Genomic DNA, 57671 nt, shown 5'->3' on the forward strand with positions numbered 1-57671 from the left:
TAATACACCATCGTCTCTCACCTCACATCAGAAAGTCTTACAAACGACAAAAGGTCGTTCAGAATCATTTCAAAGTCGTCTATGAATCGTTGGAAAGTCGTTGAAAAATATACAAGAACAGCAGACACAACAATTACAATGCATCTAGCTTTGCTATTTTTGCAGTGCAAAGCTCCATCATTGCAAGGTTAGCGACACTTTGCCTAGAAAGACCGACCATACTGTTATTGATCAAAAAGTGCATATAAGTATGAGCTAAATCAATGTTACCTATTGCAGTATAATAGCGGCAAAGCGTTGCAAAATAGGAGGTAACTTCTGTAAAATGAAATACGTTACGTTCCGGATAAAGCTGATTCAGATCGGTTTTATATTGAAATACTTTAATAGCCAGTTCAGCGTCACCTGCATCGATCATCATGTTGGCATAGGATATTTTGGCAAAGATGTAGCCAGGAAATAGCTTGAACATTTCTTTTATGGTTGCATTTGATTTGCTAATCTGATCGTTAATTGCATAGGCAGACTGCAATAAGTTATAGAATAGGACTTTATCAGGCCATTTTGCAATCGCTTTTTCTATTTGCGGTATGATAAGTTCAGCATCATCATGGGTGATTAATTTATGAAACTTGATATATTCCCTTTTTTGTTCCTGATTATCAAAGAGATTGTATTTATTTTCAATGGAATCCCAGGTAATTTCATAATTCTGCGCTAGTGGATAGTCCATTAAACTTTTTACTTCTGCCTGAGTTCTGAATGCCTCATTATAGGATAGGTTTAATTCAGTTGTCACTTTTGTCATTTCATCTAGATTGAAATGCTCATCCAAGTATTCATCAGGGTCATCATCATCATCCCAGCCCTCGTCTTCTGAATCTTCTGAAAACAAGATCTCGAAATTGCCTTGACCAGCATTGCGCTCCAATGTACTGATGGTATTTTTCACATCAACAGGATCGTCATCAGGTGAGATTATAAAGCACGGCTTCCCTTCCCTACCAAATTCTATATCTATAAACTCTATATTGTCATCATCATTTTCTAACAGGAATTTTGTAACCTGAAAATCTTTGTGTGGTCTGAATCCAAAATCTTCTGCGTAATCAATACCTCCATAAATGATATTGTGCACCAGGGCATAATCACATTCTTCCCAGTTTGAATCAGCGGTTAAGTTTTTGAGTTCATCCGGAGGTATATTGAATTCAAAAGCTGTCTCTTTTAATCCCAGGCAATACACGTCTATCATAAAGATGCCCACTATTAAGTTAAGTGTTTTATGCTGGCGGACAACCATAATATATGCGAGGCCTCCCTCTTGCCAATCGTCATTAATCAGGCATTTCACAATCTGCAAAGAACGGGCTTGTGTTTTAATTTACTTTTCAGGGTTTACGCTTAGCTTCAACATTTTGATTTATTCCTTTCTTGTTAACCGATACAAGATTAAATACAAATTTAAATAACCACAAATTTCTAAGACAGAATTATTTAACCAAAGGTCAAAAAGAGTTGAACAAAAAGGCCAGTAAACAAGAAAACGGAGTCTCGCTTCTTTCGATTTGAGTACTCCGCTTCCACCTTTTTATCGCCGTAGCCATAAAAAAGCACCAATTCTTCTTTTACTTTACCATTTCGTAGTATTCTTAGTTCTCACGAACTTTGAAACCCGTCTAAGTTATCTCTTTATAAATCATCCCGTAGGCTTCATCATCTGAGATACGTCCGTCCTGACACAGTCTACATACCTTTGCGCTGGGGCTCCGGTAATCTTAAATCTCGTGTTCTCTGTCTCCTTTGAACTTCGAGTTTTTATTTACTGATCATCGAAATTACCAGAATCTTTTTGCCCTTAAGCTAAGTGTTCTTTTTGGAATTTCTTCAGACTGTCAAAGTACTTCGTAATTGATAGATCTAATTTACACACTTAAACCATTGAAAACAAGGAAAATCTGATTTATTTTTCTAACAATCCACTAACAGTTTACCAACAGGTTTTCAACATAGTTATGAACAGTTGGAAATCAAAAAACAACTGTAATACAGCAACTTACAAAAACAAAATACAAAAAGATGTTCATATCCTCATTTTTAGTCCGGCTTTACTTTTCAAATCAATTTGGAATCATGATATTTATTAAATAAAATTAAAGCATGAATTTGTTACGCCCCTTCCCTATTGTAGCCTTTTTGCTTTTTGGTTTGCTATCTTTAAATAGCTGTAACCAATCTGAAAAGAAGGTAACAAAAATCACAAAAGACTCATTAAAAAGGCGTTCTATTAAAGACTGGAACAAAACCATTCCCGGAAATTTTAATTCCGAACAGGAGCTTTTCTTTGACACCCTTCAAATAGAATCATTTATCACTGCACATCCATTACTTAAAGAATATGCTGCTTCAATCCAAAAATTCTATAACAACAGACACTTTGCTTTTGCATGGTATAACAAAAATGGATTAATAGAACAGGCAGGCAACCTTACCGATCGGGTTAAAAATCTTAAAGATGAAGGAATCGACAAGGATATCCCATATAGGGCTGCATTGGATTCTATGATCTATGCCAAGCCAAGTAAAAAACCAGACATCAGACTAGAGCTCATGCTTACTGCTCAATATTTTGTTTTTGCCAAATTAGCATGGGAAGGTATGGATGCTTCTATTAGCAAATCTTCTGAATGGTTTCTTCCACGTAAAAAGATCGCATACGATGCTTATCTGGACAGCATGATTAAAAGCCCAGCCAAATTTGCAGGTGCAACGGTTGCTCCGGTTTACAGGCAATATGATCTTTTAAAGAACTTCCTTATTAAATATCGCGAGCTTGATCAAAAAGACCCATGGAACCCGATAGTAGCTGATAAAAAATCTTATAAACCTGGAGATTCTTCGGAAGTGATTGCCCAAATAAAAACACGTCTGTTCAAGCTAGAAGATTTTAAAGGTGATACTACCGATACTCATTACAATGATGAATTTCTTTTAGCTGTAAAACAGTTTCAGGAAAGAAGTGGCATGACCCCGGATGGGGCAATTGGGCCGGGCACATTAACAGGACTAAATACACCGTTAAAAAAGAGAATCAGACAGCTTTTAGTAAATATGGAGCGTAGCCGATGGTTGCCAGTACAAATTGACTCTAATTACCTTGGCGTAAACATCCCTGAATTTAAACTGCATGTTTACCATGCAGATAGCTTATTATGGAGTGCAAATGTTGTAGTGGGCCAATCTATACACAAAACAGTCATCTTTTCGGGTGATATGAAATATGTAGTATTCAGTCCTTACTGGAATGTTCCTACAAGTATTGTTCGTAATGAGGTTCTACCCAACATGCGACGCAACAAAAACTACATTAAAAGCCATCAGATGGAAATAACGGGTTATAGTGGTGGTTTGCCTGTGGTAAGGCAAAAACCCGGGCCTAAAAACTCTTTAGGGCTTGTAAAGTTCCTGTTTCCCAACAGTTACGACATCTACCTGCACGACACCCCTTCAAAATCGTTGTTCGGAGAGTCATCCAGGGCGTTTAGCCATGGTTGTATCCGTGTAGAAGATCCTGAAAAACTTGCCGCATTTCTACTTAAAAACAGCAAAGGCTGGGATGCAGCTAAGATAAAAACAGCCATGAATTCGGGAAAAGAGCAATACGTTACATTAAAAAACAAGGTTCCTGTTTATATAGCCTATTTCACAGCCTTTATTGACCGAAATAACCGGTTAAATTTCCGTAAAGATATTTACAGCAGAGATGAGCCTTTAGCCAGTATGCTACTTAAAGAAGAATAATTTTCATTTTTTTTTATTCCTGCTGTAGCGATTTATCAACTCGACTCGTTTAGTGGTTTGAGAGCGTTAATTTAGATTCAGGGTCGGCTCATGTGAGCCGGCTCTGTTTTTTTACCATCATCAATGCTCTATTGTTAACTATAAACCCTAAACCAATTCTTATGGCCACTAAATCCTTTACTAAAAGCGCTTACTCAAACTCATTTATAATCTGCATTGTAGCTATAATCATCTTGCTTTTAACCTTACTAATGCAATCTTGCAAAAACGATGATCCTGCACCAGATCCAGAAATTTCTCTGTTAAGTGTTACTAATACCTCGCCAACATTAGCTACTTATAATTTCTATTTGAACCAGAGTAAAGTAAATTCCGGAGCCCTTAATTTTGGAGGCGTTATATCTTATTTCCGTTTAAGTCCGGGTGACTATACAGGTAAACTTACAACAGAAAGCAGTACAGAAAGCTTGCTTTCAGAGAGTTTAAAATTCGAAAACGGCAAAATCTATTCTCTATTCTTTATCGGCAAACAAACAAGCCTTGATTATCTTCTTATCAACGATGACATTAAAACTCCTGCCGCTGAAAAAGCATTTGTAAGGTTTATTAATTTATCGCCTGATGCTTCTGCGCTTAATCTTGCATTTAAAGATAGCATTGCAGTAGCTACCGACAAGGCGTACAAAGCTGCAAGTGATTTTGTAGAGATTCCTGCTAAAATTTATACCTTCGAAATTAAAGATAAAGCATCTGGTGCAGTTAAAAAAGAACTGAAAGACATCGATATCAAGAAAGGAAAAACTTATACCATCATATCAAGAGGCATGCTTACTCCATCTGGAACAGAACATGCTTTTGATGGACAAGTCATTACAAATCAATAACCCCCTACATCTCTCCCCTCTCAATGGCGGCTATTTTTTCTAATCGTTTAACATGTCGTTCTTCATTAGAAAAGATAGCCCTGAGAAACGCTCTAACTATATCCTTGGCCAACTCAATTCCAATAACACGTTCTCCAATACATAAAACATTCACATCGTCGTGCTCAACAGACTGATGTGCCGAATAGGTATCATGGCATACACCAGCCCTAATACCTTTAAATTTATTTGCAGCTACACTAACTCCTACTGAACTGCCGCACACTAAAATTCCCCTATCGCCTTCTTTATTTAACAAAGCATGGGCTACATGCGCAGCATGATCAGGATAATCGCTGGGTGCACTTGTATGAGTACCCTTATCTATCACTTCATACCCCTCATCAAGCAACATTTTTACTAATACGGTTTTATAAGCAAAACCTGCATGATCTGATCCAATTATTACTTTCATAAATCTAATTTCAATTTTTTGATTCTAATTCGGCAACTGTAAATGCTTTTTGCCTGCTTTTAAGTTTCTCACGAACACTAACTACGTCTTTAACATCAATTTTACCTGCATTGTTTTGCCATGAGCTTCTAATAAAGCTTAACAACTGAGCAATATCTTCATCGGAAATTTCATCGCTATGGCCAATTCCAGGCATATCACCGGCAATTTCCGGTGCTTCATATACATGGCCATTAACATTTACCGGGCCTGTAAGCCCAAATAAGACAATTGAAATTAAAGTGTTTTTATCACCATTTACCCATTGCGACTTATTTAATGGTGGCGCTAAAGACGCAATACCGTTACCATCGTGCGAATGGCAAGTTTGACAGGTGGATAAGAACAGTGCCGATCCTTTTGGATACTCTTTAGCAAGCGCATCCGGATCTCGGTTCTTTTTAGTGTTATTATAAGTCGTGATTACTTTCTGCAACTGTTTGTTTATTCTCAGATTGGTATCGGGCTCAAACTTGGCTATTGCTTCTTTAAAAGACTCTTCGCGATAGGCTAAATTGCTGATCACAGCATCAGAAACAAAACTGTTATTAGGATACTTTTTAATCAGATTTACCAGCATGTTATCGGCAGCTTGTTCATTAAATGGCTTAATATATTTTGATACAAATGCCACATAAGGAGCAGCCAATTCATCGTTACTATCAACTAATTCATCTAATGCTTTCACATAGCTAGTATAAGATGATGAGTTAATTACCGATGGCAGTACCGTTAATGCCTGCATACGAATTGGCCATTCTGTATTTTTCAACAAGGACAATATCTCGTTAGTTTCCAACGCATTAAGGCCTTCCAGCGTCCATAACGCATGAATTACCTGTAGGGAATTTGTTGTTTGTTTTAAAACTGCCTTTAAATGAGGAATTGCTTGCTTATATTTTCCGTCTATCAAAGTTTGCTGAGCCATATCTCGTAAATAACCATTAGCACTTCCCAATAGCGCTATCAATTTTTCAGGATCATTAGGGATGCTTGTAGCAACGGCCTTTTTACCTTTAGGAACAATCTTATAAATTCGGCCACATGCCAATGGCAACGTTAGGTTTCTGGCTTTAATCTGCCCCGACAAATATGGCGTAACATAGGTTTTATGCTGTATAATCCCTCTATACATGTCTACAACATATAATGCCCCATCAGGGCCATTGTATAAGCTAACCGGTCTGAATCTTTCATCAACGCTAGCCAGAAACTCTTTATCTTTATATGCCTGCTCACCTTTTACTACATATCCGGTTTCTTTTAAAATATTTCTTTTAATTAAGTTAGCTGAAGGTTCTGCTACAAAAGCGTTAAAATCATAAGCACTGCCAAACAGGTCTCCACGGTAAATCAACGGACCACAAGCTGCTGTAAAGTTTCTTAATCTTAAGCTATCATCTAATGTTCCTGGCGAATAACCTCTGTTTACGCCCGGCGTTGGCCTAATTGGATATACTCGGTTGTTTGGCACCGTTCTTTCAGAAAAGCCATCCACCCCTCTTTGATTTTTATTTGAGGCACCAAAACCAGGACTAAAATAATCGCCCAACAAGTTCGTGGAATTATCATTATAGTATAACCTGCCATAATTATCCTGACTTACCCCCCATTGACCTCTAAAATGAGTGTCCTCAATCAACCATTTATCGCCTTGCTTTTTATATCGTTTACTCGATTTTGCATTGTAAATCCAGTTATCAAGGGCCCTTAACAAGCCATTTGGCTGATGCTCTACATTCCCATCTACGGCATATTTACTATCTACAAGCGTTCTTTTAACCGGTTTATCATTTTTAAGCTCATAGTACCATAAATTGGGTGGTTCAGCTACCAAAATTCCATCTTCAATTAAACAAATGGCTCTTGGAAGCACCAAAGAGTCGATTACCAACTTACGTTCGCCTGCAACACCATCTTTATTTTTATCTTCCAGAATAATGATCTTACCCGATGGCTTATCTTCTCCGGTACCCAATGTATCAGGCATGTATCCATTCATTTCTACTACCCACATGCGCCCTTTCTGATCAAAGCTCATTGCCACAGGGGTTGTTACTATTGGTTCGGCCGCAATAAGTTCTACCTCAAAACCATCTTCTACAATCATTTTACTTATCGATTCATTGGCAGGAACCACAGGCGATATGTTAAAATCGATGGGTTTATCGGAAGTAGCTTTTGCAGTAGAAACCTTTTTATAACTCTGACATTGATATAAAGAAAATACAATAAGTATTAAAAATGCGTATATGTAAACTTTCATAATTAGGGCAAAACGTAGGCTAGTATTTAGTTATTTTTAAGTGGAATTTGTTGAAGTACTTTTAGCAAATAGCCCCAGAATTTTTGTACTGAAGATACCTGTACTTTTTCATCCGGAGAATGGGCACCATGAATTGTGGGTCCAAAGGAGATCATATCCATTCCAGGCAGATGGCCACCCAAAATACCGCACTCTAAACCAGCGTGGCAGGCTTTAACATTAGGTTCAGAATTAAAACTGGTTCTATATAAATCTGCCATCAATTCTAAAATACCAGAATCGGGATTAGGTTTCCAACCCGGATAATCACCGCTGCGCGAAACATCGCATCCAATAATTTCCAGGGATGCACCAACAGCAATTGCTACATCACGTTTAGTACTTTCAACACTACTGCGCTGCAATGATTGGGTAACAAATTCTCCGTTTCCAACAATAACTCTGGCCAGATTAGAAGAGGCTTCCACAAGATCAGCAATATCAGGGCTCATCCTAAAAACTCCGTTGGGAAGTGAATAAATTGCATTCACGATCTTGGTAAAATCTCCTTCGTCCATTGCAAACTTAGACAATTCGGTTTCCACTGCAGAAATCGACAAAGAAGGTTCTATGGCATGAAATTCTGCCTCAACAATAGCTGTAAAACTTTTTATAAAGGAATTAAATTTCTCTTTTTGAGTGGGCGCTACTACTACTACAGCTTTAGATTCTCTAGGAATGGCATTTCTTAAGCTTCCGCCATTTACCGAATTCAACTGAATACCAAGCTCCTTATTTGCTTCATAAAGCAACCGGTTCATCAATTTATTTGCATTGGCCCTGCCTTTATGGATATCCATACCAGAGTGGCCACCTAGTAAACCTTTTATAGAGATCTCAAAAGCAACGCTACTGTCTGCAACCTGTTTTTGTTTATAAGTATATATTGTATTCGTATCTATACCACCGGCACAGCCAATGGTAAGCTCATCATCTTCTTCGGTATCAAGGTTAAGCAAAATAGTTCCGGAAAGATTAGATGGATCAAGCTCCTTTGCCCCCGTCATACCGGTTTCTTCATCTATTGTAAATAAAGCTTCAATAGAAGGATGGGCAATATCGGACGAAGCTAAAATGCTCATAATAGTGGCTACCCCAATACCATTATCAGCACCCAGTGTAGTACCCTTAGCTTTAACCCAATCCCCATCTACATACATTTCAATACCCTGGGTATCAAAATTAAAAATTGTATCGCCATTCTTTTGGTGAACCATATCCAGGTGCGACTGCAGAATTACAGTTTGTCTGTTTTCCATACCAGCAGTTGCCGGCTTCTTTACAATTACGTTTCCAGTACGATCCTGAATTGTTTGCAGTCCAAGGCTTTCACCAAAATCAACCATAAACTGTATTACCCTTTGCTCCTTTTTTGATGCACGGGGTATTGCATTTAAACTGATAAAATTATTCCAAAGCGCTGCCGGCTCTAAATTTTCGACTTCCATTCCTTGCTCATTTGTATGTAAACAAACTTAGAGAAAAGTTTTTATATACAATTATGGCTAACCTTTTATCATCTTATTGTTGCACAAACAAGCCATTTGCAAGTACTTAGAGCAAACATCCTTATCCATACCTGAACGTTCTATTGTAAAAATTAGGTTTTAAATGACGTTAATTATTATAAAGAATATGATATTAGCGCTTTCTTTATTAAGAACATCCTATGAAAAAAATAATATTCTCTTTAATCCTTTGTGCATTTTCTACAATTGCTTTTAGCCAGGCGCTTTTGCCGGGTAGCGTGTTGCCTACGGCTGTTTTCTACAAAACTGATGGCAATGCTTATTCTACAAGTCAGATAGCTAAAGGAAAAAAAGCCTTATTAATGTTCTTTGATGCTACTTGCGAACACTGCCAAAGAACGGCCGCAAACATGTCTAAAAGAACTAAAGAGCTAAAGAACGTTAATATTTATATGATTACGCAGGACGAACAACGTTCTATAGATTACTTTTTTACCAATTACGGTAAGCCATTACAGGCACTAAAGAATGTTACGATACTACAAGACCGCGATCGCGTGTTTATTCCCTTGTTTCACCCAAAACAATATCCATCACTATACCTTTACGACACAGCTAAAAAGCTGAAGTTTTACTCAAGCAATGAAAAGGATTTACCAAAATTCTTTGATCTGATGAAATAATCTAGGCTGTAGTGGTGGCAAATACAATTTTGTTGTAGGCGCCATCCCATAGTTCAATCCGCTTTTTAAGCGATTCTATTGTAGCTCGCTCTGCGGCTTTCCAGTATTCATCGCTATTACCGCATAGATCTGACGTCATTTCAAGCGCAAGGTGACTATGATGATCTCCATCAACTTCTATATGTCTATCCAGATAGTACTTAAATAAAGAGATCTGATCAGGAAATTTCTTGTTCAGGTCGTTTACGATAGTCAGGAACATATTAGGTATCAAATCTTCTCTGCCAAACGTAAACGTACTTGCCTGCAAATGCGGCTGATTGCTGCTGATTATTTTAAAAGTAAAGTCTACAAAGCTTCTGGCCTCATCTGGAGTTTCAGACAACTCATAAGCTTTATTCAAATCACCGGTTGTTTTCAATGCGTTTACAAACTGATCAATCTGACTGGTATCTGCTCCGCATTGGTTCATTGCCTCAAGATACATCTCAAAGTGACTTTTCCTTTCGCCTTTACTATCCACATCAGATTCTTCTCCGGCAACAATCTCATTAATTAAATAGCGGTTGTTTGCTGATCCAACCGGGAACCAGGGAATAGTAGTACAGGTAAGGTTAATTTGAAGTGATTTTAACAGCGACATGAAATCCCAAACTGCATACACATGGTATTGCATAAAGATCCTTAGATCTTCAAGATCATTGATAACTGAATAAACTTTATGATTGATTATCTGTTGCCTTAATGGCTCTATTTCATTTTGGATTCTTTCCAGCGGTGCACTACTCATTATTCCTTCTTTATTCCTGGCGGCAAAGATAAAATTTTACCACCAAAAACCCTGAACTTTAACACATCCATTAAAACCTGGTAATGCTTTAATTATTTTTCTGAGCTCAACAACCATAGGAACATTGCCTGCTAAGTATACCGCGCTACCATCAAGGTTTTGTTCCTGTAACCACTCCTGCAAGTTGTTAATGTTATTACTCACTTTTTGAGGGATAGCCTCCAATGTAGAATCGAAATAAGACATAAATGCTTTACGGTGTTCTTCTTCCTTGATTACTACAGCTCCCGAAACATTTCCCTTACCAGCCAATTGCTCTAAAGCCAAAAAATGCCCTATTGCAGAACTATCGCCAAGGCAGGTTAATGACGCAGAAGAAACTGGCTTTGTAAAAGTACTTGAAATTCCAAGATACGTAATCTGGTCCCTTGGTTTTAAGCTGGCAGCCCATTTACTTCCACTACCGTCGTGCGCTGCATCAACATACAATGTACAGGTTTGTGTATCCTCATCCCAATGCGCAGGTGTATAATCTCTGTAAATGCCATCGGCAACTTTACATTTCATGTGCTGTACGCTTTGCCACTTGCTCATATCTACCCCTGGCAAGTGCAGGTCTATTTCGTAAAATGTTGAAGGATTCCATGCACGAACATCCAGAACATGTCCTGTTTTAGCAAATTGTTTTTCAAATAATACAAGCACCTTTCTTTTTATTAAATTCATAATTCTTTGTTTTGACGTTACAAAACAACGTTAAAAACGCTCACCTTACAATGAAGAAACAAAGGTAAGTATTGGACTATTTGCGGTATATAGCCCTGAAGGCTCCAGCAGAAGTGCCGGCAAACTTAGTAAACAATCTGGAAAAATAAGTATGATCTGAGAATCCCAATTCAAATGAGATTTCTTTTACCGTTAGATCGGTATAGTATAGCAGCCGCTTTGCTTCAAGCACAATCTCATTATGAATCCAGTAACTAACCGGAAATCCTGTTAGCCCCTTAACCACCTCATTTAAATAAGTAAGAGAAATGTTTAATTTTTCTGCATACTCAGAAGGGCTTTTAATTGTTTTAAAATTGACCAGCAGCAGACTCCTAAATTGGCTATTGATCTGCACCGGTCTAGTATTTTGCTTTTGCCCAAATTGAGTTTGTGAAAGATAAGCTTCGGCAACCATCCCGATATAGGATTGTGCAAGAGAATGGGCAATTGCCCTGCTCAATGGCTCCTCAATAAGCAAAAACCTTTCATGAAGTAATTTCAGGCATTGTCTAAATTTTTCTGCTTTAGCATCATCAAGTGATAAGGGCCCATTGCTTATAATGTACTGCTCAAAAATAGTTCTGTACTCTTCATTAACCAATAGGGTATCAATAGCCAAAAACCAACCTGAAACATTTTTACTATCTATGCTGTGATGCACCTGCCCCGGCAGTACATATAATATGGCACGGTCATTAACCAAAAGGGACCTAAAATCAAGCATGAAATTGCTTTCTCCCTTTTCCTGATATAAAAAAATATAATGATCGTCGCGGTGTGCGCTTAAAATCGAAGCACGTTCTTTAACGTTTTCAAAATAAATAACCTCCATTCCTGCCGAAGAGCGCTCATAGAGTTTATGGACTGGGATAATGTCTTTCACGACACTAATCTAGAACTTTTATGCGTAATTCAGTTTTGAAACCCTTCTGCTTCTTGCAATAAGTACCCATGCAAACGCAGCACCTGTTAAAGCCATTATTGAACCCACCGAAACCGGAGAAGTATAATCATAACCTGCTGCTAGTGGCAAACCACCTAAAAATGCACCAAGTGCGTTACCTATGTTAAAACTGGCCTGACTAACCGAAGCAGCAAGCATTTCTGAACCTTTAGCCGTATTGATCATCAGCATCTGAATTGGTGATGCCGCTGCAAAGGCAATTGCACCGGTCACAAATGTCATTATTACAGCCAACACCTGATTTCCAGATACATAATGTACAATTAAAAGACTAACGGACATTGCGATCAGTAGTGCTATAGTTGCCTTTGCTGGCGATATTTTATCTGCAAGTTTACCTCCGATAAAGTTACCTACCAACATCCCTAATCCAGCAACAACCAAGATATACGTGATTGAATTGGCCGAGAATCCTGAAACTTCGGTAAGCAGTGGAGCGATATAGCTATACCAAGAAAACAACCCACCTGTACCAATTGCAATCATTAAAATAATTAACCATGATTCAGGAAGTTTAAAGAAGTTAAGCTCTTTACCCAAATCACGGTTTTTGGTAGCAGGAAGCGCTGGCATCCATGATTTTAAACTCAACAAAGTAACTATACCTACAATAACAATGATGACGAAAGTGTATCTCCATGAGTAGTTATGGCCAATATAAGTACCCAGTGGCACCCCTATTACGTTTGCTATCGTTAATCCGGCAAACATTAGCGACACAGATTGAGCTTCTTTACCCTTTTCTGCAATCCTGCTTGCAACTACAGAGCCCACTCCAAAGAAAGCTCCATGAGGCAAGCCTGCCAGCAAACGAGCTGCAAACATGGTATTATAATCTGGTGCAAATGCCGAAAAGGCATTAAAACCTGTAAACATGAGCATTAAAACCATCAGTATTTTTTTTGGAGGATAGCTACCTGCAATAACTACTAATAAAGGTGCGCCAATTACAACTCCTAAAGCATAAGCAGAAATAAGATGCCCGGCCTGGGGTATGGTAATATGTAAATCTTTTGCGATGTCTGGCAAAAGGCCCATCATCACAAATTCTGTGATCCCGATTCCAAGGCCTCCAAGGGTTAAAGCAAGCAAACTTTTCTTCATAATCTACTATAGTTAGTGTAAAAAGTACACACTGCAAAAGTAGCTAATAAAATAGGTTAATTAGTCTATTTTTGGTAAAAAAAATCAGCTTTAATTTTAGCCTACCTAAGGTTATTTTTTTTAATCTTTAACTCTAACTCACTGATTCTCTTAGCTTGTTTTCTAGCTTTAGCATAATCAATTAATTCTTGATAGGCAGCAAAATGATATGGGTTTAACTGAATTGCCTTTTCATACAGCGCCATACTTTCTGTTTTGCGACGATTGGCCTGCAGCAATTTTGCAGAAGTATATAAATAATCTGAAGCATAAATATTGTCGCCAGATCTGTTAACCTTTTTTAATAGCTCTGATGCCTTTGTTTTATAGCCTTTTTGGGTCAGCAGCCTTATGTACCTTAATTGATCAAGCCCTTTTACATATAACTTACCCGATAAAAATGGCTGCAAATAAAGATTAGCACTATCCTTCTTTTTCAATTCATTATAGAACTCTGCTATTCTTAAATTATAATCTGGTCTTCCATTTCCTGAAGCGGTCAAAATCCTCTGGGCTTCTTTTAATGTAGCAATGGCTGATTCATATTGCTTGTTTTCGGCCAAAGCATCAGCATACATATTTCTAAGTTCAAAATTCTGAGGTTTCTGATCAACCAGCCTTTTCAAAACAGCAACTTGCTGTGTATCTCCTAAGGTCGCCCTTAAAGATGCAGAAAACGCAATAGCATCAGCTATTCTATCCCTTAAATAGGTAGACACTGTGGCTCCGGTTTTAACATACAGATCAGCCGCTTCAATGGCTTCCTTCAACTTGGCATTTTTCCTGTACATTTCCCGAAGCAACAAATTGTCCTTTGCCAGCTCCTGATAATCGTCTTCAAGAGTAATAGATTGCTGCAGATAAGCTGCCTGTTGTTTAACAGATTCTTCCTGACTGATTTGTCTAACCGAGTATTTAGCTGCAACCAGATCTGCATACATTGCATAAATAGGTGCATAAACCATATCAATATTTTTAGCCTTTACCAGCCACTGCTCAGCTCCGCTAAAATCTTTGTTATAAATTTTGAGATGGGCAATACTCAGAAATGCCGGAAGATACTTAGCATCATAAGTCAAAGCTGTATCCAGATAAGCCACCGCCAGCTTTGAATTACCGGCCCGACTTGCCAGGTTAACATAAACCTCAGCCCAATTGCTGGCCATAGCCTTTTTATCGCCAGCCAAATAGGCCTTTTCCTTTGAAACCAAGTTATCCAAAAAACGATACATATCAGGATCCTTTGATTTTAAATCGGCAGTTGTATTCATTGATTTAAAATCAAGCGGATGCACTTTTACAGACTCAAAATATGCTGGATAAGTTTGCGCAAAATACTCGCTTTCATTGTTTTGAGAGTAATAATCCAGTGTACGCTTTTGTTTCATGGCATTGTAGTATAGCGCCCTTATTTTTCTGCTTTCAGCATCGGTTAGTACTGCTCCATGAAACAAATGCACGTACTCATGCAACACCACATTTCGCTCCATAAACGCACCGCGCTCTACATACTCGATTCCTGCGGCTCCACTTCCTACCCCTCTAATATCCATCCACTGCCTGTTATCAAATGTGGTCATGTACCTGAAAGCCGGAGCGCCCATTGTTACCGCTAAATCCTGATGCAATGGAGGTATTTTAAAGGTATTGGCCTGTTTAGATAAAAAAGGAAAATAAGCTACTGATGAATATAACTGATTCCAAACCATTGCTTTCGCAGTTTCCCCCGGATAATAGCTTACATCAGAAAACACTTTGGTGAAATTCTTCATATCCCTGATCTTGGTATTGACCAGTGTTTTGGTGATGGCATCGAAGGCATCCAGGTAAGGAATCCTTTTCGATTTAATAACTGCCGACAAACCATTATGAGCCGGACCATAGTGCTTTTTTCTATGCAAAATGGCTTTAAAAATATACTCTGCAGAGTCAAGGCACATGCCCCTATCAAGATCAAATGCGCTATAATAAATCGACGCCCTATGCATTAAAGGCAAAACAGAGTTGCTGTATTGCTTTTCTATTGCCCTAGTAATATCTATTGCTCCCTGCACATCATTGCTTCTTATTCGCTGATCGGCCTTTAAAAGCGACTTTCTAACCTCTTCATCATTAGCTTCAGCATAATCTGCATAGGTTAAATTGGTATGGCCATTGCCCCAATGCCAGTGGGTTTGATAATGAAGCGGATTAATTGCCAGTGCCAGTTCCCACTGGGCAGCCATGGCATTTAATTGTGTTGCATTTACCCTTCTCCATATTGCATAGCCGTAACTGAATCTTGCATCTGCATTGAAGGGATCTAGTTCAAGTGATTTAATTAGCGGTTGTTCGGCCTTTTCAGGATGCTGATCCCAGAAATAAACATCGGCTTCCAACAGATAGGCTTTGGCACTTTTTGGATTTCGCCGCTGTATCTCTTTTGCAATCTGTAAGGCTGTTTCGTATTCCTTTTTAAGCAGCTTAACTCTGCCCAGTAAAAGCTCCGCCTCTTCACTATCGGGGTTATTCTGAAGCACTTGCTTTGCTATATTTTCAGCCTTTAATAAGCGCCATGCCTGTATCTCCAGAAAGCCTTTTATCAGCAATGCTTTTTCATTTTTTCGCTCTTGTCTAAGCACCTGAGATATTATTGCTTCGGCATCTTTGTATTTATTATTTAAGATCAAGTAATTACACTTAAGTAGTTGATAATCTATATCATTATGTTTTGATGATTCAATCAAACTATCAGCTGTTCCCCACAGCCCAAGCTCAAGCATCCGGCTAATTACAAGGGCTGTATCTGTAGCAGTTTTCACCTGCAAAACAAGTTGCTTCCTAAGTGTTACCAGCTCTGTAAAAACTTGTTGTGTACTATCGGGATTAATAGACTGAGACCTGATTGCACCTGCATTAATGACAAGGAATAAAACCAGGGAGAAACAGAATCTTTTCATATTTACCCTAAATATACCAGTTTTCCGCTTTCTCTTTCTTAAACTGCTACACGATTTTCTACCGGCGACTACACAATATGATTAAATTTCAATTTATTAAAACACTCTGGTACGGAATGTGTTAGAGATTAAGTAAAAAACATCTATTATGAATTATAAAAAATTAATATCTAGCCGCTTATCCAATTTCCCAGCCATGCCAACTGACAAATCTGGAGCAATAGTTGGATTATTAGCTGGTTTAGCGGTAGGTGCTGTTATAGGAGTACTATTTGCTCCTGACAGTGGAAAAAGAACAAGAGAAAGAATATCTGATAAAGCATTAGACCTTGCAGATAACGTAAAAGATGGTTTCCATTCCATTAAGGACAATATCAATAATGGAAAACAAAGTCTTGGGGGTCTAAAAAATCAGGTTGTAGACAACGTTAAGACTAAAGTGAACTCTGTATCTCAGGAGTTTAAGGAATTTAGAGATACTGAATTAGAAAAAGCAAAATCAGCAATCAAAAATACCGCTGATGATGCAAATGACGCCATTCAAAAGGCTTAATTTATGGTTTAATATCTAGAGTTATCCTTTGGTGTTTGAAAAACATTTTTGTTATTGGAACAAGTAGCAGTCCACATATTCCAAAAATTACAAAGGATACTCTTAAATTAAATGCATGCGCCAGGTATCCAATTAAAGGAGGTCCTAACAGCATTCCAGTTATCGAATAAGTGGCTATAATAGATATGGCCATCCCCGGAGAGTACTTCTTTGACGCACCTGCCAGTGCGTACGACATTGGTATTATTGATGCAGTTCCAAAGCCTACTAATGAAAAACCGATCATAGCTGTCCAGAATGTTGGAAATATAATGGCCAGGGAAATTCCTAACACAATAAAAACAGCGCTCATAATATATGTTTTTGGCATACCAAACCTTACAATGATAATATCAGAAAGGAACCTTGATGTTGCCATAAAGGTCATAAAGATCAGGTATCCATAAGTAAATATTGGCGCATTTAACACTTCCTGAAAGTAAATCCCACTCCAGTCGAACATCCCTCCTTCGCATATTGCGCATAAAAACACAACTATACCAAGGTAAAATATATAGGGGTCTGGCTTACTCAATATCAACTTGTTGCCTGTTTCAGATTTATCTCCTTTTAACAAAAACTGATACGAATACAAGGTTACAAGCAACATCAACACGGCAACTATAGAAAAGTGTACTGCCAGCGTAACATCTAAGGTCAGTAAAAGTGTAGACAAGGCAATTCCTGCTATCCCCCCAATACTCCAAAACCCATGAAATGAACCTATTATCTTTTTCTCAAATCTCTTTTGTAGCGTTAGTGTTTGGGTATTTACAGAAATATTGAATATTCTGGTTGTAAAAGCGAATACACAGATTGCAAAGACAAGACTAAAGGTATTGTGCGCAATTCCTATCAGCGCAAGCGAAAGTGCATTTAATGCATAGCCAACCGTTAATGGCACACGACTATTGTATTTTGATACTAACCAACCCGAGATAGGTAACCCGATTAAAGAACCAACCGGCATTGCCAATAAAATACTTCCTAATTCTGCTTCATTAAATCCAAACGCGGTTTTAATTGTAGGAATCCTTGAGGCCCAGGTAGCAAAGCTAAATCCTGAAATGAAAAAGAAAAGGCTTAAGAAAAACCGATGTTTACTATTTGAAATCATTAACTTGAGATGAAAAAAATAAAATTAATCACCCTAAAGCGCAGCTAGTCGTAATTAATAGGCTACAAATGTAAACAATTCAAATTGGAGCTGAAAAAACTATTTAGCAAGATGATCAGATTATTTTATCTTACTATTTTTTTCTTAAATGCTTCTTAGCCCAATTATTCTTTGATAACAAAAGATATTATTCATTAGTAATGAACAAAAGTTTTATTCACTTTGTTAACAGTCAAATAGTATACCTAGACAAGAACAAATTGAGGTAGTTATAGATGCACAAACGTAGTGGTAGATTTTCTAAAGGTCTTTATGTCGTTCTGCCATTTTTAAAAGATCCTCCTTTGCCTCTGATGAAGTTCGTTAAATCCTCTTCAGATAATATTTCATTTATTAATAGACCTACTATGGTATTGAAATACCTGGAGCTAGATAAACCGTCATATCTTCGTGCGACATATTTGTCATTTTCCCGAACCGCCTGCATCTCCTTTGATTAAACCAAAGAACTGACGAGTCACTACATGCAATTTTTAAACCTCTCCTATTTGTTTTTCCAAAAAATAACATAGCTTTACAAAAAACTTTAGGGGTGCCTTGCGCTGAGATATACCCTTTGAACCTGATGCAGTTAGTACTGCCGAAGGGAAAAGTAGAAGCAAATCTATTGCTGTCTTTTCGTCCCGTTATGGGCAATCTCTATAGTTTTTCCAATTTACTTAAAGATGGAAATAACTGTAAATCAACAAAATTACCAATTTAACAACCCTTGTTCTGTCGAACAAATGCTGTCTGTTATTAACGTTCAGGCTAAAGGTATCGCTGTAGCCATCAATCAAACCATTATTTCTAAGTCTTCCTGGGCTGAACATGAGCTAAAACATGGCGACCAGGTAATTCTAATTAAAGCCACCCAAGGTGGTTAATAGCCCAATCATGTATTAAATCAATCCTTCATTATAAATTAAAGTATTTATGAAAAGTGAAAAAACTCCAACCGAAGAAGTGATCAGCCGTAGTCCCTTCCCTGCCTCACGCAAGATTTTTGTAAAAGGACAATTGCACGATATTGAAGTTGCCATGCGCGAGATTAGTTTGAGCGATACCAAAATCCACAATGGCTTCGGTTTAACAGAACCAAACCCTCCGGTAACAATTTATGATACCAGTGGGCCCTATACTGATCCCAGTGCCCATATCGATGTAAGAGAAGGTTTGCCCAGGTTAAGAGAAAAATGGATAACCAACAGACTCGATGTTGAACAACTAGACCATATTTCTTCTGATTACGGTCAGCAGCGCCTGGCCGACAGTAAACTGGATTCGTTGCGTTTTGCCTACATCAACAAACCTTACAAGGCAAAAAATGGTGCTAATGTTTCGCAAATGCATTACGCAAAAAAAGGCATTATTACTGCCGAAATGGAATACATTGCCATTAGAGAAAACCAAAGAATAGATCTTTTAAATGGGCAGCTGGGTGCACAATATGATGTAATGAGTCATCAGCATAAAGGCCATAGCTTTGGCGCAAATACACCAAAAGGTTACATTACACCCGAATTTGTTCGTCAGGAAGTAGCTTCGGGCAGGGCGGTAATTCCTTGCAACATTAACCATCCTGAATTAGAGCCAATGATTATTGGCCGTAATTTTCTGGTTAAAATCAACGCCAACATCGGTAACTCGGCCGTAACCTCTTCTATTGAAGAAGAAGTTGAAAAGGCAGTATGGGCATGCCGATGGGGTGCAGATACGATAATGGACTTATCGACCGGAAAAAACATCCACGAAACACGTGAATGGATTATTCGTAATTCTCCGGTTCCAATTGGAACAGTTCCAATATATCAGGCATTAGAAAAGGTTAATGGAAAAGCCGAAGATTTGACCTGGGAGCTCTTTAGGGATACTTTAATTGAACAGGCAGAACAGGGTGTAGATTACTTTACTATACATGCCGGTGTCTTGTTACGTTATATCCCGCTTACGGCAAAAAGGGTAACCGGAATTGTATCAAGAGGTGGATCTATTATGGCTAAATGGTGCCTTGCACATCACAAGGAAAGCTTCCTTTACACCCATTTTGAAGAAATTTGCGAGATCATGAAGGCTTATGATGTGTCCTTTTCGTTAGGCGATGGTTTAAGACCCGGTTGTATTGCCGATGCTAACGATGAAGCTCAGTTTGCTGAATTGGAAACGCTTGGTGAGCTAACCAAAATTGCCTGGAAACATGATGTGCAAACCATAATTGAAGGCCCTGGTCACGTACCGATGCACCTGATTAAAGAAAATATGGAGAAACAGCTGGAGCATTGCTCTGAAGCTCCTTTCTATACTTTAGGCCCCCTAACTACTGATATTGCTCCGGGTTATGATCACATCACATCGGCCATCGGCGCCGCCATGATAGGTTGGTTTGGAACTGCAATGTTGTGTTATGTTACGCCAAAAGAGCATCTCGGCTTACCAAATAAAAAAGACGTTAAAGATGGTGTAATTACCTATAAAATTGCCGCTCATGCTGCCGATTTAGCAAAAGGTCACCCTGGTGCGCAATACAGAGACAACGCTTTGAGCAAGGCAAGATTTGAATTTAGATGGGAAGATCAGTTTAACCTTTCTCTTGATCCGGATACGGCAAAGGAATTTCATGATGAAACCTTACCTGCAGATGGTGCAAAGATCGCTCACTTCTGCTCGATGTGCGGGCCTAACTTCTGCTCGATGAAGATCACTCAGGATGTTAGGGAGTATGCCGCAAAGCAGGGCGTTGATGAACAGGATGCACTGGCCAAAGGAATGGCAGAAAAATCTAAAGAATTTACAGAGAAAGGCAGCGAAATCTATTTGTAGATGAATGTAATTGTAATTGCAAATCCTTCTATGCTTGATAATGAATCAAATATAATTAATCAACTGTTTGAAAGCGGATTAGATATATTTCATTTAAGAAAAAATTCATGTACTAGAGCGTACTGTAAACAGCTGATTTCTGAAATTGATGAGGCATATCATAGTAGGATTGCATTACATCATTACCATGAACTTACAGACTTCTTTGGGATTAAACGACTGCATTACAAGGAAGCCTACAGAAAACAATTACAGGAGGCTAAAACAACGCTTAATGTTAAAGACATGGTGTTAAGTACATCTATCCATCAGCTTGAAGATATCAATAATTTGAAAGGATTTGATTATACCTTTTTCGGACCGGTGTTTAACAGCATATCCAAACCAAGGTATGCTGGTGTGCTTAATCAGGATTTTAGATTACCGCAGCGTTTAAACAACACAAAACTGATAGCACTGGGTGGAATTGATGCTGAAAATGCAGAAACGCTCCATTCAATGGGCTTTGATGGAGTGGCCGTACTTGGTTTTATTTGGAATGACCCTTCAAAAGCGACCCGTAATTTTAAAAGTATACAGGAAAGATGTTAGCAAACAGACCATATGCAATTAGTATTGCGGGATTTGATCCCTGTGCAGGCGCCGGTGTTTTGGCAGATGTAAAGTGCTTTGAACAACACCATGTTTATGGCTTTGGCATCTGCAGTGCACTGACAGTGCAAACAGACAGCGAATTTTTGAAGAACGACTGGTTGGATTCACTTCAAATCATTGCACAACTTGAGCCTTTAATGACCAAATTCCAAGTGTCGGCCTGTAAAATAGGGCTAATAAAGGATGTTGCTGTCTTACAGGAGGTGGTCTATTTCCTTAAATCAAAAAGTCCTGATTTAAAGATCATTGTAGACCCAGTATTAAAGGCAAGCTCAGGTTATGAATTTCACGACTGGGCAAATGGAATGGAAATATTATCGCCGGTATTTAAACAGATAGACTTGATTACTCCAAACTACAATGAGATGCTAAGTCTAGGTGGCGAGGCAATGGATGTAAGGCAGACCGCTAAGCTTTGGGCACAATATTGCCCGGTTTTATTAAAAGGAGGGCATAGCGTTGCTGCAACAGGCACTGATTACCTATATGAGCAGGATAACATTTCTGAATTTAGTCCGCAAGTTGCTCAAATTCATCAAAAACACGGCTCTGGCTGTGTTTTATCGGCAGCGATTGCCTCAAATGTGGCACTTGGTTATCCATTAAAACAAGCTTGCAGCAATGCTAAATTATATATCGAAAAATTCTTAAACAGTAACAGCACCCTACTTGGGTACCATTCATTATGATTGATAAACTACACTATATATCACAGGAAACTGAAAACACAAGCCACCTTGACGCCATTAACAAGGCACTTATCGCGGGTGCAAAGTGGATCCAACTGAGGGTTAAAAACAAGCCTGAGGACGTGATTCTTGAACTGGCCATTAAGGCCAATGCACTTTGCAAGGCTTATGGAGCACGGTTAATTGTAAATGATCATCCTTTAACTGCGCTAAAAGCTGAAGCTTACGGGCTACATTTAGGCTTAACCGACATGCCAATCGCAGAGGCAAGAAGCATTGTAGGCGAGCAAATGATTATTGGTGGTACGGCAAACACATTTGAACATGTTAAACAAAGAGTTGCCGAGGGAGCTGATTACGTAGGATTAGGCCCTTATCGGTTTACCAATACCAAACAAAATTTAAGCCCTATAATCGGTTTAGAGGGGTATGAAACAATTATGAAACAGGCTTCTATGGTTGGTATCACCACTCCTATTATTGCAATTGGAGGTATAGAATTGGATGATATTTCTTTGATTGTGACAACCGGGGTTCATGGTGTGGCATTATCGGGTGCATTAACTAATCAGAATAATACAGCAGACATTATAAATAGCATTTATGAAAATTTATTAGCTCCGTCGTCCTGAATAGCCGGTCGTCATCCTGAATTTATTTCAGGGTGACGAACAAAAAACAACATTGATAACAAACAACGTAGACTAACTATTATGTTAAAAATAGCAGACAAAACATTTAAATCCCGATTATTTACGGGAACCGGAAAGTTCAGCTCAGCTACTGAAATGGAAAAAGCGTTACTTGCTTCAGAATCGGAGCTGGTAACTGTGGCTTTAAAAAGAGTTGATCTGAAACATAATGACGATGATATTTTAATACACCTAAATCATCCTCATATTAACCTTTTGCCTAACACTTCTGGTGTTCGCAATGCAAAAGAGGCCATTTTTGCGGCTCAAATGGCCAGAGAATCGTTAGAAACCAATTGGATCAAACTAGAGATCCATCCAGACCCAAAATATTTAATGCCCGACCCAATTGAAACATTAATAGCCACAGAGGAACTGGCAAAACTAGGTTTTATTGTGCTTCCTTACATACATGCCGATCCGGTTTTGTGTAAACGACTTGAAGATGCAGGAACATCGGCTGTAATGCCTTTGGGCTCTCCTATTGGCAGTAATAAAGGTTTAAAAACGATTGACTTCTTAGAAATCATCATTAGCCAGAGTAACGTTCCCGTAATTATTGACGCAGGAATTGGCGCTCCTTCTGATGCGGCAAAGGCCATGGAAATTGGCGCTGATGCGGTTTTAGTAAACACCGCCATTGCAATTTCGCAATATCCTGAACAAATGGCCAGAGCTTTTAAGATCGCCGTAGAGGCCGGAAGAATGGCTTTTGAGGCCAAACTTGGTTCTCTTAACTCACATGCTGTGGCCAGCAGCCCATTAACCTCATTTTTAGATGACTAGCTTTACCGACCTCTTCGAATCCTGCAACTGGGACGAGACCAGTAAAAGCATTTATGCCAAAACGAGTGCTGATGTGGAGCGTGCCCTAAATTCTTCTCAAAGAACATTAGAGGATTTCAAAGCGCTTATTTCGCCCGCAGCAGCTCCTTATCTGGAACAAATGGCACAGATGAGTCAGCAGTTAACCCTTAAGCGTTTTGGTAAAGCCATTCAAATGTATGTGCCGCTATATCTTTCTAACGAATGCAATAACATTTGCACTTATTGCGGGTTTAGTTATGACAATAAGGTCAGGAGGAAAACACTGTCTCCGATGGAAATTATGCAGGAAATCGCCGTAATTAAAGACATGGGATATGATCATGTGTTGCTGGTTACCGGCGAGGCCAATCAAACCGTGCATACTGAATATTTCAAAAAAGTATTGGAGCTTATTAAGCCTCACTTTTCTCATATATCGATGGAAGTTCAGCCATTAGACACCGAAGATTATAAAGAGCTTACACCCTATGGGTTAAATACAGTTCTTGTTTATCAGGAAACTTATCATCAGGATGATTATAAAAAACATCACCCAAAAGGGAAAAAATCCAACTTTCAGTATAGATTGGAAACGCCTGATAGATTGGGACAAGCCGGAATTCATAAAATGGGATTAGGTGTGCTTATAGGTTTGGAAGATTGGAGAACAGATTCTTTTTTCACAGCAATGCACTTAAACTACCTTGAAAAAAGGTACTGGCAGAGTAAATACAGCATCTCATTTCCGCGTTTACGCCCATTTAGCGGCGGATTGGAGCCTAAAGTTGTGATGAGCGACAAAGAGCTGGTTCAACTGATCTGTGCTTACAGAATATATAATGAGGAAGTAGAATTATCAATTTCTACACGTGAATCCATCGTTTTTAGGAATAATATTGTGAAATTAGGGATCACATCTATAAGTGCAGGTTCTAAAACTAACCCTGGTGGGTATGCCGTTGAGCCACAGTCGTTAGAGCAATTTGAGATTTCTGACGAGCGCAACGCAAAAGAGATAGCCCAAATGATTAGTTCCCAAGGTTATGAACCGGTATGGAAAGATTGGGATGTCAGTTTAACAAAAAACTAATTAACTATGGATAGCGCTGAATTAAAGAGATATAACAGACAGATACTATTACCAGAACTAGGCATAGAGGGCCAGCAAAAGCTAAAAGCGGCCAAAGTATTGGTTATTGGGGCCGGTGGTTTGGGTTCTCCGGTGTTACTTTATCTTGCTGCAGCTGGTATAGGCACAATTGCTGTTGTTGATCATGATATTGTGGATGAAAGTAACTTACACAGACAAATACTGTTTAATACTACTGATATCGGAAAAAGTAAAGCAGATACCTCAGTAAATAAGCTACAGCTACTTAATCCGCATGTTAATTTCATTTCCTATCCTTTTAAAATTGAACTGGATAATGCCAATTCATTAATTCAGGATTATGATCTGGTAGTGGATGGATCCGATAACTTCCCTACCCGTTATCTGGTTAATGATACTTGTGTTGCTTTAAACAAACCATTGGTATTTGGTTCTATTTTTAAATTTGAAGGTCAGGTATCTGTATTTAATCATAAAGGGGGGGTGGATTACAGGGCGCTATTTCCTGAACCACCGGCAGCTGATGAAGTTCCAAATTGTGATGAAGGTGGTGTAATAGGCAGTTTACCGGGGATAATAGGCAGTTATATGGCCAATGAAACCATCAAACTAATTTGTGGCTTTGGCGAAGTGCTATCAGGCAAATTACTCATTCTTAATGTACTCAACTATTCTTCATTGATCCTTAATATAGGAAAAAGTGTAAACGCTATTGACTCTAATTCAACCTCTGATAAAAAATTTGAATCGGTTTATGAGTCGGTTGCCTCGGGTCCTGCTAAAAACGACTATGAGGAGATAAACCTGGAAGCATTTGAATATTTAAAAGAAAAAGATTCTTCTCTGTTTTTAATTGATGTGCGAGAGGATTTTGAATTTGATGAATACAATATCGGTGGATATAATTTCCCATTATATGAGCTTAATGATCATTTGCATTCAATCCCCGAGGATAAAAAAATTGTACTTTGCTGTACCAGTGGCTTAAGAAGTAAAATTGCTTACAACTTATTAAAAACAAGAACAGATGCTCAGATCTATATTCTGAGTCTTAATAAATAAAATAATTTTTATTTCAATATTTCAACCACTATATATTCTTTTCTATATAGACTTGCAGTGTAGATCTACAATCTTAAATAACTCATAAAAAAACTCAAAAAGTTCAAAGTGAAAAACAGATTGTAAATAAAAGCAGTACAAGCAAGAAAACAGTGGTTAGTAGTACGGATAAAAAGATACTCTTTAATAAGGTTCACGACAAAACAGGCCTTAAGAAATTTAAAATTCTAGGTTTAGAATAATCTGACTCATAGTGCCTATAAGGCGATGAGAAGAGAGCTTCCGAAGATAATTGGCAAGTGTATTAATAAATTAGACAATTACAGTTTTATCCCTATAGACTCAAAAGAAGACATCACCTATCATGTTGCACTCAAAATTGAAAAGTATTTTTGCATACAGCCGGGCTCACTTAGCAATTTACCCATTCAGTAATGCTACCTTTGCAGTTCATAAGTAAATACAATCATCTCTGGTTTATCGGAAATGATTCAACATAGTGACCATGATAGCAATAGGACAATACAACGATTTAAGAATAATAAATAAAACAGAAGCCGGCCTTATTTTAACCGAAGGAGATAAAGAAGTATTACTTCCTTACAATGATGTTCCAAAGAATGCTGAAATAGGCGATAACATAACCCTATTCGTGTATGTTCATAAAGATGGCAGGCTAATGGGCACAACTAAAAAGCCATTGGCTTGTGTGGGTGATTTTGCTTATTTAACTGTTGTTGATGACAGTGAGGATGGTGCTTTTATGGATTTGGGTCTTGATAAGGATATATATGTCCCTAAAAGAGAGCAGAAACGTCCGATGTTTAAAGGAGACCGCCATGTAGTTTATGTTTTTCTTGACGAGAGTAATGACCGTATGGTGGCCTCTTCCAGGTTAACCAACTTTGTTGAAGAGGAAGATATAGATTTAGAAGAGGGTGATGAGGTGAGTTTACTTATAGTAGACCGTTCTGATCTTGGATATAATGCCATAGTTGACAATAAGTATATCGGGTTGTTGTACACGAACGAATTGTTTGATGTACTTAATCCTGGTGAACTAAGAAAAGGCTGGATTAAAAAGATCCGTGTTGAAGGCAAGATTGACTTAAGTCTGCAACCAATGGGCTATGGCCATATTCTTGACACTAAGGACAGTGTGCTGGAAGAATTAAAAGAAAGTGGCGGCGTAATTGCATTAGGCGACAAAAGCACCCCAGAAGAAATATATGCACGATTTAAAATCAGTAAAAATGCATTTAAGAAGGTAATTGGTGGATTATATAAAGACCGCTTAATTACCGTTTCAGATCATGAAATAAAGATCCTGATTGATCACGAAGCAGAGTAAAATAAAAAAGGCCATAAATGGCCTTTTTTATTTTAAAAGTTAAATCCTATTGAGAAATAAGGCATTGTTGCTTCTCTGGAGAACCCTAGTGTTGCCTGTATCAAAAGTACTTCGCCAGGGAGTACATACAAGCCGCCTCCATAGCCATGGTGCCATCTTGCAGATGACTCTCCCTTTTCCCATACCCTACCTACATCGTTAAAACCAATCATCCCAACGGTTCCGGGAACCAGGTAGGAAGTGAAATTAAAGAGTTTTAACCTCATATCAAGGTTATGGTAAGCCATAGTAGTCCCGGTAAATCTTTTGCTGTTAAAGCCTCTTAAACTATTAACGCCGCCTATTTGCATGTGCTGAAAGAAAGCCGGATCACCCACAACAGTTCCTGCCCCTATCCTATTTGCAAATACTAAACCTGATTTCCCAGGATTAATGTAGAACCGAAATTCTGTGGTTACAGATCCATAGCGATCGTTGGTTTTATCAACCCGTTGCTGAGCGGTTAAAGATGTTTTCCAGTACAACCCTTTTTTAGGGTTTGCAATATTATCACGGCTGTCGTAAGTCCACCCCGCTACAAAACCGGCGTAGTACTTATCTGAAAATATCTCTTCTTCCGGATGGGCGGCATTATAATCATTAAAGAAACGTTCCTCATTCCCGGATTCTGTACTTGTATAAAATGATCCCAATACTCCGCCTTCAATTTTTAAATACCTGGTGAGTTTTCTACTGAGCCTTACATCTACATTTAAATAGTCGTAACGATTTCTGTAATAAGAAATTCCATCTTCTTTATCCGATTCCTCATTATCGTTATCTAAATCGAGATATTGTGAATTATTTCCGATGCCAAAGAAGTTACTTAAGTTGTTAGGCCCCAGCAAATTTGCATGTACCACAAGATCATTATTACCTACGGCCTTTTTAAAATCACCAAGATAGTCCAGAATAAACGATTTCCTACCAGTAGAGTAATTGGCCCAGAACTCATGTTTTGAAGCATAGGGTTCTTTTCTAAAGCCTTGTTTTTCTATGATGTAACCCAAACCAATTTGTACGCCCTGATCAATGTTATAATTAAAATTAAAAAGCGGTCCGGATCTATCATATAAGAACGCATTCTTATCAAATTTGTTTACCAGGGTATCATTTGCAAGGCGCATCTTTGCCATTGCTTTATCTGGCAATTCATTTGATTCATCAGTACGATCATAAACGAATGGCTTATTTGAAACAGCTTGAGCGATCTGGAACTTGTCGGCATCGGTCCCTCCAATCATCCTAACTTTTATCTTAGTGTTTTCTTTTCCCCTTACGGAAAACACATCTTCACCTGCCATTCCAAACAACCTAATCTCTTTGGTTACCTTAGGGTCAAATGTTCTTTTATATACCAATCTTCCATTCTTGCCCTCCTTATTGATATTATATACCGTAACTTCTACATTTCCGTTATCGGCATAATTAACATCAAAAAACTCTTTTTTATCAGAGGTAGGTATATCAACATTTATGGATAAAAATTTATAGTACTGTAAAGCAAGTGTATCCAATTTATCTCTTCTTGATATAAAGTGACCAATCAACTGATTACCACTAAGCTTGAATATTGTATCTGGCATTTGCCTGAAAGAAGTATTGATAAGTTCAGTAGTTAGTTTTCCCTGAACAAACTTAACGGCATCCTTCCAGTCTTGTTCGCTAAGCTCATTTAAAAAATACCTGTCAAAGTACCGCTCATTAAAGTTCCAATGATTTACATCTCTAATATTGTCACTGTAAGGCTGCAAGTGAGATTTGAGCCATTGATGGTTAAGAACCCATGGAAATACTCCCGAAGTTTTATAGAACACCTTATCTCTATCTCTGGGAACAGGAATATAAGTAGTTTCTCCCTTTTCTTTCTGAGCCAGCCAGCGCCAGTTATCTTCATGCCTGTCCCAATCTCCTAAAACAAAATCCAGTAACCTGGCCCTAAGTGTTAGCTTCTGGTCTGATGTATGGTCATTGTCTTGCTGTATTTTACGCTGTACTTTAGCTGTGTTATCTGTTTCTTCTTCAAAAGGCGATCTTGGCTCTAGTAAATAGGCCGCGTTTGCAAATTTTTCTCTATACTCTCCAAGTCCCGGGTCATCTGCTACATATACGATCTCTGGTTTAGAGTGGGCAAGCTCAAGCGCTTCTGCCAAAGGAGGAACAATTAAAGCTGCAAAGGGATGATTAGTTGAAACCTGGTCCTGAGCAATGTCTTTGGCTATAGTTGGCCTTAAACTTTCAGGCAAACCCTGTTCCGGATACTTTTGTATTGTTCTTAAAGCATACTCTCTGCCAGTTGGATCTACTAACCGTAATGAGCGGGTTTGCATCCCCCCTCCAAGTTTAACGATCTTTAGTCCTCCTTTTTCTTTCTGAAGATCTATAATGCGAACTTTTACAGGGGTTGCCCATATTTTGCGATAACTTTCGCCCAACCAAAACCGGTGAAAGCCACTTACGCTATTATACTCGGGTGCTATAGCAACTGTAATTGAATCTGCCGGTTTCTGTGTCTGCCCTATCGCAGGGATAGACAAGATCATAAACACAGCACTTAAGAGCTTCTTTAGGGGGCGCATATTAGTTAATTATTCTTTTTAAGGTTACTCCTATCCTCAGCGCCTTTAATCCCTCTACACCTTGTAATTCTTCTATTTCTAAATATTCAAGATCATTATTCAGTAAACCAACATTTTGTAGCTTTTTAATATACCCGAGGTATTCCCTGGCCTCTGAACTGTTAAAATACACAATTGATATTTTACCAGGCTGTGTTAACCGCTCAGATGTATCTTTGATATGGGCTTTATCAATTCGTTTTTTTACCATCTGATAACGAATATTATAGCTGCCCTCTACATCAAACCTTTGTTCATCAATCCTAAAACTCACATCAATAGGCTTATCGTAAACGAAAATAAGCTGTGTGGTTTCAAGAGGTAAAGAAAAATATGGACCTAAATTACTGGTTGTTTGAGCAATTTCGGCTAGTACCCTCAACTGTTTCAATCGGAATGTACCAAGTAAATTTTCAGACATGGGAATTTTAGGGGCAATAGATTGGCCCAGATAAATATCAAATTCGACGCCATCTGTTCTAAACTTCTCAAAATAGCTCGGATAAATATTCTGAATTTCTGTATTAAATTCATCAAGGTGGCGTGTTACCGCAACATTTATCATTTGCATACTTTTTTCGTAGCGTTCCCTGTTTTCAAAAACCTTTCCGTTAACACTTGTAAGCATGAAATATCTATCTATTATGCTTTTTATTTCTGGGTGGGTATCTCGCAGATGATTTAATGAGGTCGGTATCTGTCTTTGCAAATAATCTTCCGTTTTTAGGATCTCACGATCTGAAAGCTCATCAAGATCTTTATATTTCCAAATTGCTGTTTCATGGGGTATATCGTTTTCCTTACAAGCCGAAACAGTACTCCTCACAGCATTAAGTGTTTCTTCAAGAATCTCGAAATGAACGTACAGATCCCTCCTAATTGCTGCGTTACGCTGTATACTTGAGTTTCTGATATCCACAGCTCCATAAAAAGGATATACATTTCTAAAGAAAATAGGTTCAATAGGCAAATTTCTGTCTCTTGCACCTGATTGTATGTAATTAAGGGCTGCCTCATGAAAACGCCACTGAACAGAGGGCTGCAAAGCAGTAAACTTATCTGTAATTACATCCTGAATCTCATTATTAAAATCTATAATTATGTTATGGAAAAGCTGTGCCAGTAAAGGAAACGCTGCCTCTATTTTTGTGAGGGTGTTTCCGTTAAATTTGGTAGAATCTTTTGTATATAACTCAAGAGCTCCCACAAGTTTTCCATTATAAAACAGCGGAAACAAGGCATACGATTTAATGCCTACCTCATCTAAAAGACTAAGCATAGGGTAAACTTCCGGCTCTTCGTCTGCTATATCCGGAAAAATTAATGTTCGCGGATGGTCAAGATAGTCTTCGATGAGGCTGGAATATTCAGTGTCATCCATACCCTTTTCTTTAGCCAATTGAACTATCTTACTTTGAAAACCAGATTGATCATTGATCAGCAGTTTTTTGTTTAATTTAAGATAAGGCAGCATCCCAAAGTTTACTTCATCAGATCCTACAAGGGTTTTCAGCGCAGTAGCTATATCCCTGCTATGTTGTCCGTTTTGAGATTCATTATGTTCAATAACGAGATTTTTAACTGTCTCTAAAGCATACTCATCTGTAACATCAGTTAAGGTTACAATGGATATCCCCTCAATACTAAAGATATCGGGTGGTATTAGTTTTGTTAATATCTTTAATGAGTTCCGCTCATCTTTAATATAATCCTTAACATCTTTTAAATTATATTCAGGCAGTTTTGTTTTTGCCCTGATATCCAAAAACCTGGTGTCCACATTTAAGCGATAATACTTCAGTAAATGAGTTTCAGGATCTATAATAGACTTAATGGTGAATTTGTTATTGTTTAAAGAGAAGTTGTAAAATTTCTCCAGAATAAGATTATAAAAGGTAGCCAGAAGATTTTTATCCATTTCCTTTTTGGATGGCAAACTCAGGTCTGACTTTAAACTGCACATAGATGGTTCCATGAATACACTATAAAATGCATCAGTACCATAATGAAAACATGGAGAAATAGGTGTACCTATTGCCCAGAACTGTTGACTTTCATCATTAATAATAGGCGATAATGAGGTATAAATTAATTCAAAAAGCGTAGCATAATTGCTAGCGTTCTCTGGAGGTATTGGACTCCTGAGCTCCGGGTAATGATTAAATTGCTCAAGGATATATCTGTAAAAGTTAATCTTGGCTGTTTTTTCCTTGTTTGCTCTTTTTTGAATATATTCAATAAACGGATTTAAGGACAATTTAATATCCGCACCTATCGGATGTTTTCCTGGCTCCTTTATTGTTTGATTTAGATTTAACGTTATTGATTGCATTGATCTATTCGTTACAGAACCTTAATAACAACATTAAAGCGCTGAAATAAATTCTTTAATATAAATAAAAATAACTTGTCAAAGGTAGCACCTGTATTTGCATAATAGGTAAAACCAAGGTAATTATTTAATCTGATTCTGTTTATCTCTAAGGAGTATACTTGAATTTTATAATGTTGCCGTCTGTTAATTCATCTCCTTCGTTAGAGATATACAGATTTAAATCTTTATCAAATGCAATTCCTTCGGGCTGGTTAAATATCGATGAACTTAAACGATGGGCTTCTTTTACATTCCATGTATCATCAGTAATAACCAATAGTTTACTTACCGATGAAATAATATACCATTCATTTGTTTTAGGGTTTTTAGCCATTGCCGAAGCCCGCAAGTCGTTTTTGAATTTAGGATAAACAGACTTAAGTTGTTTTAAATCAATCTTAAAACTACCTGAAGCAACTAATGTATCCTGAGCTGGTTGATAATCCAGTATGTACCCCGTTGCCGTTTTAGCCTTTTTATCATCCGGACAGTTTTTACATAAAAGATACAACTTGCTGGTAGCAGCATCTGCGTACAAACTTTCGTACTCTGCTTTTGGCACCAGGTGTTTAGTTTCTTTTACAAGATCAGAATTTTCTTTGATTGCCTCAGAGAAAGGAAAAGAATAAAGGGCACCACTGCTTTTAAGGACAAAGACCCTGTCATGAAATATGCTGACATCTTCATAATCCCCTCTGGAGCCAAATTTCATGTTCTTTTGCTCCTTAACATCCCATTTTTGTCTGAACAATTTACCTTCTTCATCCTGAATGCTATAGATAGTATCGCTATTACTGTCGTGAAACGCAATACCTGATACTTCAAGCAAACTCGATGGCATATTGAACTTATCCGGTTTAGTTAAATCATAACCCTTTGGACTTGTATATTTTCCCAATGGACTTTTGCATGCATAGGCTCCAAAAAGAGCTAACAAAATAACAATACATAAACACTTAGAGTAGATTCGTTTCATAAATAATTCGGATTTATATTGTATCAGTACCTTTCAGGAATGTATAAATGGATTCCTGAGCGTTATCGTGTAACTGTAAGTTAACTATTTTCATTATAATTTCCTGCAATTTAGCATCATATATTGGGAAACATACTTCAATTCTGCTATAAATATTACGGTTCATCCAATCTGCAGATCCCATATAAATATCCTTATTCCCATTATTCTCAAAAATGAATATTCGACCATGTTCAAGGTAGCGGTCTACAATTCGGGTTACCGTAATGTTTTCACTTAATCCGGCTTGTCCTGGCATTAAACAACAGATTCCTCTTACAATAAGCTGCACTTTTACACCTGCTTGCGATGCTTCATAAAGTTTAGAGATCAGTACCTGCTCTTCAAGATTATTTAATTTTATAGTAATTCCATTGGCCAATCCCGCTTTCGCATTTTCTATTTCTTTTTGTATAAGGTTAAGGAATTTTTGCTGTAAATTAAATTGGGCCACCAGCAAATGCTTAAAATCTATCTGATCTTCTGGTCCAGGTGCCTTTTTATTTTTACTCAAAAAACCGAACAGGGATTCTAGCTCTTTAAGCATAGGCTGATGGGAAGTAAGCAGAATTTGATCTGTATAAAACCTTGCGGTTGATTCATTTAAATTCCCGGTAGCCAGCAGACCTACAAACTCTTCTTTACCACTTATAACCCGCTTTACAAGAGCAACTTTTGCATGCACTTTTAAATCAATACTACTGTAAACAATTTTTACTCCTGCAGCTTTCATTTGCTTAGCCCATTTGATGTTATTGGCTTCATCAAATCTTGCTTTTAGCTCAACAAGTGCGACTACCTTTTTGCCATTTTTAGCCGCGGTCATTAAGGCACTTACAATTCTGGAATTGTTTGCAACCCGGTAAAGTGTGGTGTATATTTCCTGAACAAATACATCATTTGCGGCCTCATTAAAAAATCTGAGTATTGGGTCGTAACTCTGATAAGGGACATTTACAAGTATATCTCCTTTTAAAATCAGATTAAACAATGAATCCTTTTCCGGGATAAGTACAGCAGATATTGAAGGCCATTTTGGATAGCTGAACTCTGCCCCATTCAATGGAAAACTATTCAGATCTTTTAGATTATGGTATCCTCCCCCTTCAACAACAGATGCATTACCTAGCTTTAACGCATATATTAAGCGATATAAGCTCCTTAAAGGAATTCCTGGTTCAATTAGAAAGCGCGTTGCAAAACCGAAATCACGGGTTTCCAGCTGACGTTCCAAGACGGTCGTAATATCTTCTTCTGTGGCATGACCAATCTTTAGTTCTGCATCACGGGTAATTTTAAGATTGTATACTCCCTCTATGGTATCATTTGGGAAGAGGTATGACAAATTATGCTTAATGATGTCTTCCAAAAAAACAACGTATTTATGTCCATCATTTTCTAAAGCATACAGGCGTTGTAAACTCTCCGATGGAACATTGATCAGCTCCAATCGTTCAGCACCAAGTGCATCTTTCAGAATAACCAACTGATAAAGTTTATTATTTTCAGCAAAAAAATCAGTAAGGTCCTTATCAATACAAATTGAATAAATGTAGGCCAGTACTTCGTTAAAGAATAGGTTTACAATTTGATCTGCTATTTGTGCAGGGATAGGTGTATTATAAATCCAATGTATATCGTGACTGGTCAGTTGCGGAAGTATTTGGTCTGCAACGATTGCTCCAAATTTCCTTTGCTGTCTGTTAATTTCTGTTTTGGCAAGCGCATAGTTTCCCTGACCATCGATATTCTGCCGGTACTCATCAACAGCCATCAACACCGGCATCCTTACCCGATAAAATTCATCCAGATTAGAAGAATAAATAGAGAGGAACTTAATTCTTTCTAAAATTGGAACGGTATCCTTTGCTGCTTCCAGAAGCACCCTTTCATTAAACCCAAGCCAGCTTAGATCTCTGTTATAAAACACCGCTTCTCCCATAAAGTTATTACATTGTTACCAGAGCAGACGCAATAATAAAGGCCAATACGGCTGCAACAATACCAAACATAAAAACATTGTAGGCAATTCTTAACAACCTGTATTTACGACCTAAAACTACACCCTGGGCGTATACGTCTTTTATCAGACTACCATATAAAAAATCACGATCGTCCATCATTTTAATCATCCCACTTTCATAATCCGGCAAACTCATCCGGTAGAAATTACCGAAGAACAGCAGGTTCACCCGTTTTTCCTTAATGTCGTCTGGTGTGAATACACCAGTAGGAATTGAGGGTCTGGTGGCAAGTATAGAAAACACCATAGTAACCACGCAAATGATCAGCAAAAGTAATGTTGGAATAATCAAATGAGGGTTATCCTCAAGTTTACGCAACAGTACACTTAAAATAACTGAAAGGATAATTGAATTGGTAGATATCATTATATGAGCCTTATTATCGGCCATATCGCTTAAGCGCTGATGGTTTGTGGAGGTGATTCTGAACATAGTTTCAATACCTCGCCCTGGTTTATCACTTTTATTCTTTTTATCTCCTTTTGTTTCTTTTTCTTTAGAATCTTCCATTATAGAAACTCCCGTTATATCCACGTTTTGTTCTTTTATAAGTTTATTTTCCAGTTCTGCAAGATTTTCTGCCTTTTTAGCATTTAGCAGTTGCTGGCAGAATTCCGTATGGTAATGATGTGCTTTAAATAACGCTATCGTTTTAATTCGCCAGGTAGTCTTATCAATTTTATGCTTATCAAACGCTTCGGCTTCTTTACGCATTAACCTATTGCGTTCTTTAAACCTATCGCTTCCCAGATGAAAAAGATCTGCATCACAAACAATCTGCTGCAATAGTCCTTCCGGATTTTGAGGCATTTTGGTAGCCATAATACAACCCTTCACCTGATCAATTATTTCCGGAGAAACATCTTTATCAGACAAAAAATCGTTGGCTAACCCCGCTCCTTTGATTTCATGCTGAGTGCAATCAAGAAAATATCCCATATCATGAAACCAGCTTGCGGCAACAACAATAAAGAAATCCTGGTCGGATAGTTGGTAATGGTTAGCAATTCTAACTACGTTTTCAACAACCTGCTCCGTGTGATGTAAATTATGATAAATAAAACGTTCGTCTTCGTGAGACTGAAACAAGCTTGCAACATGCGCTCTAAGCAGATCTAATAATTCCCGGTATTGCATTTTTCAGTAGTTAGTAGGTACTTTATTAATTGTATAAATATGGTGTAAGTATATCTAATCTGCAAATTTTAGTTTAGCCTTCATCAGAAAAACATTATAAGGTTTCCACATAGACATCAGAAAATAAAAATCATCACTATTCTCATTTGCAGGGTGCATAAATGCGCCATACAATCCCGGATATTCTGTTGCTTTTACTAATGTTTTCTCGGAGCTCCAGGGGCCTGTAATGTTTTCAGCATCTCTCAATACAATTTCGGCTTTCTTTTCATTTAAATAGGTGATGATCCATCGCTTAAACTTTTTATTATATGCCAGCGAAAGTTCGCCTAAAGGTGCATCAATTATCACATCAGCACTATTCTCATCATTTTTAACCCAGCCTTTTGTGTTGCTCCAGTATTCGTAAGCGGCCTGCTTTAAAATATCGCTTTCCTTAAAACGGGCAAGGTGAGCTGATCCCCAGCGACCCGGAACAGTACCTACCATATACACAAAACCGTCTTTTTTAGCATAGGTAACCTGTGCAAAATTACTTAAAGCTCCAAAGCGTATCTCCTTGCATTTCAACCAATCCCGGCCATTGTTAGTAGATTTGTGCAAGCCAGAATAGTTTGTAGTCCAGCTTCCAATGCTACCCCATTTTCTTACATCCATATAATGAACATAATCTGCACCGGCGGCATGTATCGCCGCAGTTGGAATGGTTGTATGACTGCCTGTACCATCTGTAATGTGTGGACTTGGAACAATCTGATGGGCTACCATACTACCAAAAGTAAGCCCGTCTCCTAGATTTTTATCAGTCGATAATCCCAATACGTTGGACCGCCAGTTGCCAGCTTTGCCTGGACCACCTTCATTTACCACTATAAAATCGTTACCATAAGTATCACCAAAAAAGAAACCTACTTTTCCATTCCCCATTTTCCAGGCTATACCTAAATCTGTACCTCCTACATCGTAAAGCTCATTTGTTTTATTTGGATTTGGTAAGGTTTCTCCCGAAATGGATTTGCCGGTTACACGGGCCAAACGCTCCAAATTAAATGGAATAATATCCCTTTTTGCTACTATGAACGCATAAAACGATAGTGAAAGCAAAATTCCAGAGAACATAAGTATTCCATTTCTGATGTATTTATTTTTTAACATATATCTATTAACCTAATAATCCCAATAAATCTTTTTTTGTCAGCGTCTTAAATATTGACTCTTCTGTTTTTATCAAATCTGTAGCCAGATCTTTCTTGCTATCCTGCATCTTCATAATCTTCTCTTCAATTGTATCAGGGCAAATTAACCTTACCGCCACAACATTTTTTTGTTGTCCGATGCGATAGCTTCTGTCAATCGCCTGATTTTCGACCGCCGGGTTCCACCAAGGATCGATCAGATAAACATAATCGGCCTGAGTTAAGTTCAAACCCGTTCCTCCTGCCTTTAAACTAATTAGAAAAACACGAATATTTGGGTTATCCTGAAAAGATCCGACCACGGCAGATCTGTTTCTGGTTTGGCCTGTTAAATATTCAAAACCAATACTTTTATCGACAAGCTCTTGCTTTACCAGATCAAGCATAGTTACAAACTGAGAAAACACAAGAATCTTATGATGAGGAGACTTATTTTCTATCTGTTCAATTAATACATCCAGTTTAGAGGATGTATTTTCATGTTTACCTTCTTTTAGAATTGCCGGTGAATTACAAATCTGCCTTAATTTGGTAATTCCCTGTAAAACATGCATACTGCTCTTGGCAAGTTCATCTTCAGATTTACCTATCAGATAATCACGAATTTCTTCCTTATTGGCTTCGTAAATATCACGCTGCTCTGCTCCCATTTCACAATATATCACCATCTCGGTTTTATCAGGCAGTTCCTTGGCTACCTGCTCCTTTGTGCGCCTAAGTATAAATGGATTGATCTTTTTTTGTAGTTCCAAAGCGCTTCTGGTATTTTTAAATTGATCTATCGGTACAGAATAAAGCCGCTTAAACTGCTGTTTGGTTCCAAGCAAACCAGGGCAAGCAAAGGACAACTGCCCATATAAATCGAATGTATTGTTTTCTATCGGCGTTCCGGTAAGCACAACTTTATTTCTCGATCTCAATAAGCGAACGGCTTTATAACGTTGCGATTCGGGATTCTTAATTGTTTGTGATTCATCAAGAAAAATATAGTTAAACCTGTATTCTTTAAGGAACCTGATATCAGCCAATAGCGTTCCGTACGAAGTTAAAATGATCTCATAATTATCGAAATCATGAACTACTTTGGCTCGATCTGTACCGTATACAGTCCGTATTATAATGGATGGAGCAAACTTCTCTACTTCCTGTTGCCAGTTAAAAATAAGTGAGGCCGGAACCACCACTAAATTGGTATTGTGATGGCCTTTCTCCCGCTGTGAAAGTATGAATGCGAGTATCTGGATGGTTTTACCCAATCCCATATCATCTGCCAAACAAGCTCCAAAATTAAAACCATCTAAAAAATTCAACCAGTTTAAACCTTCTCTCTGATATCCACGGAGCGTGGCATTAAGTCCTGAAGGAACTTCTACTTCTTTAATAGATTCAAAATCAGACAATTTAGAGCGATAAAGTTTCATTTCATCTTTAACTATTTCATCTAGTTGCTCCAGTTCATACAATTCGTCAACCGAAGCATAATTAATTTTTGAGGTACGAATAGTTTCTTCCACTAACTCTCCTGCACTAAAATAGCCCGTAAACTTTTCAATCCATTCGTCAGGCAATATCCCTAGCGTCCCATCATCCAATTGAACAAATTTACTTTTGTTACGGATTGAACGATGCAGGTGTTTTAATGAGACCGCCTGCTTATCAAATTTAACTTTTACAGATGTTTCGAACCAATCTATGCCACTGATCACGTTAATGGAAATATCAGCTTTATATGGGTTTAAGTTATTGTTCTTTAATTCATTAAAACCAAGAATTGTTATCCCTTTATTTCGCCATGCCTCAAAAGCATTCAGGAACCAGTTGTCTTCTATAAATCTCTTTTTATGAAGGTAAAAGCAATCTGCATGCGCTTGCTCGGGCAATTCCTGTACCTGTTCATAAAAGAACGGGTGCTCTCTTGAAATATTGGATATAAACTGGAACTCTGTATCCTCATCTCTATTTAATGTAAATATGTTTCCTCTTTTGTCTTTAGCTCTAATTTGCTTTTTAGAAAGTATCGGAATTTCCAGACTGCCATATCTGACAACAGGTGTAACCAGTACAAAATCCTCTGATTCAGATAAGTAGATGATCTGTTCATTATCAAGATCAAATCCCTTTTCTTCTATTTGTTTTTTGGTGGCTGTTTTTAAATAAGAATAACTGATCTTAACCTTATCCTCTAATTTAGAAAGTATGTTTTCCTGAAACAGTTCAAATTCTGATCTGTGCACTACTATAATATCATTATGCTGTTTGAAAAATGTCAGCACGCTCAGGAAGTAAGGATTGTTTATCAGGTAAAGTGTATTGCTTAATTGAATAAAATAATGATACTTTACTTTAAGCATATCCAAAGAGAAAGGCTTATTTTCCAGCATTAGCTTGGCAGAAACCTCAAAAAAATCCCCTTTTTCATCTACAGTTAAAGTAAGATCAACCTTTAAAACCTTTAGCTGCCCCGGTATAATAGATGATGCGGTAATATTCGTTGAAACTTTATCGTCATGAAGGTAGACATCCAATCCCAGTGGGTTTTTAGCCAATGCTTTAAGCCCTTCCAGATCAGATTCTGATTTACCTGCATCATAGTTGTTTCTGAACTTTGAAATGCCGGTATAAAACTTCAGTTCCTCCTGAATTTCTGTTTTCCAGATCATGTCAGTCGGGTCAATAAAAGTAAGTGGGTTTTTAGGTTTGCCGTTTAAAGTGATTTCAGCTTCTGCAAGTTCTACTACCAAATGTCTGTAAAAACGATGCTGACTAAATATCAATATCATTTTAGTATTGCCCTTTGTTTCAGATACAGGAAGCTTAACACTTTGCTTGGCATTTAAAATCGGCTTCAGCGTAGAGAAGTCAAAATTTTCCGAGTTGTATCCTTCTTTTTCTGTCATTCAGTAATGTAATAGCGATGTGCTAAAGATAACAATAAAATTAAGGGTCTTGGATCATTAAATGAATTGATTCTGTCAGTGAAAGTTTTATATTTATAATCAAGAATACCCTAATATGAAGAAAATACTGATAAGGATTGGTCTAGGTTTAGTAGCTGTTACAATTTGCGCCTTTTTAGCATTTAAATTTACGCCATGGCCTTCTGCATTGTTAATCAGGTATGTCTTTAATAAAGAAGCTGTTAGGGTAAACGAAGCATTAAGCAAACATGTACCATCAGGAATAACCTCACTAATTGACCTGCAATATAAGGTTGCTGATAAAGATGCTAAGCTTGATGTTTATTACCCATCTGCCAATCAGAAAACTTTGCCTGTAATTGTATGGGTTCATGGGGGTGGTTGGATTTCGGGTAACAAAGCACACATAAGCAATTATTGCAAAATACTAGCTTCAAAAGGGTTTGTTGCTGTTTCTATTGATTATTCAATAGCTCCCGAAAAAAAATATCCAACACCAGTTATACAAAGTAATGCCTCGCTGGCCTATTTATTGACTAATGCAAGAAAACTACACATAGACACAACAAATTTTATACTGGCAGGCGACTCTGGTGGCGCACATATTGTTGCCCAATTGGCTAATATAATTACAGACCCTGGGTATGCCCACTTAATGAATATAGCCCCCTCTATTGGTAAAAACCAGCTCTCTGGATTACTTTTATATTGCGGCCCATATGATGCGCAAAGCATTAACCAGAATGGAACTTTCGGGACGTTTATTAAAACAGTACTCTGGTCTTACAGTGGTGAAAAGGATTTTCTGGCTTCTGAAAAATTCAGAACCGCCTCAGTTATAGATTATGTTACAAGCAAGTTCCCAGCTTCTTTCATTTCAGCCGGGAATGATGATCCTTTGCTTCCTCAATCACTGGTTATGGCCAGGAAACTTAAAAGCTTAAACGTAAAGGTTGACACTCTGTTCTTTAAACCTGATTATAGTCCTAAATTGCCGCACGAATATCAATTTAACCTGGATAAAAGTGCAGGTAAACTTGCACTTGAAAGCAGTGTAACGTTCCTACATAGCATTACACGCTAAGCCTTTTCCAGATATTTAATTACGGCCATAAGATCCTGATCGCCAAGACCTCCTTCATTCATTGCTGCACTAAAGGTATTCAACAGTGGTACGGATAATGGTGAAGAAAGACCAGCTTCTTTTGCCAACTTTAAATCTTTAACAATATATTTAAGCGCAAAGGCCGCTGGATAACTGTTATTTAAAACCGATGGTGTTTTAATTTTGATAATTCCATTTCCGCATGCTCCTTCATTTATAATGGTTAACATATTTTCTTTGCTTATTCCATTTTGTTCGGCAAAAAGAACCGTCTCAGCAAGCGCTTGTATATTGATACCAAGCAGGTAATTGATTGCCAGCTTTGCCGAACTGCCTGCTCCCGCCGGACCTAAGTATAAAGAAAGTTTTCCCAATACATCAAAAAGGGGTTTTGCCTTATCATAGTTCTCAGCACTACCGCCAACCAGAATAATCAATGTTCCGTCGTGGGCTGGCTTTACACTTCCAGAAACCGGAGCCTCAATAAAATTCATCTTGTGCTTTTCAGAAAGGGCAGATAAATATTTTGATGTTTCTGGAGCAACAGTACTCATATCAATCAACAATTTACCTGAGTTTTCTCCAGATAGCAGACCATTGGTTTCATTATAAACTTCCTTTACCGCATGATCATCAGATAACATGGTAAAAACAACATCACAAGAATCAATCAGTTCACGAAGATCTTTAGCCGATTGCGCCCCTGCATCTGTCAATTCCTTTTCTTTATCCTTGTTCCTGTTGTAAACTTGTACTTCGTATCCTGCGCTCAGCAAGTTTGCAGCCATAGCGCTGCCCATATTGCCAAGCCCAGCCCAGCCAATCTTCAAATTATTCATAGTTTTTATTTAATTAGTTGGGCAACGGCCTAACCTTAATATCTTTATAATAGATGACACTACCCGGATCATGTCCTTGTAAGGCAAAGGTACCTTCAGAAATAGCTTTACCTCCAACATTTTCCTCTGCAACATTATCAGGCTCAGTATATTCAACAACTGTTTTTCCGTTTATTTTTATGATAACGTTTTTATCTTTAACCATGATATATTCTTCATACCATTCATTGTCTTTTACATAAGTTTCTTTCACATCCTGAACTGCATATAAGCTTCCTGTTCTTCGCCAATCACTATGCGAGTTGTTTACCTGAACTTCGTGGCCTTTACCCGGGAACCCCTCCTGCTGGAAAACTGTATGGAAATAAATTCCTGAATTTGCACCAGGCTTAGTCATTACCTGTGCTTTAAATTCAAAGTTTTTAAAATTATGATTACTTATTGAACCATCATAAAATAAATGAGAAACAGGCCCTGCCACCTTTATGGCACCATTCTCTATGCTAAACGTTTCAGGATTTTGATTTTTTTTCCAACCGTTAAAAGTTTTGCCATCAAATAAACTAATCCAGCCGTCTGATTTCTGTTGCTTAACGCTGGAACAAGACAACAAAAAAATAGAGAAAGAACAAAGTACAAGGAATCTTTTCATTGATGTATAATTTTAGATTCAATATAGGTTATTTTGTTAGTTCCTATCTCTACTGTTTACAAAAAGTAAAATATAATACAGTAAGGTAGCTATTGAACTTATTGCAGCCACAACGTATGTCCTTGCAGCCCATTTTAGTGCATCAGCTGCTTTATCATGCTCATAAGGCGTAGTAATATGATTATTTTCAAGCCATTTTAATGCACGGCTACTCGCGTCATATTCAACTGGAAGTGTAATAATTGTGAAAACGGTGGTGATCGCAAACAAGATAATTCCCACCAATAAGATCGTAGGGTTAGCGCGGCCTATTAAAAAGCCCAGGCCTGCAAGTATTACCCATTGAGAAAGTTGAGTACTGATATTAACAAGAGGAACAATAGTACTTCTAAATGTAAGCATACTATATGCTGTAGCATGTTGAACCGCATGACCACATTCGTGGGCCGCCACAGCCGCAGCCGATATGCTTCTGCCCTCAAAAACATCAGGACTCAGGTTTACCGTCTTATCCTCAGGATTATAATGGTCGCTTAAATGTCCAGGTGTGGAGATCACCCGAACATCATGAATACCATTATCAGAAAGCATTTTTTCGGCGATCTCTCTACCACTCATGCCATTGGCAAGTCCAATCTCACTATATTCTTTAAATTTGCTTTTAAGTCTGTTGCTGACAATAAGACCTACAACAAACATAATTCCTGCTATCAGGTAATATCCCATTAACCCCATGCTTTTAAACTTTTTATTTAGTTAATAAACAAACTTGTATAAATAACAATTTAGATTCAAATTGGTTCTTAGTAGCACTTGCCAGCTTCAATTTCATTTATGCTTTTCAAAAATCTGTTCTAATTCTGCTACCGACTCATGAAGTAAATCTGCTGTCGCCAGCGCAATTACTGCCTCACTAATATGAAGCAAGTTGATTTCATGAACTAATCTTAAAATTTCATCTTGTCTAAATTCCAGACGGGCTTTAAACTCAATTAAATCATTTTCTAGTTCTACGTTTACCATAAGAGTTAGATGTTAGTTCAGAGAAGGCAAAAATATTTAATTTAATGAGCAAATCATCATGACATAAAGATAAAAAATTATCGATATATTCTACAAAATTATCATAAAAATCATAGCATTTCAGTTAAGGCCAGCCCATAGCCAGCCCTAACAAAATGAGATAAAATTAGAAGGTTTTCTATTTTTTATATTCTGCCAATAACGTGTCCATGTCTCCCAGTAACTTCTTTACATCTGCATCATCAGTGCCGTCGTAAACACCTCTTATGCGTTTCTCTTTATCCACAAGTGTCAAATATCCTCCGTGAACAAAACCACCTGGAGCGGCTTTATCTTCTTGCGCAGCTGCCAGATAATTGCGTTCAGCAAGGGTATAGATTTCGTCCCTCGATCCCCATAAATATTCCCATTGCGTTCCCTTAACTCCAAGTTTATCAGCGTAGGCTTTCATTCTTGAAGGGGTATCATACTTTACGTCGATAGTATGGGAAGCAAGTTTTACTTCCGGATTTCCTTCATACTTCTTATAAATCTTAAACAGATTACGGTGCATAATAGGACAGATTGTAGGGCAAGAGGTAAAAAAGAAATCGGCAACGTAAATTGTTCCATCGAAATCCTTTTGAGTTACAACAGCACTGTCCTGGTTCAATAACTTAAATGATGGAATAGTTCTAAATGCCGTATCGGCAACAGTTTTTCCATCAACCACCTTTTCGGAAATTTCCATTTGTAAGAAAGGTAGTCGTTTAGTCTCATTCTTACAGCCTAAAGCAAAAAGGCTAATCATTAGAGCCCCAAAAAGCAAATTCCTCATTACTTCTTAAATTTACGTAGGTAATCATCAGACAATTTAATTTCCTGCTTATACAAGCTATCAATAACCTCTATTTTCTTCTTTTCATCTTGAAAATACTGAACTGCAACTTCATTTGATTTGCCAGTTACATCAGGCTCAAATTTGTGCATCCAATCGTTCATCTGATCTTCAGCCTTACTTAAATCATTTACCATTGCTAATATGGCTTGTTTTTCCTTTAAGGTATCGAGATCAGGAAATTTGATTTTTAACCCACTAAGGTTCTTCAACAAAGTATCTAATTTCATTTGATTTCCAACAAGTGCACTATGATCACCCATTACCACATCATGAAACTTCATTACTTCATCACGAACAGCTTTGTAATCTGTTGTACCGTTCTTTTGCTGCGTGCATGCAACAGTTATTAGCGCTATAAAAGCGACAAAAATTATTTTCTTCATTTCTAAATATTAAAAATTTATAACTACCCTAAAAACCTCAAAACAGCACAGTTGATCTTCCTAACACATATCTGTACTATTTGTCTTACCCCTTTATCTGTGGCGGATGAAATATAGAATTTTTAATACTTTGCGGTATTCCGGTAGAAAAAGGAATATGAAATTTGATTTCCGCTAATGAATATTGCCTAAAAACCAGAGGCTTAACAATTAAAGCATCTTGTATCTGTGTTTTCTGCGACTGCCTCTCTTGCTTTTGCTCTTTATCTTGTGCTTGTTTTAATTTCTTCATTAAATAGCACTTGCCATTACAATGCATTTGAGGTTTGTCTCTATTTTCACAGAGTTCGGCAGCAATATATTTCTGATTTACTTCAAAACCCATAAACACAAATAAATTCGAGCAATTTGCACTAAGCAAACTAAACAAAAGTAATATGGTTATGGGTTTTAATAGCATTATGCGACAAATGTAAGCATCATAAATGACGATTCATTTACCTACTTTAATATTGAGGTTGGTTTTTTATTCTCGTCGATCGCTACAAACGAAAACTCTCCGGTTACTGCTCTTTCTCTATGCTCAGAATACATCTGTTCAATAAAAATCTCTACACTAACTTTAAGGCTTGTATTACCGATATGATTTACCCTCCCCACCAATTCCACAATTGTGCCTGCAGGAATTGGTTTCTTAAAATCTATCCTATCACTACTTACAGTTACCATAATTTGTCTGCTAAAACGGGTAGCGGTAATAAAAGCTACCTCATCCATCATGTGCATAGCAGTACCACCAAATAATGTATCGTAATGATTGGTTGTATTTGGAAAAACGGCTTTAAAAATTCTAGTCTCCGAAGCCGTAATTTTATCTTCTAATGTCATTAAATTGATTGTTTATTTCTTAGGTTACCCCATTTCAAATAAGTAGCGCCCCATGAAAAACCAGCACCAAATGCGGTTAACATCAATTTGTCGCCATACTTGAAATCATCTTTAAAGTCCCATAAACACAAAGGAATGGTTGCTGCGGTTGTGTTACCATATCTATCAATATTAACCTTAACCTGATCTTCCGATAACCCAAGATAATCACCCACAGATTGGATAATTCTTAAATTAGCCTGGTGAGGGATAAGATAATTGATTTGTGAACTCTCAAGATCGTTAGATTTTAAAACCTTGTTACAAGTATCTGTCATACCCTGAATTGCCGCTTTAAATACAACGCGACCATCCTGACGCACGTAATGTAACTTATCATCAAGTGTTTGTTGAGATGCAGGGAATTTAGATCCTCCTGCGGTAACAATCAGATTTTCCTTACCACTACCGTCAGTTCTAAAATAGCTATCCATTAAACCTACAGGTTCTTCAGTTTGCTCTAATAAAACTGCTCCGGCGCCGTCTCCGAAAAGAATGCAAGTATTACGATCGGCATAGTTTATTATCGAACTATTTTTATCAGCACCAATAACAACTACTTTTTTACAACGACCACTTTCAATCATACTTGCACCAAGCGTTAGCGCATATAAAAAACCACTACAAGCTGCGTTAGTATCAATACCCCATGCATTTCTTAGACCTGCCTTTTCACAAACCATACTCCCGGTCGATACCATTACGTAATCGGGTGTTGAGGTAGAGACAATTACACAATCAATTTCATCTGGATCTACATTTCCTTCTTCCATCAATCTATTCAAGGCATAAGTAGCCATGTCCGATGTAGCAATATTTGGATCATTTACTATTCTTCTCTCCTTTATCCCGGTTCTGGCAACAATCCACTCGTTATTGGTATCTACCATCTTTTCAAGGTCATGGTTACTTAAAATAGTGTCCGGAACATAACCCCCAACCGCGGTAATCACCGCATTTTTCCTTATTCTCATTTATGTTTATGTAATTCTGTAAAAGGGGCAGGCATAAAACCTGCCTCTTTTTTTTACAAAGTTACGGCTTCTTCCACATATTCCCGCAGTACTTTTGCAGCTGCGACCATTTCTATTAAAGCTTTTTTTGTTTCATCCCAATGGCGGGTCTTTAAACCGCAGTCAGGATTCACCCAAAGTTGGGCTGCCGGAATAACAGATTTGGCCTTTTCAAGTAGTAAAACCATCTCTTCTTTGCTCGGAACCCTTGGCGAGTGAATGTCATAAACACCCGGGCCAATTTCATTAGGATATTTAAAATCAGCAAAGGCATCTAATAATTCCATCTGTGATCTTGAACATTCTATCGTAATTACATCAGCATCCATATCTGCAATGTTCTGAATGATGTCATTGAATTCGGAGTAGCACATATGTGTGTGAATCTGAGTTTCATCTTCAACTCCACTTGCTGAGATGCGGAATGCCCTTACTGCCCAATGAAGATAGCTTTGCCAATCAGCCTTACGCAATGGCAAGCCCTCACGAATAGCCGGCTCATCGATCTGGATAATCTTAATACCTGCCTTTTCAAGATCCACAACCTCGTCTCTAATTGCAAGCGCAATCTGTGTACAGGTTTCTGACCTTGGCTGATCATTTCTAACAAACGACCATTGCAAAATAGTTACCGGACCGGTAAGCATTCCTTTAACCCATTTTTCGCTAAGTGATTGAGCATATGCTGACCACCTAACAGTCATTGACTTAGGGCGATGTACGTCACCATAGATAACTGGTGGTTTTACGCACCTACTACCGTAACTCTGTACCCAGCCATTTTTAGTAAAAGTAAAACCTGCAAGTTGTTCACCAAAGTACTCAACCATGTCATTACGTTCAAATTCACCGTGTACTAAAACATCAATACCGGACTCTTCCTGAAAACGAATCGTTTCTTCGGTTTCCTTTTCGATTAACGCATCGTATTCTGCAAGTGTCAAGTCGCCCTTTTTATATTTAGCTCTCCAGCTTCTTACCTCAAGTGTTTGCGGAAATGACCCTATCGTCGTTGTTGGGAACAAAGGAAGCTTTAATGCTTTATGTTGTGCTTCTCTACGAATTGCGAAAACATTTTCTCGATTTTCATCTTTAGTAGTTATACCAGCAACTCTTTGTTTTACGGCCTGATTATGGATTAAGGAAGAAGTTTTGCGGTTTTCATTCGCATTAATATTCTCCGCCAGTTTTTCGGCTGCCGCATCTTCTCCATTAACCAATTGTTTTAAAGTGACAATTTCATCTACCTTTTGCTTAGCAAACGAAAGCCATTGCTTAATCTCTGGAGTTAAAACAGATTCATTTGTTTCCAGTTCAAGATCACATGGAGAATGTATAAGCGAACAAGATGAACTTATTATTAATCTTCTAACACCAACATCGGCTTGTGCAGTTTCAATTAGAGCTAATGAAGCTTTAAAATCATTTTTCCAGATGTTTCTTCCATCAACAACACCAACTGATAAAACTAAATTAGAAGGAATAGCATCCAAAACAGGCTGCAATTGCTCCGGATTACGCACAAGATCAATATGCAGTGCAGTAACCGGTAAGGATGTTGCTAAATCCGTATTGTCTTTTAAAGCTTCAAAATAGGTAGTAAGCAATGTTTTAAGATTAGGGAATTGCTTTTTTATTTCCGCATAAACATATTTATAGGCTGCTTTATCTTTATCTGTTAAATCTAAAGAGAGAAAAGGCTCATCAAACTGTACCCATTCAACATGTTGCTCTTCTAGTTTCTTTAAAATATCGATATATACCGGAAGCAGATTTCTAATAAGGTCTATCCTGTCAAACCCAGCTTCCTTTTCTTTACCAAGCAAAAGGTAAGTAACCGGACCAATAATTACAGGTTTGGTTTTAATGCCTAATCTTTTACTCTCATTGTATTCATCTAATATTTTAGTAGAAAACAGCTTAAATTGCTGATCCTTTACAAATTCAGGAACAATATAATGGTAGTTGGTATCAAACCATTTGGTCATTTCCATGGCTGTAATATCCAGATCATCTTTCTGATGCCCTCTGGCCATTGCAAAATAAAGGTCCAATTCTGAATTGCCTTTATTTAAAATTACCTCATGATAACGCTTAGGAATTGCTCCAACCGTTAACGAAAGATCTAATACCTGATCATAGAATGAAAAGTCATTACTGGGAATTAAATCAATACCCGCGTGCTTTTGTAATTCCCAATTTTGCTGGCGGATGTTTCTCCCAACCTGCACCAGGTTCTGAATTGTTGTTTTGCCCGACCAATACTGCTCGCAGGCTTTTTTGAGTTCTCTGTTGCTACCAATTCGCGGATAGCCTAGATTGTTTGTTAGCATTTTTCTTGCATTTAATTGAAAAAATCAGTTAAAAGCCCTTTGCTGAACTTCGCAATGCTATAGAAATAAAGAAGATTAAGAAAGGAAAAGATGTACTCAAGGTGCCGCCATCTCGCACGCAGAGAGATCTCTCTTGACATAAACAAGGGATATCTCCTACCGTAGATATGACGGACGTCAATACATCATACCTGACTTGTGCTTCAAATCGCGAAAGCATTGTCAATTCGGTGAAGGCAGGTCTCCTGACTTGTAACATTTTTACCATCCTTCCCATTCCATGACTGGAACAGTGGATATTCTAAGGGTAAAAACCTATGTGTTACTTACAGTTGCGCGACAGTTCGTGATTTACACACGATTCCCTATTAATCTACAGTTAAGTAAAACCTCTCCGGTTGATGAAGAATTAAAGTAAAGAACTTATAAGCTGCAAACTTACATTTTATTACCCACACATTACATATTATTTTTTGAGTAGTGTACCTTTGCAACATTCTAAAAGCATTATTATGAAATTTAACCGATCCATTTTATCCGCATTTTTATTTGGCACTGTAGTGTTTCTGGCCTCTTGTCAGGACCAAAAAAAGCTTCCTATTTTAGGCCCCAGAGAAGCAGCAACAGTTAAAAATGCAGATGGATCAGCAAGCGTTGATACGGTATACAAAACTATACCTGCATTTAGCTTCTTAAATCAGGACAGCACCCTCATTAACAACGATACTTTTAAGGATAAAATTTACATTGCTGATTTCTTCTTCACTTCATGTACAACAATATGTCCTACCATGCACCGCAACATGAAAACCATATTTGACAAATACAAAGACAATCCTGATGTAATGTTTCTTTCGCACACCATTGATTTTAAATACGACCACCCTTCAGTGTTAAAGAAATATGCGCAAAAGCTAGATGTAGACGGTCCAAAATGGCAGTTTGCTTATGGTTCAAAAGACAGCATCTACAAGATTGCTGAAAAGGATTATCTGGTTGCAGTAATTGAAGACAGCACTGCTAAAGAAGGATATGTGCATCAGGGCTGGCTAATCTTAATTGACAAACAAAAACGTATACGTGGTGCTTATGACGGAACTAACCCGGAGCAGGTTGCGCAGCTTACCAAAGATATCCCGGTTTTACTAGCAGAAGATAAGAAGTAACCATGCGTAAATTAATATTAGGCACATTATTTTCGATCACAATTGCTACAATGGTCTATTCTTGTCAGAGCTCGGAGCAACTAAAGCAGGACATTTACTATGCAAACGGCCGTGATCTTTACATTAAGCATTGTCAAAACTGCCATGGCTCAAAAGGAGAAGGATTAAATGCTTTGGCTCCGCCTCTTTCAGACACTGTTTTTCTAAAGGAAAACAAACAAAAAATAGCTTGTTTCGTTAAGAATGGCGCATCAGGCCCGATTACTGTAAATGGCAAAAAATATGATGGAAAAATGCCTGATTTTGCTACCCTGGCAAACATAGATATTGCTCAAATAGTTGTTTACATAACCAACACATACGGTAATAAACAAGGAATGTATACTCCAGAGCAAATAGCAGAAGATTTAAAAAACTGCAACTAATTCTGAAGTCGTCTTAAAGCTACCCTCTTAATGCAGTCGTCTCTCGTTAAAGCAGTCGTCATCTCTCACATTCGTTCGAGATGACGACGTGTGCTATAGCATGATTATAGCATGATGCACTAAACTATTTCCAGATAGACTTAGCTGAATACACTTCCAGATTTTTAACATCAATATTGTTCCCCCAGAAATGGAAACCCTCTTTATTATCAGTAACCGGTTTTCTTTCCATTGAATAAGAGTAAGCACCTCCATCAATAAACACCTCTATAGAGGTCTTGTCTATATAGATATCGGCTGTCAATTCCATGCTTGTCATATCGTCAGGCGAATAAAAAACTCCATTAATTGTATTATTGTTCATATCATAATCAATGATGCGCTGACCAAATAAATTAAACCCGGCACTAGTTGCATGCGAAAGCTTAAAGGTGGTTTTAATGCGTATTTTATCAGCGCTATCGAATTCCTTAAGCTTCTGATTTGCATCATCAGATTTTAAATCAGCCCATTGATTTGTGCGGTCAAACAATTGTTCAGTTTCTTTTATAGGCATACTAAATACCCTTACCCCGTTTTTAGTTGAGTTAAGTTTTAATTCAGTAGGCAACAGCATCATGTTGTTAAAAGGCATATCGGGTTGAGCTATTCTTCCCCATCCTATCTGGATACGTCTGCCATCACTTTCCGGAATGTTGGTATAGGTTTGGGCAGCATATATCGACCCTGTGGAATAAAAATATTTACCTGCTTCAGGCGTAAAGGTTTTTCCATCAAATGAACCAATCATATAGGTACCAGATGCACCATACATTACCCACTTGGTTTTATCCTTATTACCATCAATAGGTAACTCAAAAAGTTCAGGACATTCCCAAAATCCGGTGACATGGCTTTCGAAGTTCCATTCTTTTAAATTTTTTGAAGTGTAAATAGAGTGTCCGTCACGTTCGTTTAGTACCATTACCCAATGTTTACCTGGCTTGTACCAGAAAACCTTAGGATCACGGGTATCTCTGCTATTCCATTTTTCTTTAGAATCTATAACAGGATTCTTTTCATACTTAGACCAGGTACGTCCTTTATCCAAGCTGTAAGCAACACATTGAATCTCTCTGTCTGAATTATCAGCTGTATATAAAGCAACCATTGCAGGAGTATTCCCTTTGTTGAATCCGGCGGTGTTGTCATAGTCAATCACAGCAGAGCCTGAAAACATGGTTCCTAAATTATCGGGGTGTAAGGCTACTGAAAGCTCATCCCAATGTACAAGATCTTTACTTACTGCATGCCCCCATGACATATTTTCCCATTCTCTTTCATAAGGGTTATGCTGATAAAAAAGATGGTATTCACCTTCGTAAAATATTAGTCCATTTGGGTCATTAATCCATCCTCTTCTTGTTGAAAAGTGAAACTGAGGGCGATTTTTCTCATGGTACAAAGAATCCTGACCAGCAATCTTATCGTCCTGATAAATTTTGCTAAGTCCTGCTCCATCCCCATCATAACTTATTTTAATGGTTTTACCTTTAAAGGACGATACATCTGTAAAAACCCAATATTCAGGTTCGCCCGGTGCCAGTCTGATCTTAAATGAACGCTCCAGTTTACCTCCTATTTCAAACTTCATTGTTCCCCTATCCTGGCGTTGAGATATAGGTAAGTTGAGGTATTTCTTAGTGATCTTAATAGAAATATCTGCTGCAAAAATTGAGGCACTACAGTACAACATTAGCCCCGTGGTAAGTATGGCTTTTAAAATTGATTTCATCGTTTAGTTATTTAGGTTGAATTGTATGTTTATGTAATTATAATATTTTAAATCCACTACCAGCCCTTATTTTGTTGGTATAAGCCCTTACTAAAATTAACCTGATTTAATGGAATTGGAAAATATTCATCTCTCGCGGCTGTAAATTTAGCATTGGCCAAATGGTTGGCTCTTGATTTTTCTAAGTTAAAATAAGCATTCATCGTTTGCGCTGCTACACCCCAGCGTACCAGGTCAAAGAAATGATAGCCTTCAGTTGCAAATTCAATCCTCCTTTCAAAGCGAAGCGCCTTTCTGGCATATTCCTGAGTCCAGGTACAGTTTATGCCCGGCTGGTATAACTGAACATTATAGTTTGAGGTTGGATTTCCATTTGCAAGTTTAAGAAGCGCTTTACTTTTTGATGAACGGTCTCTTACCTGATTTATCAACGGATAAGCCTCATCCTGTCTACCAAGTTCAATAAGAGCTTCAGCTTTCCAAAGAAGTACATCTGAATAACGGATAATCTCCCAGTTTTTAGCGCTCGACATAAATGGCGGAATTTTCTGAAAAGAAGCATCACCAGGCAATACCGCTTCTTTTAAACTTGCGAATGCATCATAAACTGCAGGGGCTCTTGCCCAAAACCGTTCAAAAATAAAATCTGTTTTATACTTAAAAGGAGCTCCCGGTTTAGCAACTGTATGGTCTAAACGAGGATCAAAAGTGCTGGTCTGAAAATCAAGTGACGCCGCAACATCAACATCGTTGTAGGTACCAAACATTGGTAAACCATTTGCATCAGTTTTAAATGAGTTAATCAAATCATGGCTAGGTACATTGAATCCGCAGCAGCCATAATCCTGGTTCATTGGGTAGTTAAGTGCGTGTCCGTAATCAAGTCTTCCTTTAGGTGTTCCATCATCTTTCGAATACTGAATAGCAAACACAGACTCTGGTCCGTTTTCAGTTGTAGACAAAAAATTATTAGCAAAATCATCACTTAAATGATATCTGCCCGATGCAATTACCTCATCACATAGAGCATTAACTTCTGTTAATTTTTCAGTGCTTATGGAAGTTACTGTATTGCTTTCGTCCTGAATATACGCCTGATATAAAAGCGCTTTAGCTAGATAAGCCTTTGCAGTAAATTTATTTGGCCGACCTTTATCACTTTGATCCGGTGGAAGTACAGCAGCTGCATCTTTGAAGTCTGATGCAATCTTGTCCCACAACTCTTCATTACTTAATGCCTTGTTAGAAACAGTTGGATAATCTTCTTTTACAAGCGTTTCATCAATAAACGGTACATATTTAAAAAGGATTTTAAGCAGGAAGTAATAGTGCCCCCTTAAGAATTTTAGTTCTCCTTGCCTTTCTGCTTTTTTAGGATAATCCGCGTCAGACAAAGCATTTACTCTTTTTAAGGCATCATTAACCCTTCCAACACCCACATAAAGTCTAAACCACAACTGATCTAACAAGCCATTATCTACCCGATTTGTAACAAAGGTTTCAAAAAGATGGAATTCAGACAAATCTCCAGGTCCATCTCCTCCTTTATAAGTATCTCCACCTCTAACACTGCCGTATGGCCACATGCTCGAATAAGGTGAGGTATAATGGTCGTTACCTAGAGATGAGTAAGCTGCAATTACCATCTTGTCAACATTTTCGGGAGTATTTAGTTCTTCACCAGAAGCAACTCCCTGTGCTGGTTCGTCAAGTACCTTTTTACAAGACGTAAGAAGGACACCAAGAACCGCTAGTGTATATAATAATCTTTTCATGTTCTGTTATTTTTAGGTTACAATGTAATGTTCAGGCCAATAGTTCCTATTACAGGCACTGGAAATCCATAATTTGGAGTTTCCGGATCGGTACCGGTAAACGACTTACTCTTAATCGTAAATAAATTACTTCCCTGTATAAATACACGGGCATTCTGAATTCTCGACTTAAACACCCGTTTAAGGTTATAGCCCAGCTGTAAGTTTCTTAATTTTACATAAGAACCGTCCTCAATAAAATAGGTTGATGACCTACCTTCGTTATTATTATCAATTAAGGTAAGCGCAGGAATGGTTGAGGTTGGGTTAGATGGAGTCCATCCCTCAAGAGTTCTTTGGCCCCAGTTTGTTCCCGTCCACAAGGATGAAAAATCAGTATAGGTCTTAAATTCATTTGTTACTTTGATACTAATTGCCTGTACAAAGAAGCTAAGATCAAAGTCTTTGTATGTAAAAGAAGCGTTTAGCCCACAGGTGAACTTAGGACTTGCATTACCTATAAAATCTCTGTCCTTATCATCTATAACATTATCTCCGTTTAGATCTTTATATCTGATCCGGCCAATTCCTTTACCGGGCTGAGCCGCTGAAGAATTTACTTCGTCTGCATTTTGAAACAAGCCATCGGCTATATACCCAAAGAATGAATTAATTGGTCTGTTCAAAACAGTTTTATCGGTTCCGTTACCTGGGTAAGAAGCTAAAACATCCTCTGGTAAATAAGTAACCTCATTTCGGTACAATGAAAAATTCCCCGTCAGATTCATTGAAAAATCATCAGAAAACTTGTTATCGTAAGACAGTAAGGCATCAAATCCTTTGTTACGCATCGAAGCCCCATTGATGTATTTACTACCTCCATCACCCAAAACAGCCAGATAAGCCGGTTTAATTAAAATATCGGAGGTATTTTTAACAAAATAATCAAATGAACCTGTGATTTTGTTGTTTAACAAGCCAAAATCTAAACCGAAATTAGATTCCTGTAAAGATTCCCATTTCAGGGCATTATTCCCCCTTTGTATTGAAGTAAAACCTGACGGCAACTGTCCGGAACCACTGCCTGTAATATCATATGCACTTCCTGCATCAAAATCCCATGTCGGATCCATACCGTATATAGCGGCATATAGCGCTCTGTTAGCATTATTCGGAATTTCCTGATTACCAGATTTACCCCAGCCATATCTGAGTTTTAAATCAGAAATAAATGGAAGTTCTTTCATAAACTCTTCCTCACTTACGCGCCATCCTGCAGAAAATGCGGGGAATGTACCATAGCGGTTATCTTGTCCGAAACGCGAAGAACCATCTCTCCTTACGGTAGCTGATACAATATATCTGTCATTAAAAACATAGTTTACTTTTCCAAAATAAGAGAGTAGCGCATTTCCGGATCCTATTCCCTCATTTAAGGTATTACCTGTTGCAGCGCCCAGGTAGGCATAATCAATAGTTTCTAAGGCTAGGCCTTGCCTGCTGGCAAGGAATGATTGATTGATGTTCTTAATTTGCTCATGACCAAGCAAAAATTCTACCTGATGTTTATTACTGGTTAGTTTGTAGTTCAGCGTGTTTTGCCAAACTATGTTACCATCGTAATTTTGTGAATTGGTAACCTGATTAGACGGATCTGCTAAAAATCCGGAGATGTATGATTTACGCAATGTCCTTTGGTAAGTTCCATTATAATCTACGCCCAGGCTTGTACGTAAGTTTAATCCAGGGATAATACTATAATCAGCATATACATTTCCCATAATACGATAGAAACTGCTTGAATTTTGTCCGTTATCTTCTATCAATCTCACAGGGTTCTGTCTGTCAGTCATCCCCGAAGCAGGACCACCCCACCCACCATCTACAGTGTGTATCGGCACAATTGGCTGCTGTACAAGGGATGCAAACAGAATATCACTAACTGGGGTAAGTGCATTTTTAATGTAACTGGCGGTAAGATTTTCTCCTATTTTAAGCTTGGAATTTAAAAAATTAAAGTCGGTGTTTAATCTGGCTGTAAACTTGTCGTTTTTAGAAGACTTTACAATTCCCTTGTTTTGGTAATAGCCTAAAGAAAACATGGTATTCCCTTTTTCGTTACCATTGCTCAAGGCAACATCATATGATTGAATAATTGAATTTTGGGAGATGGCATCAAACCAATCTGTATTGGCAGGCCTCATGGTCTTGGCGTTATCAATAAATTCAGGATAAATAACTTTATTTAAAACTGGGTTATTCACATCATTATTCCAGTCAAACTGATAGATCTGATGCTTATTCGGATCCGCTTTATCATTAACGGCTGCCTGCCAGTAAGCCCTGCCTCTGCCTTCTGCATCCAGGGTTTTTAATTTTGTAGCATAGTTCTGAATAGAAGCAGAAACATTTACGTCAATTTTTGAATATCCGGCTCTGGCTTTCTTAGTAGTGATAATGATTACCCCATTTGCAGCTCTTGAACCATAAATTGTAGATGAAGAAGCATCTTTTAAAACCTGAATAGATTCAATATCATTAGGATTTAATTCCTGTAAACCCCTCTTTGATGGTACACCGTCTATTACATAAAGTGGATCATTGTTACCTAAGGTTCCGATACCTCTAATCCTCACAGTAGCACCGCCTGATGGAGAACCATCTGTAGTAATAAAAACTCCCGGCACCCGTCCTTGAAGAGACTTAACAGGATTCCCAACTGGTATATCCTTAATGCCTTTCACGTCTACAACATTTACGGCCCCGGTAATATCCTTCTTGCGTTCCTTCTGGTATCCGGTTACTACTACCTGATTCAAACTGGTACTTGCAACATTAAGTTTGATCTGAATATTTTGAGCGTCGGCAGTAACCGTATAACTATATGGATCCGCGCCCATATA

At 37.9% G+C, this 57671-nt stretch carries 46 protein-coding genes and 2 riboswitches (1 of these 48 running past the window's edge); of the genes, 16 read left to right on the top strand and 30 right to left on the bottom strand.

Annotated features, from left to right (window positions below):
- Window positions 1-133: 133 nt before the first annotated feature.
- Complete coding sequence (locus AC6CH7_RS24875; RefSeq protein ID WP_498265283.1) at window positions 134-1363, bottom strand: tetratricopeptide repeat protein; 1230 nt, start codon at window positions 1361-1363, stop codon at window positions 134-136.
- A 797-nt stretch (window positions 1364-2160) separates the two neighbouring features.
- Here AC6CH7_RS24875 and AC6CH7_RS24880 point away from each other — a divergent pair.
- Window positions 2161-3801: a L,D-transpeptidase family protein gene (locus tag AC6CH7_RS24880; RefSeq protein WP_498265284.1), complete on the top strand. Its 1641-nt coding sequence runs from the start codon at window positions 2161-2163 to the stop codon at window positions 3799-3801.
- A gap of 161 nt (window positions 3802-3962) precedes the next feature.
- Window positions 3963-4685, top strand: coding sequence for a DUF4397 domain-containing protein (locus tag AC6CH7_RS24885; RefSeq protein WP_498265285.1), 723 nt, complete (start codon window positions 3963-3965; stop codon window positions 4683-4685).
- Window positions 4686-4689: 4 nt separating this feature from the next.
- On the opposite strand, the gene rpiB is transcribed toward AC6CH7_RS24885, so the two are convergent.
- Genes rpiB through AC6CH7_RS24900 form a run of 3 tightly spaced genes read right to left on the bottom strand, consistent with a single transcriptional unit; the run spans window position 4690 to window position 8931 of the window.
- Entirely contained in the window at window positions 4690-5139 is a 450-nt protein-coding gene (gene rpiB / locus AC6CH7_RS24890; protein WP_498265286.1) for a ribose 5-phosphate isomerase B, read from the bottom strand.
- A gap of 10 nt (window positions 5140-5149) precedes the next feature.
- Entirely contained in the window at window positions 5150-7444 is a 2295-nt protein-coding gene (locus tag AC6CH7_RS24895) for a DUF7133 domain-containing protein (protein WP_498265287.1), read from the bottom strand.
- A 26-nt stretch (window positions 7445-7470) separates the two neighbouring features.
- The gene (locus AC6CH7_RS24900; RefSeq protein ID WP_498265288.1) at window positions 7471-8931 is read right to left on the bottom strand and encodes an aminoacyl-histidine dipeptidase; all 1461 of its coding nucleotides are present in this window, start codon (window positions 8929-8931) and stop codon (window positions 7471-7473) included.
- A 221-nt stretch (window positions 8932-9152) separates the two neighbouring features.
- Between AC6CH7_RS24900 and AC6CH7_RS24905 the strand changes: the two genes are divergently transcribed.
- Window positions 9153-9635, top strand: a complete 483-nt coding sequence (locus AC6CH7_RS24905) for a peroxiredoxin family protein (RefSeq protein WP_498265289.1) — start codon at window positions 9153-9155, stop codon at window positions 9633-9635.
- Window position 9636: 1 nt separating this feature from the next.
- On the opposite strand, the gene AC6CH7_RS24910 is transcribed toward AC6CH7_RS24905, so the two are convergent.
- From AC6CH7_RS24910 to AC6CH7_RS24930, 5 genes are all read right to left on the bottom strand, one after another.
- Window positions 9637-10425 carry a DUF3050 domain-containing protein gene (locus tag AC6CH7_RS24910; protein ID WP_498265290.1) on the bottom strand — a complete coding sequence of 263 codons (789 nt, stop codon included), beginning with the start codon at window positions 10423-10425 and terminating at the stop codon, window positions 9637-9639.
- A 36-nt stretch (window positions 10426-10461) separates the two neighbouring features.
- Window positions 10462-11151, bottom strand: coding sequence for an SIP domain-containing protein (locus AC6CH7_RS24915; protein ID WP_498265291.1), 690 nt, complete (start codon window positions 11149-11151; stop codon window positions 10462-10464).
- Window positions 11152-11227: 76 nt separating this feature from the next.
- On the bottom strand, window positions 11228-12076 hold the full coding sequence (locus AC6CH7_RS24920; RefSeq protein ID WP_498265292.1) for a helix-turn-helix domain-containing protein: 849 nt from the start codon (window positions 12074-12076) through the stop codon (window positions 11228-11230).
- Window positions 12077-12094: 18 nt separating this feature from the next.
- Window positions 12095-13261 (bottom strand): MFS transporter, encoded by a 1167-nt coding sequence (locus tag AC6CH7_RS24925; protein WP_498265293.1) that lies wholly within the window; start codon window positions 13259-13261, stop codon window positions 12095-12097.
- 101 nt (window positions 13262-13362) lie between these two features.
- Complete coding sequence (locus tag AC6CH7_RS24930) at window positions 13363-16239, bottom strand: tetratricopeptide repeat protein (protein WP_498265294.1); 2877 nt, start codon at window positions 16237-16239, stop codon at window positions 13363-13365.
- 148 nt (window positions 16240-16387) lie between these two features.
- Here AC6CH7_RS24930 and AC6CH7_RS24935 point away from each other — a divergent pair, with 148 nt between their 5' ends.
- Window positions 16388-16792 carry a YtxH domain-containing protein gene (locus AC6CH7_RS24935; protein WP_498265295.1) on the top strand — a complete coding sequence of 135 codons (405 nt, stop codon included), beginning with the start codon at window positions 16388-16390 and terminating at the stop codon, window positions 16790-16792.
- 1 nt (window position 16793) lies between these two features.
- Here the strand turns inward: AC6CH7_RS24935 and AC6CH7_RS24940 are convergent, their stop codons facing one another.
- Window positions 16794-17948: an MFS transporter gene (locus AC6CH7_RS24940; RefSeq protein ID WP_498265296.1), complete on the bottom strand. Its 1155-nt coding sequence runs from the start codon at window positions 17946-17948 to the stop codon at window positions 16794-16796.
- A gap of 578 nt (window positions 17949-18526) precedes the next feature.
- Window positions 18527-18614: riboswitch (TPP riboswitch) on the top strand.
- Window positions 18615-18673: 59 nt separating this feature from the next.
- On the opposite strand from AC6CH7_RS24940, the gene thiS reads away from it, so the two are divergent.
- The 9 genes from thiS (at window position 18674) to AC6CH7_RS24985 (ending at window position 27173) form a co-directional block, all read left to right on the top strand.
- Window positions 18674-18874 (top strand): sulfur carrier protein ThiS, encoded by a 201-nt coding sequence (gene thiS / locus AC6CH7_RS24945; protein WP_498265297.1) that lies wholly within the window; start codon window positions 18674-18676, stop codon window positions 18872-18874.
- Window positions 18875-18923: 49 nt separating this feature from the next.
- Entirely contained in the window at window positions 18924-20807 is a 1884-nt protein-coding gene (gene thiC / locus AC6CH7_RS24950; protein ID WP_498265298.1) for a phosphomethylpyrimidine synthase ThiC, read from the top strand.
- Window positions 20808-21398 (top strand): thiamine phosphate synthase, encoded by a 591-nt coding sequence (locus AC6CH7_RS24955; protein ID WP_498265299.1) that lies wholly within the window; start codon window positions 20808-20810, stop codon window positions 21396-21398.
- Window positions 21392-22150 (top strand): hydroxymethylpyrimidine/phosphomethylpyrimidine kinase, encoded by a 759-nt coding sequence (locus tag AC6CH7_RS24960; protein ID WP_498265300.1) that lies wholly within the window; start codon window positions 21392-21394, stop codon window positions 22148-22150. Before AC6CH7_RS24955 ends, AC6CH7_RS24960 begins: the two co-directional genes overlap by 7 nt.
- The gene (locus AC6CH7_RS24965) at window positions 22147-22782 is read left to right on the top strand and encodes a thiamine phosphate synthase (protein WP_498265301.1); all 636 of its coding nucleotides are present in this window, start codon (window positions 22147-22149) and stop codon (window positions 22780-22782) included. Before AC6CH7_RS24960 ends, AC6CH7_RS24965 begins: the two co-directional genes overlap by 4 nt.
- An 81-nt stretch (window positions 22783-22863) precedes the next feature.
- The gene (locus AC6CH7_RS24970; protein WP_498265302.1) at window positions 22864-23628 is read left to right on the top strand and encodes a thiazole synthase; all 765 of its coding nucleotides are present in this window, start codon (window positions 22864-22866) and stop codon (window positions 23626-23628) included.
- Entirely contained in the window at window positions 23621-24739 is a 1119-nt protein-coding gene (gene thiH, locus AC6CH7_RS24975) for a 2-iminoacetate synthase ThiH (protein WP_498265303.1), read from the top strand. Before AC6CH7_RS24970 ends, thiH begins: the two co-directional genes overlap by 8 nt.
- Window positions 24740-24745: 6 nt before the next feature.
- Window positions 24746-25822: a ThiF family adenylyltransferase gene (locus AC6CH7_RS24980; RefSeq protein WP_498265304.1), complete on the top strand. Its 1077-nt coding sequence runs from the start codon at window positions 24746-24748 to the stop codon at window positions 25820-25822.
- A gap of 505 nt (window positions 25823-26327) precedes the next feature.
- The gene (locus tag AC6CH7_RS24985) at window positions 26328-27173 is read left to right on the top strand and encodes a CvfB family protein (RefSeq protein WP_498265305.1); all 846 of its coding nucleotides are present in this window, start codon (window positions 26328-26330) and stop codon (window positions 27171-27173) included.
- A gap of 32 nt (window positions 27174-27205) precedes the next feature.
- Here the strand turns inward: AC6CH7_RS24985 and AC6CH7_RS24990 are convergent, their stop codons facing one another.
- From AC6CH7_RS24990 to AC6CH7_RS25020, 7 genes are all read right to left on the bottom strand, one after another.
- Window positions 27206-29791, bottom strand: a complete 2586-nt coding sequence (locus AC6CH7_RS24990) for a BamA/TamA family outer membrane protein (protein WP_498265306.1) — start codon at window positions 29789-29791, stop codon at window positions 27206-27208.
- 1 nt (window position 29792) lies between these two features.
- Complete coding sequence (locus tag AC6CH7_RS24995; RefSeq protein WP_498265307.1) at window positions 29793-32162, bottom strand: GAF domain-containing protein; 2370 nt, start codon at window positions 32160-32162, stop codon at window positions 29793-29795.
- A 148-nt stretch (window positions 32163-32310) separates the two neighbouring features.
- Window positions 32311-33180 (bottom strand): SdiA-regulated domain-containing protein, encoded by an 870-nt coding sequence (locus AC6CH7_RS25000; protein ID WP_498265308.1) that lies wholly within the window; start codon window positions 33178-33180, stop codon window positions 32311-32313.
- A 13-nt stretch (window positions 33181-33193) separates the two neighbouring features.
- A complete protein-coding gene (gene ppk1 / locus AC6CH7_RS25005; protein WP_498265309.1) occupies window positions 33194-35161 on the bottom strand; it encodes a polyphosphate kinase 1 in 1968 nt (655 codons plus the stop codon).
- Between the two features lie 7 nt (window positions 35162-35168).
- Window positions 35169-36380, bottom strand: coding sequence for a Pycsar system effector family protein (locus AC6CH7_RS25010; RefSeq protein ID WP_498265310.1), 1212 nt, complete (start codon window positions 36378-36380; stop codon window positions 35169-35171).
- A 54-nt stretch (window positions 36381-36434) separates the two neighbouring features.
- Window positions 36435-37535, bottom strand: coding sequence for a glycoside hydrolase family 183 protein (locus AC6CH7_RS25015; protein WP_498265311.1), 1101 nt, complete (start codon window positions 37533-37535; stop codon window positions 36435-36437).
- 7 nt (window positions 37536-37542) lie between these two features.
- Complete coding sequence (locus AC6CH7_RS25020) at window positions 37543-40473, bottom strand: DEAD/DEAH box helicase (protein WP_498265312.1); 2931 nt, start codon at window positions 40471-40473, stop codon at window positions 37543-37545.
- A 115-nt stretch (window positions 40474-40588) separates the two neighbouring features.
- On the opposite strand from AC6CH7_RS25020, the gene AC6CH7_RS25025 reads away from it, so the two are divergent.
- Window positions 40589-41578, top strand: coding sequence for an alpha/beta hydrolase (locus tag AC6CH7_RS25025; RefSeq protein WP_498265313.1), 990 nt, complete (start codon window positions 40589-40591; stop codon window positions 41576-41578).
- Here AC6CH7_RS25025 and AC6CH7_RS25030 read toward each other — a convergent pair.
- From AC6CH7_RS25030 to metE, 10 genes are all read right to left on the bottom strand, one after another.
- A complete protein-coding gene (locus AC6CH7_RS25030; RefSeq protein WP_498265314.1) occupies window positions 41575-42438 on the bottom strand; it encodes an NAD(P)-dependent oxidoreductase in 864 nt (287 codons plus the stop codon). The genes AC6CH7_RS25025 and AC6CH7_RS25030 overlap by 4 nt on opposite strands.
- A 13-nt stretch (window positions 42439-42451) precedes the next feature.
- Window positions 42452-43090, bottom strand: coding sequence for a 3-keto-disaccharide hydrolase (locus tag AC6CH7_RS25035; RefSeq protein WP_498265315.1), 639 nt, complete (start codon window positions 43088-43090; stop codon window positions 42452-42454).
- A gap of 36 nt (window positions 43091-43126) precedes the next feature.
- Window positions 43127-43825 carry a zinc metallopeptidase gene (locus AC6CH7_RS25040; RefSeq protein WP_498265316.1) on the bottom strand — a complete coding sequence of 233 codons (699 nt, stop codon included), beginning with the start codon at window positions 43823-43825 and terminating at the stop codon, window positions 43127-43129.
- Window positions 43826-43918: 93 nt separating this feature from the next.
- Window positions 43919-44113 (bottom strand): hypothetical protein, encoded by a 195-nt coding sequence (locus AC6CH7_RS25045; protein ID WP_498265317.1) that lies wholly within the window; start codon window positions 44111-44113, stop codon window positions 43919-43921.
- A 178-nt stretch (window positions 44114-44291) separates the two neighbouring features.
- Window positions 44292-44930, bottom strand: a complete 639-nt coding sequence (locus AC6CH7_RS25050) for an SCO family protein (protein ID WP_498265318.1) — start codon at window positions 44928-44930, stop codon at window positions 44292-44294.
- On the bottom strand, window positions 44930-45376 hold the full coding sequence (locus AC6CH7_RS25055; RefSeq protein WP_498265319.1) for a hypothetical protein: 447 nt from the start codon (window positions 45374-45376) through the stop codon (window positions 44930-44932). The genes AC6CH7_RS25050 and AC6CH7_RS25055 overlap by 1 nt, the downstream gene beginning before the upstream one ends.
- A gap of 85 nt (window positions 45377-45461) precedes the next feature.
- Window positions 45462-45761: a hypothetical protein gene (locus tag AC6CH7_RS25060; RefSeq protein ID WP_498265320.1), complete on the bottom strand. Its 300-nt coding sequence runs from the start codon at window positions 45759-45761 to the stop codon at window positions 45462-45464.
- Between the two features lie 116 nt (window positions 45762-45877).
- Window positions 45878-46264 (bottom strand): acyl-CoA thioesterase, encoded by a 387-nt coding sequence (locus tag AC6CH7_RS25065; protein ID WP_498265321.1) that lies wholly within the window; start codon window positions 46262-46264, stop codon window positions 45878-45880.
- On the bottom strand, window positions 46264-47277 hold the full coding sequence (locus AC6CH7_RS25070; RefSeq protein ID WP_498265322.1) for a beta-ketoacyl-ACP synthase III: 1014 nt from the start codon (window positions 47275-47277) through the stop codon (window positions 46264-46266). Before AC6CH7_RS25070 ends, AC6CH7_RS25065 begins: the two co-directional genes overlap by 1 nt.
- 53 nt (window positions 47278-47330) lie before the next feature.
- Window positions 47331-49649 carry a 5-methyltetrahydropteroyltriglutamate--homocysteine S-methyltransferase gene (gene metE, locus AC6CH7_RS25075; protein ID WP_498265323.1) on the bottom strand — a complete coding sequence of 773 codons (2319 nt, stop codon included), beginning with the start codon at window positions 49647-49649 and terminating at the stop codon, window positions 47331-47333.
- Window positions 49650-49867: 218 nt separating this feature from the next.
- Window positions 49868-50058: riboswitch (cobalamin riboswitch) on the bottom strand.
- A 103-nt stretch (window positions 50059-50161) separates the two neighbouring features.
- Between metE and AC6CH7_RS25080 the strand changes: the two genes are divergently transcribed.
- Together AC6CH7_RS25080 and AC6CH7_RS25085 are read left to right on the top strand one after the other, a co-directional pair.
- Window positions 50162-50815, top strand: coding sequence for an SCO family protein (locus AC6CH7_RS25080; RefSeq protein ID WP_498265324.1), 654 nt, complete (start codon window positions 50162-50164; stop codon window positions 50813-50815).
- 2 nt (window positions 50816-50817) lie between these two features.
- Entirely contained in the window at window positions 50818-51240 is a 423-nt protein-coding gene (locus AC6CH7_RS25085) for a c-type cytochrome (RefSeq protein WP_498265325.1), read from the top strand.
- Window positions 51241-51364: 124 nt separating this feature from the next.
- On the opposite strand, the gene AC6CH7_RS25090 is transcribed toward AC6CH7_RS25085, so the two are convergent.
- The 3 genes in view from AC6CH7_RS25090 to AC6CH7_RS25100 are tightly spaced (at most 56 nt apart) and all read right to left on the bottom strand, a layout consistent with a single transcriptional unit that may run on beyond the window.
- Window positions 51365-53014, bottom strand: a complete 1650-nt coding sequence (locus tag AC6CH7_RS25090) for a glycoside hydrolase family 32 protein (RefSeq protein WP_498265326.1) — start codon at window positions 53012-53014, stop codon at window positions 51365-51367.
- 56 nt (window positions 53015-53070) lie between these two features.
- A complete protein-coding gene (locus AC6CH7_RS25095) occupies window positions 53071-54789 on the bottom strand; it encodes a RagB/SusD family nutrient uptake outer membrane protein (RefSeq protein ID WP_498265327.1) in 1719 nt (572 codons plus the stop codon).
- Window positions 54790-54806: 17 nt separating this feature from the next.
- A protein-coding gene (locus tag AC6CH7_RS25100) for a SusC/RagA family TonB-linked outer membrane protein (protein ID WP_498265328.1) crosses the window boundary here: on the bottom strand, window positions 54807-57671 show its 3' portion. The gene runs 216 nt beyond the window's last position; 2865 of the gene's 3081 nt are visible here — the last part of the coding sequence; its start codon lies off the right edge, out of view; it ends in the stop codon at window positions 54807-54809.

The organism is Pedobacter sp. GQ55 (assembly GCF_059758925.1).

What these genes read in the sequence shown, in the direction of transcription:
- AC6CH7_RS25085 (WP_498265325.1), top strand. Translation starts at nt 50,818, where the DNA reads ATGCGTAAATTAATATTAGGCACATTATTTTCGATCACAATTGCTACA.
- AC6CH7_RS25080 (WP_498265324.1), top strand. Translation starts at nt 50,162, where the DNA reads ATGAAATTTAACCGATCCATTTTATCCGCATTTTTATTTGGCACTGTA.
- ppk1 (WP_498265309.1), bottom strand. Translation starts at nt 35,161, where the DNA reads ATGGGAGAAGCGGTGTTTTATAACAGAGATCTAAGCTGGCTTGGGTTT.
- AC6CH7_RS25000 (WP_498265308.1), bottom strand. Translation starts at nt 33,180, where the DNA reads ATGAAACGAATCTACTCTAAGTGTTTATGTATTGTTATTTTGTTAGCT.
- AC6CH7_RS24935 (WP_498265295.1), top strand. Translation starts at nt 16,388, where the DNA reads ATGAATTATAAAAAATTAATATCTAGCCGCTTATCCAATTTCCCAGCC.
- AC6CH7_RS24940 (WP_498265296.1), bottom strand. Translation starts at nt 17,948, where the DNA reads ATGATTTCAAATAGTAAACATCGGTTTTTCTTAAGCCTTTTCTTTTTC.
- AC6CH7_RS25035 (WP_498265315.1), bottom strand. Translation starts at nt 43,090, where the DNA reads ATGAAAAGATTCCTTGTACTTTGTTCTTTCTCTATTTTTTTGTTGTCT.
- AC6CH7_RS24905 (WP_498265289.1), top strand. Translation starts at nt 9,153, where the DNA reads ATGAAAAAAATAATATTCTCTTTAATCCTTTGTGCATTTTCTACAATT.
- AC6CH7_RS25090 (WP_498265326.1), bottom strand. Translation starts at nt 53,014, where the DNA reads ATGAAATCAATTTTAAAAGCCATACTTACCACGGGGCTAATGTTGTAC.
- AC6CH7_RS25045 (WP_498265317.1), bottom strand. Translation starts at nt 44,113, where the DNA reads ATGGTAAACGTAGAACTAGAAAATGATTTAATTGAGTTTAAAGCCCGT.
- AC6CH7_RS24960 (WP_498265300.1), top strand. Translation starts at nt 21,392, where the DNA reads ATGTTAGCAAACAGACCATATGCAATTAGTATTGCGGGATTTGATCCC.
- AC6CH7_RS25040 (WP_498265316.1), bottom strand. Translation starts at nt 43,825, where the DNA reads ATGGGGTTAATGGGATATTACCTGATAGCAGGAATTATGTTTGTTGTA.
- AC6CH7_RS24885 (WP_498265285.1), top strand. Translation starts at nt 3,963, where the DNA reads ATGGCCACTAAATCCTTTACTAAAAGCGCTTACTCAAACTCATTTATA.
- AC6CH7_RS25010 (WP_498265310.1), bottom strand. Translation starts at nt 36,380, where the DNA reads ATGCAATACCGGGAATTATTAGATCTGCTTAGAGCGCATGTTGCAAGC.
- AC6CH7_RS24910 (WP_498265290.1), bottom strand. Translation starts at nt 10,425, where the DNA reads ATGAGTAGTGCACCGCTGGAAAGAATCCAAAATGAAATAGAGCCATTA.
- AC6CH7_RS24895 (WP_498265287.1), bottom strand. Translation starts at nt 7,444, where the DNA reads ATGAAAGTTTACATATACGCATTTTTAATACTTATTGTATTTTCTTTA.
- AC6CH7_RS24955 (WP_498265299.1), top strand. Translation starts at nt 20,808, where the DNA reads ATGAATGTAATTGTAATTGCAAATCCTTCTATGCTTGATAATGAATCA.
- AC6CH7_RS24990 (WP_498265306.1), bottom strand. Translation starts at nt 29,791, where the DNA reads ATGCGCCCCCTAAAGAAGCTCTTAAGTGCTGTGTTTATGATCTTGTCT.
- AC6CH7_RS24930 (WP_498265294.1), bottom strand. Translation starts at nt 16,239, where the DNA reads ATGAAAAGATTCTGTTTCTCCCTGGTTTTATTCCTTGTCATTAATGCA.
- AC6CH7_RS25055 (WP_498265319.1), bottom strand. Translation starts at nt 45,376, where the DNA reads ATGAAGAAAATAATTTTTGTCGCTTTTATAGCGCTAATAACTGTTGCA.
- AC6CH7_RS25050 (WP_498265318.1), bottom strand. Translation starts at nt 44,930, where the DNA reads ATGAGGAATTTGCTTTTTGGGGCTCTAATGATTAGCCTTTTTGCTTTA.
- AC6CH7_RS25070 (WP_498265322.1), bottom strand. Translation starts at nt 47,277, where the DNA reads ATGAGAATAAGGAAAAATGCGGTGATTACCGCGGTTGGGGGTTATGTT.
- AC6CH7_RS25020 (WP_498265312.1), bottom strand. Translation starts at nt 40,473, where the DNA reads ATGACAGAAAAAGAAGGATACAACTCGGAAAATTTTGACTTCTCTACG.
- AC6CH7_RS24915 (WP_498265291.1), bottom strand. Translation starts at nt 11,151, where the DNA reads ATGAATTTAATAAAAAGAAAGGTGCTTGTATTATTTGAAAAACAATTT.
- thiS (WP_498265297.1), top strand. Translation starts at nt 18,674, where the DNA reads ATGGAAATAACTGTAAATCAACAAAATTACCAATTTAACAACCCTTGT.
- AC6CH7_RS25015 (WP_498265311.1), bottom strand. Translation starts at nt 37,535, where the DNA reads ATGTTAAAAAATAAATACATCAGAAATGGAATACTTATGTTCTCTGGA.
- AC6CH7_RS24880 (WP_498265284.1), top strand. Translation starts at nt 2,161, where the DNA reads ATGAATTTGTTACGCCCCTTCCCTATTGTAGCCTTTTTGCTTTTTGGT.
- AC6CH7_RS25030 (WP_498265314.1), bottom strand. Translation starts at nt 42,438, where the DNA reads ATGAATAATTTGAAGATTGGCTGGGCTGGGCTTGGCAATATGGGCAGC.
- AC6CH7_RS24925 (WP_498265293.1), bottom strand. Translation starts at nt 13,261, where the DNA reads ATGAAGAAAAGTTTGCTTGCTTTAACCCTTGGAGGCCTTGGAATCGGG.
- AC6CH7_RS25060 (WP_498265320.1), bottom strand. Translation starts at nt 45,761, where the DNA reads ATGGGTTTTGAAGTAAATCAGAAATATATTGCTGCCGAACTCTGTGAA.
- AC6CH7_RS25065 (WP_498265321.1), bottom strand. Translation starts at nt 46,264, where the DNA reads ATGACATTAGAAGATAAAATTACGGCTTCGGAGACTAGAATTTTTAAA.
- thiC (WP_498265298.1), top strand. Translation starts at nt 18,924, where the DNA reads ATGAAAAGTGAAAAAACTCCAACCGAAGAAGTGATCAGCCGTAGTCCC.
- AC6CH7_RS24980 (WP_498265304.1), top strand. Translation starts at nt 24,746, where the DNA reads ATGGATAGCGCTGAATTAAAGAGATATAACAGACAGATACTATTACCA.
- AC6CH7_RS24995 (WP_498265307.1), bottom strand. Translation starts at nt 32,162, where the DNA reads ATGCAATCAATAACGTTAAATCTAAATCAAACAATAAAGGAGCCAGGA.
- AC6CH7_RS25025 (WP_498265313.1), top strand. Translation starts at nt 40,589, where the DNA reads ATGAAGAAAATACTGATAAGGATTGGTCTAGGTTTAGTAGCTGTTACA.
- AC6CH7_RS24965 (WP_498265301.1), top strand. Translation starts at nt 22,147, where the DNA reads ATGATTGATAAACTACACTATATATCACAGGAAACTGAAAACACAAGC.
- AC6CH7_RS24900 (WP_498265288.1), bottom strand. Translation starts at nt 8,931, where the DNA reads ATGGAAGTCGAAAATTTAGAGCCGGCAGCGCTTTGGAATAATTTTATC.
- AC6CH7_RS25095 (WP_498265327.1), bottom strand. Translation starts at nt 54,789, where the DNA reads ATGAAAAGATTATTATATACACTAGCGGTTCTTGGTGTCCTTCTTACG.
- metE (WP_498265323.1), bottom strand. Translation starts at nt 49,649, where the DNA reads ATGCTAACAAACAATCTAGGCTATCCGCGAATTGGTAGCAACAGAGAA.
- rpiB (WP_498265286.1), bottom strand. Translation starts at nt 5,139, where the DNA reads ATGAAAGTAATAATTGGATCAGATCATGCAGGTTTTGCTTATAAAACC.
- thiH (WP_498265303.1), top strand. Translation starts at nt 23,621, where the DNA reads ATGACTAGCTTTACCGACCTCTTCGAATCCTGCAACTGGGACGAGACC.
- AC6CH7_RS24970 (WP_498265302.1), top strand. Translation starts at nt 22,864, where the DNA reads ATGTTAAAAATAGCAGACAAAACATTTAAATCCCGATTATTTACGGGA.
- AC6CH7_RS24985 (WP_498265305.1), top strand. Translation starts at nt 26,328, where the DNA reads ATGATAGCAATAGGACAATACAACGATTTAAGAATAATAAATAAAACA.